At 63.6% G+C, this 56522-nt stretch carries 56 protein-coding genes and 1 other RNA gene (2 of these 57 running past the window's edge); 37 read left to right on the top strand and 20 right to left on the bottom strand.

Annotated features, from left to right (window positions below; all coding sequences use genetic code 11):
* The 3 genes from JQ611_RS14550 to JQ611_RS14540 form a co-directional block, all read left to right on the top strand.
* Positions 1-2013, top strand: the 3' portion of a protein-coding gene (locus tag JQ611_RS14550; RefSeq protein ID WP_312011964.1) for an adenylate/guanylate cyclase domain-containing protein. It extends 93 nt beyond the left edge of the window; 2013 of the gene's 2106 nt are visible here — the last part of the coding sequence; its start codon lies beyond the left edge, outside the window; its stop codon occupies positions 2011-2013.
* Between the two features lie 21 nt (positions 2014-2034).
* Positions 2035-3012: an NAD(P)-dependent oxidoreductase gene (locus JQ611_RS14545; protein ID WP_212465816.1), complete on the top strand. Its 978-nt coding sequence runs from the start codon at positions 2035-2037 to the stop codon at positions 3010-3012.
* Between the two features lie 182 nt (positions 3013-3194).
* A complete protein-coding gene (locus tag JQ611_RS14540) occupies positions 3195-4487 on the top strand; it encodes an MFS transporter (RefSeq protein ID WP_212389941.1) in 1293 nt (430 codons plus the stop codon).
* 5 nt (positions 4488-4492) lie between these two features.
* Here JQ611_RS14540 and JQ611_RS14535 read toward each other — a convergent pair whose 3' ends face one another.
* Positions 4493-5104 (bottom strand): TetR/AcrR family transcriptional regulator, encoded by a 612-nt coding sequence (locus tag JQ611_RS14535; protein WP_212465815.1) that lies wholly within the window; start codon positions 5102-5104, stop codon positions 4493-4495.
* Positions 5105-5245: 141 nt separating this feature from the next.
* Between JQ611_RS14535 and JQ611_RS14530 the strand changes: the two genes are divergently transcribed.
* Positions 5246-6478 carry a cytochrome P450 gene (locus JQ611_RS14530; RefSeq protein WP_212465814.1) on the top strand — a complete coding sequence of 411 codons (1233 nt, stop codon included), beginning with the start codon at positions 5246-5248 and terminating at the stop codon, positions 6476-6478.
* 171 nt (positions 6479-6649) lie between these two features.
* Positions 6650-10375: an AsmA-like C-terminal region-containing protein gene (locus JQ611_RS14525; protein ID WP_212465813.1), complete on the top strand. Its 3726-nt coding sequence runs from the start codon at positions 6650-6652 to the stop codon at positions 10373-10375.
* On the opposite strand, the gene JQ611_RS14520 is transcribed toward JQ611_RS14525, so the two are convergent.
* Positions 10372-11946 (bottom strand): ABC-F family ATP-binding cassette domain-containing protein, encoded by a 1575-nt coding sequence (locus JQ611_RS14520; RefSeq protein WP_212465812.1) that lies wholly within the window; start codon positions 11944-11946, stop codon positions 10372-10374. The genes JQ611_RS14525 and JQ611_RS14520 overlap by 4 nt on opposite strands.
* A gap of 244 nt (positions 11947-12190) precedes the next feature.
* Between JQ611_RS14520 and JQ611_RS14515 the strand changes: the two genes are divergently transcribed.
* A complete protein-coding gene (locus JQ611_RS14515; protein WP_312011963.1) occupies positions 12191-12784 on the top strand; it encodes a tetratricopeptide repeat protein in 594 nt (197 codons plus the stop codon).
* A 96-nt stretch (positions 12785-12880) separates the two neighbouring features.
* On the opposite strand, the gene JQ611_RS14510 is transcribed toward JQ611_RS14515, so the two are convergent.
* From JQ611_RS14510 to ssrA, 5 genes are all read right to left on the bottom strand, one after another.
* Entirely contained in the window at positions 12881-13141 is a 261-nt protein-coding gene (locus JQ611_RS14510; protein ID WP_212206970.1) for a ribbon-helix-helix domain-containing protein, read from the bottom strand.
* Entirely contained in the window at positions 13138-13326 is a 189-nt protein-coding gene (locus JQ611_RS14505; RefSeq protein ID WP_192738001.1) for a DUF4169 family protein, read from the bottom strand. The genes JQ611_RS14510 and JQ611_RS14505 overlap by 4 nt, the downstream gene beginning before the upstream one ends.
* Positions 13327-13601: 275 nt before the next feature.
* The gene (fumC, locus tag JQ611_RS14500) at positions 13602-15020 is read right to left on the bottom strand and encodes a class II fumarate hydratase (RefSeq protein WP_212465811.1); all 1419 of its coding nucleotides are present in this window, start codon (positions 15018-15020) and stop codon (positions 13602-13604) included.
* A gap of 79 nt (positions 15021-15099) precedes the next feature.
* On the bottom strand, positions 15100-15627 hold the full coding sequence (locus JQ611_RS14495) for an SspB family protein (protein WP_212266443.1): 528 nt from the start codon (positions 15625-15627) through the stop codon (positions 15100-15102).
* A 211-nt stretch (positions 15628-15838) separates the two neighbouring features.
* Positions 15839-16197: a transfer-messenger RNA gene (gene ssrA, locus JQ611_RS14490) on the bottom strand.
* Positions 16198-16275: 78 nt separating this feature from the next.
* Here ssrA and JQ611_RS14485 point away from each other — a divergent pair.
* The 16 genes from JQ611_RS14485 to JQ611_RS14410 all read left to right on the top strand — a co-directional run bounded on the left by JQ611_RS14485 (position 16276) and on the right by JQ611_RS14410 (position 31025).
* Positions 16276-16905: a chromate transporter gene (locus tag JQ611_RS14485; RefSeq protein ID WP_212465810.1), complete on the top strand. Its 630-nt coding sequence runs from the start codon at positions 16276-16278 to the stop codon at positions 16903-16905.
* On the top strand, positions 16902-17435 hold the full coding sequence (locus JQ611_RS14480) for a chromate transporter (protein ID WP_212266448.1): 534 nt from the start codon (positions 16902-16904) through the stop codon (positions 17433-17435). The genes JQ611_RS14485 and JQ611_RS14480 overlap by 4 nt, the downstream gene beginning before the upstream one ends.
* Positions 17436-17539: 104 nt before the next feature.
* On the top strand, positions 17540-18040 hold the full coding sequence (locus JQ611_RS14475) for a tripartite tricarboxylate transporter TctB family protein (RefSeq protein WP_212266450.1): 501 nt from the start codon (positions 17540-17542) through the stop codon (positions 18038-18040).
* 7 nt (positions 18041-18047) lie between these two features.
* A complete protein-coding gene (locus JQ611_RS14470; protein WP_212266452.1) occupies positions 18048-19613 on the top strand; it encodes a tripartite tricarboxylate transporter permease in 1566 nt (521 codons plus the stop codon).
* A gap of 115 nt (positions 19614-19728) precedes the next feature.
* Entirely contained in the window at positions 19729-20715 is a 987-nt protein-coding gene (locus JQ611_RS14465; protein WP_409363315.1) for a tripartite tricarboxylate transporter substrate binding protein BugD, read from the top strand.
* Between the two features lie 269 nt (positions 20716-20984).
* Entirely contained in the window at positions 20985-21779 is a 795-nt protein-coding gene (locus JQ611_RS14460) for a thymidylate synthase (protein WP_212389933.1), read from the top strand.
* A 20-nt stretch (positions 21780-21799) separates the two neighbouring features.
* Entirely contained in the window at positions 21800-22285 is a 486-nt protein-coding gene (locus JQ611_RS14455; protein WP_212389932.1) for a GNAT family N-acetyltransferase, read from the top strand.
* A complete protein-coding gene (locus JQ611_RS14450) occupies positions 22285-22812 on the top strand; it encodes a dihydrofolate reductase (protein WP_212266458.1) in 528 nt (175 codons plus the stop codon). Before JQ611_RS14455 ends, JQ611_RS14450 begins: the two co-directional genes overlap by 1 nt.
* Positions 22813-22981: 169 nt before the next feature.
* A complete protein-coding gene (gene hflK, locus JQ611_RS14445) occupies positions 22982-24133 on the top strand; it encodes an FtsH protease activity modulator HflK (RefSeq protein WP_212411044.1) in 1152 nt (383 codons plus the stop codon).
* Entirely contained in the window at positions 24130-25038 is a 909-nt protein-coding gene (gene hflC, locus JQ611_RS14440) for a protease modulator HflC (RefSeq protein ID WP_212389929.1), read from the top strand. Before hflK ends, hflC begins: the two co-directional genes overlap by 4 nt.
* A gap of 91 nt (positions 25039-25129) precedes the next feature.
* Entirely contained in the window at positions 25130-25330 is a 201-nt protein-coding gene (locus JQ611_RS14435) for a DUF2065 domain-containing protein (protein ID WP_192737988.1), read from the top strand.
* A gap of 162 nt (positions 25331-25492) precedes the next feature.
* On the top strand, positions 25493-27004 hold the full coding sequence (locus JQ611_RS14430) for a Do family serine endopeptidase (protein ID WP_212465809.1): 1512 nt from the start codon (positions 25493-25495) through the stop codon (positions 27002-27004).
* Positions 27005-27509: 505 nt separating this feature from the next.
* Complete coding sequence (locus JQ611_RS14425) at positions 27510-28511, top strand: NrtA/SsuA/CpmA family ABC transporter substrate-binding protein (protein WP_212465808.1); 1002 nt, start codon at positions 27510-27512, stop codon at positions 28509-28511.
* 3 nt (positions 28512-28514) lie between these two features.
* Positions 28515-29261: an ABC transporter permease gene (locus JQ611_RS14420; RefSeq protein ID WP_212389927.1), complete on the top strand. Its 747-nt coding sequence runs from the start codon at positions 28515-28517 to the stop codon at positions 29259-29261.
* Positions 29258-30130 carry an ABC transporter ATP-binding protein gene (locus JQ611_RS14415; protein ID WP_249133162.1) on the top strand — a complete coding sequence of 291 codons (873 nt, stop codon included), beginning with the start codon at positions 29258-29260 and terminating at the stop codon, positions 30128-30130. Before JQ611_RS14420 ends, JQ611_RS14415 begins: the two co-directional genes overlap by 4 nt.
* A 169-nt stretch (positions 30131-30299) precedes the next feature.
* Positions 30300-31025, top strand: a complete 726-nt coding sequence (locus JQ611_RS14410; RefSeq protein WP_212465807.1) for a Crp/Fnr family transcriptional regulator — start codon at positions 30300-30302, stop codon at positions 31023-31025.
* A gap of 93 nt (positions 31026-31118) precedes the next feature.
* Here the strand turns inward: JQ611_RS14410 and atzF are convergent, their stop codons facing one another.
* Positions 31119-32477: an allophanate hydrolase gene (gene atzF / locus JQ611_RS14405; RefSeq protein WP_212465806.1), complete on the bottom strand. Its 1359-nt coding sequence runs from the start codon at positions 32475-32477 to the stop codon at positions 31119-31121.
* A gap of 97 nt (positions 32478-32574) precedes the next feature.
* On the bottom strand, positions 32575-33468 hold the full coding sequence (serB, locus tag JQ611_RS14400; RefSeq protein WP_212266474.1) for a phosphoserine phosphatase SerB: 894 nt from the start codon (positions 33466-33468) through the stop codon (positions 32575-32577).
* Between serB and miaA the strand changes: the two genes are divergently transcribed.
* The 7 genes from miaA to ilvC all read left to right on the top strand — a co-directional run bounded on the left by miaA (position 33467) and on the right by ilvC (position 40731).
* Positions 33467-34441 carry a tRNA (adenosine(37)-N6)-dimethylallyltransferase MiaA gene (miaA, locus tag JQ611_RS14395; RefSeq protein ID WP_212465846.1) on the top strand — a complete coding sequence of 325 codons (975 nt, stop codon included), beginning with the start codon at positions 33467-33469 and terminating at the stop codon, positions 34439-34441. The genes serB and miaA overlap by 2 nt on opposite strands.
* 389 nt (positions 34442-34830) lie before the next feature.
* Positions 34831-36606, top strand: coding sequence for an acetolactate synthase 3 large subunit (locus tag JQ611_RS14390; RefSeq protein WP_212266476.1), 1776 nt, complete (start codon positions 34831-34833; stop codon positions 36604-36606).
* A 6-nt stretch (positions 36607-36612) separates the two neighbouring features.
* The gene (locus JQ611_RS14385) at positions 36613-37599 is read left to right on the top strand and encodes a threonine dehydratase (RefSeq protein WP_212465805.1); all 987 of its coding nucleotides are present in this window, start codon (positions 36613-36615) and stop codon (positions 37597-37599) included.
* A 19-nt stretch (positions 37600-37618) separates the two neighbouring features.
* A complete protein-coding gene (gene ilvN, locus JQ611_RS14380) occupies positions 37619-38161 on the top strand; it encodes an acetolactate synthase small subunit (protein ID WP_192737977.1) in 543 nt (180 codons plus the stop codon).
* 3 nt (positions 38162-38164) lie between these two features.
* Entirely contained in the window at positions 38165-38863 is a 699-nt protein-coding gene (locus JQ611_RS14375) for a class I SAM-dependent methyltransferase (RefSeq protein WP_212465804.1), read from the top strand.
* A 99-nt stretch (positions 38864-38962) separates the two neighbouring features.
* Positions 38963-39565, top strand: a complete 603-nt coding sequence (locus JQ611_RS14370; RefSeq protein WP_212034450.1) for a LysE family translocator — start codon at positions 38963-38965, stop codon at positions 39563-39565.
* A 146-nt stretch (positions 39566-39711) separates the two neighbouring features.
* On the top strand, positions 39712-40731 hold the full coding sequence (ilvC, locus tag JQ611_RS14365) for a ketol-acid reductoisomerase (RefSeq protein WP_212034449.1): 1020 nt from the start codon (positions 39712-39714) through the stop codon (positions 40729-40731).
* Between the two features lie 84 nt (positions 40732-40815).
* Here ilvC and JQ611_RS14360 read toward each other — a convergent pair whose 3' ends face one another.
* Positions 40816-41901, bottom strand: a complete 1086-nt coding sequence (locus JQ611_RS14360; RefSeq protein WP_212266482.1) for a DUF2336 domain-containing protein — start codon at positions 41899-41901, stop codon at positions 40816-40818.
* Between the two features lie 234 nt (positions 41902-42135).
* A complete protein-coding gene (locus JQ611_RS14355; RefSeq protein WP_212465803.1) occupies positions 42136-42423 on the bottom strand; it encodes a hypothetical protein in 288 nt (95 codons plus the stop codon).
* Between the two features lie 51 nt (positions 42424-42474).
* Between JQ611_RS14355 and JQ611_RS14350 the strand changes: the two genes are divergently transcribed.
* Positions 42475-43326 (top strand): SDR family oxidoreductase, encoded by an 852-nt coding sequence (locus JQ611_RS14350; protein ID WP_212465802.1) that lies wholly within the window; start codon positions 42475-42477, stop codon positions 43324-43326.
* Positions 43323-43559 carry a hypothetical protein gene (locus JQ611_RS14345; RefSeq protein WP_212266488.1) on the top strand — a complete coding sequence of 79 codons (237 nt, stop codon included), beginning with the start codon at positions 43323-43325 and terminating at the stop codon, positions 43557-43559. Before JQ611_RS14350 ends, JQ611_RS14345 begins: the two co-directional genes overlap by 4 nt.
* A 33-nt stretch (positions 43560-43592) precedes the next feature.
* On the opposite strand, the gene JQ611_RS14340 is transcribed toward JQ611_RS14345, so the two are convergent.
* On the bottom strand, positions 43593-44216 hold the full coding sequence (locus tag JQ611_RS14340) for a hypothetical protein (RefSeq protein ID WP_212266490.1): 624 nt from the start codon (positions 44214-44216) through the stop codon (positions 43593-43595).
* A gap of 111 nt (positions 44217-44327) precedes the next feature.
* Between JQ611_RS14340 and JQ611_RS14335 the strand changes: the two genes are divergently transcribed.
* The 3 genes from JQ611_RS14335 (at position 44328) to JQ611_RS14325 (ending at position 45619) form a co-directional block, all read left to right on the top strand.
* Positions 44328-45038 carry a TetR/AcrR family transcriptional regulator gene (locus JQ611_RS14335; RefSeq protein WP_212266492.1) on the top strand — a complete coding sequence of 237 codons (711 nt, stop codon included), beginning with the start codon at positions 44328-44330 and terminating at the stop codon, positions 45036-45038.
* Positions 45039-45182: 144 nt separating this feature from the next.
* Complete coding sequence (locus tag JQ611_RS14330; protein WP_212000204.1) at positions 45183-45365, top strand: hypothetical protein; 183 nt, start codon at positions 45183-45185, stop codon at positions 45363-45365.
* Between the two features lie 11 nt (positions 45366-45376).
* Entirely contained in the window at positions 45377-45619 is a 243-nt protein-coding gene (locus tag JQ611_RS14325; RefSeq protein WP_212415518.1) for a hypothetical protein, read from the top strand.
* A gap of 30 nt (positions 45620-45649) precedes the next feature.
* Here JQ611_RS14325 and JQ611_RS14320 read toward each other — a convergent pair whose 3' ends face one another.
* Positions 45650-46438: a Crp/Fnr family transcriptional regulator gene (locus tag JQ611_RS14320; RefSeq protein WP_249133161.1), complete on the bottom strand. Its 789-nt coding sequence runs from the start codon at positions 46436-46438 to the stop codon at positions 45650-45652.
* 189 nt (positions 46439-46627) lie between these two features.
* Between JQ611_RS14320 and JQ611_RS14315 the strand changes: the two genes are divergently transcribed.
* Positions 46628-46852, top strand: coding sequence for a response regulator (locus tag JQ611_RS14315; RefSeq protein ID WP_212415520.1), 225 nt, complete (start codon positions 46628-46630; stop codon positions 46850-46852).
* A 145-nt stretch (positions 46853-46997) separates the two neighbouring features.
* On the opposite strand, the gene JQ611_RS14310 is transcribed toward JQ611_RS14315, so the two are convergent.
* Together JQ611_RS14310 and JQ611_RS14305 are read right to left on the bottom strand one after the other, a co-directional pair.
* On the bottom strand, positions 46998-47192 hold the full coding sequence (locus tag JQ611_RS14310) for a hypothetical protein (protein ID WP_212389916.1): 195 nt from the start codon (positions 47190-47192) through the stop codon (positions 46998-47000).
* 4 nt (positions 47193-47196) lie between these two features.
* Positions 47197-47415 carry a hypothetical protein gene (locus JQ611_RS14305; protein WP_212389915.1) on the bottom strand — a complete coding sequence of 73 codons (219 nt, stop codon included), beginning with the start codon at positions 47413-47415 and terminating at the stop codon, positions 47197-47199.
* 384 nt (positions 47416-47799) lie between these two features.
* On the opposite strand from JQ611_RS14305, the gene JQ611_RS14300 reads away from it, so the two are divergent.
* Both JQ611_RS14300 and JQ611_RS14295 read left to right on the top strand, forming a co-directional pair.
* Positions 47800-49512 carry a sulfatase-like hydrolase/transferase gene (locus JQ611_RS14300; RefSeq protein ID WP_212266502.1) on the top strand — a complete coding sequence of 571 codons (1713 nt, stop codon included), beginning with the start codon at positions 47800-47802 and terminating at the stop codon, positions 49510-49512.
* A 98-nt stretch (positions 49513-49610) separates the two neighbouring features.
* Positions 49611-51281, top strand: coding sequence for a sulfatase-like hydrolase/transferase (locus tag JQ611_RS14295; RefSeq protein WP_312011960.1), 1671 nt, complete (start codon positions 49611-49613; stop codon positions 51279-51281).
* 112 nt (positions 51282-51393) lie between these two features.
* Here the strand turns inward: JQ611_RS14295 and JQ611_RS14290 are convergent, their stop codons facing one another.
* From JQ611_RS14290 to JQ611_RS14270, 5 genes are all read right to left on the bottom strand, one after another.
* A complete protein-coding gene (locus JQ611_RS14290; protein WP_212465800.1) occupies positions 51394-52329 on the bottom strand; it encodes a DUF1932 domain-containing protein in 936 nt (311 codons plus the stop codon).
* Positions 52330-52460: 131 nt separating this feature from the next.
* The gene (locus tag JQ611_RS14285; RefSeq protein WP_212465799.1) at positions 52461-53348 is read right to left on the bottom strand and encodes a dienelactone hydrolase family protein; all 888 of its coding nucleotides are present in this window, start codon (positions 53346-53348) and stop codon (positions 52461-52463) included.
* 42 nt (positions 53349-53390) lie between these two features.
* Positions 53391-54950 carry an ABC transporter permease/substrate-binding protein gene (locus tag JQ611_RS14280; RefSeq protein ID WP_212465798.1) on the bottom strand — a complete coding sequence of 520 codons (1560 nt, stop codon included), beginning with the start codon at positions 54948-54950 and terminating at the stop codon, positions 53391-53393.
* Positions 54947-55747: an ATP-binding cassette domain-containing protein gene (locus tag JQ611_RS14275; RefSeq protein WP_212389910.1), complete on the bottom strand. Its 801-nt coding sequence runs from the start codon at positions 55745-55747 to the stop codon at positions 54947-54949. Before JQ611_RS14275 ends, JQ611_RS14280 begins: the two co-directional genes overlap by 4 nt.
* A 143-nt stretch (positions 55748-55890) precedes the next feature.
* Positions 55891-56522, bottom strand: the 3' portion of a protein-coding gene (locus JQ611_RS14270) for a hypothetical protein (protein ID WP_212465797.1). Its footprint extends 508 nt past the window's final position; only the last 632 of its 1140 coding nucleotides appear in the window; its start codon lies beyond the right edge, outside the window; it ends in the stop codon at positions 55891-55893.

The raw sequence follows: 56522 nt of genomic DNA, 5'->3' as shown, positions 1-56522 counted from the left end.
GCCCTCGTGCTGACGTCGATCGTCGTCAGCGCCGTCGGCGTGCATTTGCTGTGGTGGCGGACCGCCCAGCAGGTCAGCCAGACCCTTGCCGACACCATCAACGACCAGATCGTCTCCGCAGTCGGCGACGAACTGCAATCGATCACCTCGGAAGCGCGATCGTCCATGTCGGCGGTGCGCACCCTGTTGCTCGGAAAAGTGTTCGAGGCGCGCGACGCCGAGATGCGCGAGGTGGTCATCCGATCGCAGTTGCGGTCGCAACCGACCATTTCCTGGGTGGCGTTCGGATGGCCGGACGGGACGTTCTTTGCCGGGCACAAGCTTGGCAATGGCGTCATCGAAATGATCGAGATCGCGGGTGACCGAAAGGCGAAGATCAACCGTTATGAGTTCGGAGGTGGCGACACGCTGCTCAAGTCCAGCCGCGTCGAGGACACCAATTATTCCGTTACCGATCAGGAATGGTTCCGCGAGGTGGCCGGCTCCAACGACGAAAACTGGTCGACGCTGACGAAGCATCCCAACGGCGAACGTCTGGCGGCCGCCTTCGCGGCGCCGATCCGGATCGACCAGAAGCCAGCCGGCGTCATCGCCATCATCATCGAACTGACGCGGGTCTCGAACTTCCTGTCGCAGCTGACGGTCGGAAAATCGGCCGGCGCATTCATCCTCGATCGCGAGGGCGGCGTGGTCGCGGCGCCCGATCCGGATGCCAGCGAAGTGACGCCGCTGAAAACCAACCATCCGCTGTTTGCGGTCGCGGTGGATGCGATGAAGAATGCCGGCAGCGCCTACAATCCCGGCGAAGGCGAGCCGTTGAAACGCCAGGTGACGCGGGACGGCAAGGTCTATCAGGCGGTGCTGACGCCGATTTCGTTTCCAGGCTGGTCGCTGGTGACAGTGGTGCCGGAGTCGGAATTTCTGGGCCCCGTACAAATGACGATCCGGAACCTGCTGATCGGGCTTGCGGTCCTGATCGTGATTGCCGGGCTGCTGTCGGCATGGCTTGCCCAGCGCCTGATCGCCGCGCCCCTGATCAAGGTGGTGGGTGAGATCAGGCATGTCGAGCGCTTCGATCTGGACAAGGTCGAGCGGCATCCGTCGCGGCTGACCGAGATCGAGAACCTGTCAGGCGCCATCGGCGACATGGCGCAGGGGCTGGCCGCGTTCCGCAAATACATTCCGGCTGATCTGGTGAAGCGGTTGATCAGCGACGGCAATGGCGCGCGTCTCGGCGGCGCGGTGCGGCCGATGAGCGTGATGTTCATCGATCTCGCCGGCTTCACCGGCATCTCGGAGCGACTCGGCGACCGCATCATCCCGCTGCTGTCGCGTTATTTCGATTCCGTCTCGGCGCAGATCCAGGCGCAGGGCGGCACCATCGACAAATTCATCGGCGATGCCGTGATGGCGTTCTGGGGGGCGCCGACAGCGAACCCCGAACATGCCGTCGATTGCTGTCGCGCCGCGCTGGCCTGCCAGCGCGCGATGGCGGAGGTCGGCCTCGTCGACGACCACGGCCAGCCGGTGAAGATCCGCATCGGCATCAATTCCGGCGACATGCTGGTCGGCAATATCGGATCCGAAGTGCGGCTGAACTACACCGTGATAGGCGACGCCGTGAACATCGCGAGCCGGCTCGAGGGCACCAACAAGGTCTACGGCTCCACCATCATCATCGGCCCCGAAACGCGGCGTCTTGCCGGCGACCGCATCGTGGTGCGCGAACTCGATCGCCTGGCGGTCTACGGCCGCGCCGGGGGCTTGCAAATCTACGAATTGCTTGCGATGGCGGACGCGGCCGGCGGTGCGATCGACTGGGTGAAGGCCTATGAAGCCGGCCTCGCATCCTGGCGGGCGCGCGAATTCACGGCCGCGATCGCGGCGTTCGAACAGGTGATGAAGATCAAGGATGATGCGGCGGCATCGGTGATGATCGCGCGCTGCAGGGAGCAACTCGAGAATCCGAGCGACCAGGAATGGGACGGCACGACCGTCGCCAAATCCAAGTAGGAAATAGGCGGAGACGTTGATTTGAAAGTTCTGCTCACCCATACGCCGCAAGCGAGGGCGCAATATTACGGCGAGCGCAGCCTAAGCGGATTGCAGGCGATCGCGCACGTGGAGTTGCATCTGAGCGACAATGCGCTGGATGCATTCGGCCTGATCAACGCCGCACGTGACGTCGAAATTATCGTCGCCGACCGGCTCACCGCCGGACCCGGCGAGATATTTGCGCGGCTGCCTAAGCTGCGCGCCTTCGTTCGCTGCGCGGTCGACATTCGCAACATCGACGTCGAGCAGGCTTCGCGCGCGGGCGTGCTGGTCACCCAGGCCGGACCCGGCTTCGTCCAGTCGGTGGCCGAACTCGCTGTGGGTTTCATGGTCGACCTGTCGCGCGGCGTCTCGCGTGCCAGCGCCGACTATCATGCTGGGCGGAAGCCCAAGGTGATCATGGGCCGGCAACTGGCCGGCAGCCGCATCGGCATCATCGGCTATGGCAGCATCGGCCGTTACCTTGCCGGGATCGCCAGGGTGCTGGGCATGGAGATTCTGATTGCCGATCCCTTCGCGAGCATAAGCGAGCCGGACATCCAGCATGTGCCGCTCGACGATCTGCTCACGCGTTCCGACTTTGTCGTCTGCCTCGCGGTCGCCAATGAGGCGACGGAAAATCTGATCGGGCAGGCGGCGCTGGCGCGGATGCAGAAGCATGCGTTCTTCATCAATCTGTCGCGCGGCAATCTCGTCGATGAGGCGGCGCTGAGCGCGGCGTTACGCGACAATCGCATCGCGGGAGCCGCGATGGATGTCGGGCGTGCGCTGGACCAGATGCCGACACCGGAACTGGCGCAACTGCCTGATGTGATCGCAACGCCGCATATCGGCGGGTTGACGCCGCCCGCGATCGAAAGCCAGTCACTGGAGACGGTGCGGCAGGTCGAGAAGATCATCGCCGGTGAGATTCCCGTCGGCGCCGTCAATGCCATCAGCTGGACGCGACGTCCTTGATGCTCTGCAGCATTCGTGAGCTATTCCTGGCTGACCAGATGCCTCGGCGCTTGAACAGTTGCGAAAGCTCTTGACCCCGTCATTCCGGGATGGTCCGAAGGACCAGACCTCAGATGTGCAATTGCACATCGGGGAATCTCGAGATTCTCCTCGCACTTCGTGCGCCCTGGAATGACATCCTGATGCGTCTTCCTTTCTTTTACGGCTGGATGATCGTCGCGGTGACGTTCGTTACCATGGCGATCGGCGTCAATGCGCGGACCGCGTTCTCGCTGTTCTTTCCGCCGATCGTCTCCGAATTCGGCTGGGAGCGCGGTGTCACCGCGGGCGCGTTCTCGTTCGGCTTTATCGTATCCGGCGGCGTCAGCCCGCTGATCGGCCGCTTGATGGACCGTTACGGCCCGCGCGCGGTGATGGAACTCGGCGTCGCGCTGATGGGCTCAGGCCTGCTGCTGGCGCCGCTGACGACGCAGCCATGGCACCTTTATCTCACCATCGGCGTGCTGGTCGGCGCGGGCAGTGTGTGCCTGGGCTATTCCGGCCAATCGCTGTTCGTGCCGAACTGGTTCATCCGCCGCCGCGGCCTGGCGATGGGACTGGCGTTTGCCGGCGTCGGCATCGGTTCGGTGACCTTGCTGCCCTGGGTGCAGTTGATGATCGACCAGACCGGCTGGCGCACCGCCTGCACCGCAATGGGCATCGTGGTGCTCGTGGTGCTGGCGCCGATCAATCTGTTGCTGCGGATGCGGCCCGAGGACATCGGGCTGCTGCCGGATGGCGACGCCGCACCGACGGCGACTTCAGCAAAGCCAATATCGAACATCGTCGATCCCGTCTGGGCCGCTACCGACTGGACGCTAGGTCGCGCGCTGCGCACCGCGCGGTTCTGGTGGATATGCCTCAGTTATTTCTGCGGACTGTACATCTGGTACGCGGTGCAGGTGCACCAGACCAAATTCCTGCTCGATATCGGCTTCTCCGCCAATGTCGCGGTCTGGGCGCTCGGCGTGGTCAGCCTGCTCGGCATTCCCGGCCAGATCTGGCTTGGGCATCTCTCCGACCGCATCGGGCGCGAATGGATCTGGGCGATCAGCTGCCTGGGCTTTGCGATCTGCTTTGCGGCGCTGATCGCGCTGAAATTCACGCCTGTCTTGCCGTTGGTCTATCTGATGATCGTGACCCAGGGCGTGCTCGGCTACGGCCTGACCTCGGTGCTGGGCGCGGTGGTGCTCGAAATCTTCCAGGGCAAGCACTACGGCAGCATTTTCGGCACCATCATGCTGGCGGCGCTGGCCGGCGGCGCGGCCGGCCCGTGGGCGACCGGGTTTCTGTTCGACCGTTACGGCAGCTACACGCTGGCCTTTGCGATCGGCATCGCCGTCAGCGCCTTGTCGGCGTTCGCGATCTGGCAGGCATCACCGCGCAAGATCCGCGCCGTCGCGGGGCAGCTGCATAAGATGCAAGGCGGCGGTTAGAATAGTTATGCCGACGCCGCGCCGATGGCGCGCTGCAGGTCGCTGATCGCACGCAGAAAACTGTCGGATGGCGTGGTCTCGGGATCGATCAGGCGGTGCAGGCGGAAGCCGTCCTCCATCGCCAGAACGATAGCCCCCCACCAGGCCGGATCGAGCACCGAATCCTTGCCGCTGTTCTTCGCCGTGGTCTCGACGATGTCGGCGATCAATTTTCGGCGAGCGCGCAGCCGCTTGGCGAGTTCAGGGCGGCGCTTTTCGGCGCGCGCGACGAACAGGATCATCTCCATGTGCAGCAAAGGCGAGCGGCCGAGCGGATCCTGCTGGCTGCGGTCCATGGTCTTCAGCGCATCGATGAAATCCGGCAGGCTCTTGTGCTTCGCGAGCAGATCGTGAAGGCGCAGAATCGATAGCTCGACGTGATTCTCGAGCATGGCGATGATCAACTCATCCTTGCTCGTGAAATTCGAATAGAATGCGCCGCGCGAGAAGCCGGCCGCGGCGGCAATGGTTTCGATGCTGGCGCCGCCGATGCCCTGTTCCTCGAACACGCGCGCAGCCGCCTCGAACAGCTTCTCGCGGGTATCGTCCCGGGTAGGTCTGGTTCGCAACCTTGACATCGGCCCATTTTAGGTCAGAATGCAACTCAATACAACAGTGTATCGAGTTGCGTTGGCCGGATCACGAAGTCCGGCAACTGAAAATGCGATACGCTGACAAAGCCAATAAAAACTGCGGTGTGGAAACCAATCGAGGTCATCATGAACGAGCACGTTCAGGCTGCGACGAGCGAACCGCTTTTCAATCCGTTGTCACCGGAATTCATCCGCAATCCCTATCCGCATTACGCGCGGATGCGCACCACCGATCCCGTGCACCTGACGCCGCTCGGTCTCTACGTCGCCAGCCGGCACGCCGAAGCCAGCTTGGTGATCCGCGACAAGCGCTTCGGCAAGCAGCATGTCGAACGCACGATCCGGCGCTATGGGCCCAACATCATGGAGGAGCCGGCCTTTCGCAGCCTGGGCCTCATGATGCTGCAGCAGGATCCACCCGACCATACTCGTCTGCGCGGACTGGTGGTGAAGGCATTCACCGCACGCCGGGTCGAGGACATGCGCCCGCGCATCCAGCAAATCGTCGACGAGACGCTCGACCGGATCATCCCGCAGGGGAAGATGGACCTGATCGAGGATTTCGCCTTCCGCCTGCCGGTGACCGTCATCTGCGACATGCTCGGCATCCCCGAAGAGCATCGCGAGGCGTTTTACACCAGGGCGCGCGGGGGTGGCCGCATTCTCGATCCGGTGCCGTTGTCGCCGGAGGAGATCAAGCAGGCCAACGAAGGCACAATGATTTCCGAGATGTATTTCCAGCAACTGTTCGAGTTGCGGCGAAAAAACCCCGGCGACGATCTCACCACGCAGCTGGTGCAGGCGGAGGAAGACGGTCACAAGCTCTCCAACGAGGAACTGACGGCCAACATCATCCTGCTGTTCGGCGCCGGCCATGAGACGACCGTCAACCTGATCGGCAATGGCCTGCTGGCGCTGCATCGCAATCCGGACCAATTGGCGCTGCTCAAGGCCAGGCCCGAGTTCATGACCAATGCGGTCGAAGAGTTCCTGCGCTACGATTCCTCCGTGCAGCTGACCGGCCGGGTGGCGCTGGAAGACATCGACGACCTCGGCGGCAAGCCGATTCCAAAAGGCGAGACCGTGCTGTGCCTGCTGGGTTCGGCCAACCACGATCCGGCGGTCTACCCTGATCACCCCGAGCGTCTCGATATTACCCGGCCTAATGTGAAACCGCTGTCCTTTGGCGGGGGCATCCACTTCTGTCTCGGCGCCCAGCTGGCGCGCATCGAGGCGGAGATTGCGCTTTCCACCCTGCTGCGCCGGATTCCCGACCTGCGGCTGGATGACGCGGTGAACCCGGAATGGCGGCCGACCTTCGTGCTCCGGGGCCTGAAGCATCTGCCGGCAAGCTGGTAACCATATCGCCTCGACATCGACGAGCCCTCAGGTTCTGAATAAATCGGAACCGGCGGGACTATGGCGCTGATGCCGCTGTGACTTCGCCATACTTCTCTCTATATATTAGGCTGCTCCGGCCCTGAGTTCGCGTGGCGCGGTCTGTGCCGGAGCGGTTCATGGGGAGACACCGTGCAGACGACGCTGCTCGGCCTGGCAATCGCCTTTATCATTGCGCTGGTGGCCGCGCTTGTCGGGCCGTATTTCATCGACTGGAATCAATTCCGACCGCAGTTCGAGGCCGAAGCAAGCCGGATTATCGGCGCGCCGGTGCGCGTCGGCGGCAAGCTCGACGCGCGGCTGTTGCCGGCGCCGTCGTTGCAGTTACGCGGGGTGACGGTCGGCGGCGCCAACGACCTTGGCAAGGTGCGCGCCGACAAACTCGACGTCGAATTCAGCCTGGGTTCGCTGATGCGCGGCGAAGTGCGTGCCACCGAGCTTTCCATCAACGGCATGTCGCTCGATCTCGGGCTCGATCCAAAGGGCCGGATCGACTGGCCGGCCTCGACCGGAACGCTCAATCCGGGCTCGCTGGCGATCGATCGGCTCAATCTCACCGGCCGGATCGCGCTGCACGACGCTGCCAGCCGCAGCACCCTCGAACTGAACGACATCGCCTTTTCCGGCGATGTGCGTTCGCTGGCGGGCTCGATCCGTGGCGACGGTAATTTCGTGCTGTCTGGCACGCGCTATCCGTTTCGGGTTTCTTCCGGCCAGACCGCCGACGGCAACGGCACCCGTGTCCATCTGAACATCGATCCCGGCCCGAACACGCTCTCGGCCGATCTCGACGGCATATTGTCTTTCGAGACGCGGGCGCCGCGTTTCGACGGCACGATGGTATTGGCGAGCCCGCCCCGCCCAAAGGCCGGCGACTTCGATACGTCGCCGCCATCCTGGCGTGTCAGTTCCCGCGTCAAGGCCGATTACTCAACCGCACGGCTCGATGCGCTCGAAGTGACGTATGGCGCGGACGAACGCGCGCTGAAACTGGCGGGCAATGGCGACGTGCGCTTCGGCACCTCGCCGCTGCTGCGGGCTTCGCTCGCCGCGCGCCAGCTTGATGCCGACAGATTCTTCGCCAAGGACAGCAAGGACGTTGTCGCCACCGAACCGGTCCGTGTGCTGCCGGCGGTGCGCGCGCTGATGTCGGGCCTTCCGCAAGTCCCGATCGCGGCGCAGATCGGATTAGCCTCCGAGCAGGTGATGCTGGGCGGCCGTCCGTTGCAGGACATCGCTGCCGAACTCCATGGCGATGCGAAATCCTGGAGCGTACGCAAGCTGGAGTTTCGCGCGCCGGGCACGACGCGGGTCTCGCTGAGCGAGGCGATCGCAAAAGGCGCGTCGCCGGATCAGTTCAAGGCCGCGCTCAACGTCGACTCGTCAGATCCCGACGCGTTGATGACCTGGCTGCAGGGCCGCGGCGACATCGGCTATCGCAGCCAGAAGCCGTTGCGGCTGCGCGGCGACGTCACCATTGCGCCTGATGGATTTGCCATCGACGCGATGAAGGCCGAGATCGATGGCGGCGCCGTTGAAGGCCGTATCGCGGTGTCACACCGGCAAGCGGGCAGCGGCTCGAAGATCACGGCGGAGTTGAAGGCCGAGCGCCTCGACCTCGATGCGGCCACGGCGCTGGCGCGTTCGCTGGCCGGCCCGCAGGCCGAATGGCCGGACGAAGGGCGGCTGTCACTGGATATCGGCCGCGCCATTTCCGCCGGCCAGGAGTTGCGGCCGCTGGTGGCCAGGCTTGGTTATGGACCGAAGGCGTTTTCGCTCGACCAGTTGAATATTGGTCAGCCTGACAAGGTCGCGTTGGAAGGCATCGGCCGTTTCGATCGCTTCGCTTCGATAGGGAAGCTGGAGTTTCATTCGACGGCGTCGTCGTTTGGCCAGATCACCGCGCTGGTGGCGCCGTTTGCGCCGTCGCTGGCCGCGCGGCTTAATGCGATGGGGGCGAGCCCGGGGCCTGCGCGCGTCAAACTCGCGCTCGAACTCAACAAGAGCGCCGGGCAGGCCGATCTTGCCAACGCGCGCGCGGTGGTCGACATCGAGGCGCCGCAGCTCAAGGGTATCACCACGATCACCGCAAAGCCGGCACTGACGGCGATCCAGGGCATCGATCTGCAGGCGCTGGGGCGCAGCGAAATCGGGATTGATTCGAAGATGTCGTCGGGGCAGGGCCGTGCCTTGCTGGCGCTGCTGGGGCTGGATCGCGCGATGACCGCCGGCGACGGCCCGGCGCAATTCGAAGGCTCGGCGACGGGGGCATGGGGTGGATCGCTGCGGCTCAAGGCGAAGATCTCCGGAAAGGGTCTGGACGCCGATGCCGACGGTACGGCGGAGCCATGGGAGGCCAAGGGCAGTTTCTCCCTGAAAGTTCGCAGCGCCGATTTCGGGCCGTTGCTCGACCTCAAGCCGACGGACACGCTGGCACAGAATATCGGCCTGTCCTCGCGCGTGTCGCTCGCAGGCAACAAGCTCACGTTCGACGATCTCGACAGCAGCATTGCCGGTTCACGGCTGCGCGGACACGTCGCGGTTACCTTGGGCGATGAAAAAAATATCGAGGGTGAAATCGGCCTCGACCAAATCGCGCTGGCGCCGGCCTTTGCGTTGGCGATGGGGGCTGCCGGACACGATGCTGCGGAGCCGCTCACCGCGGGGCTGGTCAAGGGCTGGCGCGGAAAGGTCGCGTTCCAGGCATTGCGTGGCTTGCTGCCGGGCGGCAGCGAATTGCAGCCGGTGAGCGGGATTGTGAAGAGCGATGGCCAGTCGCTGACCTTCGATTCCATCAAGGGCAAGATCGGCGGCGGCGAGGCCACGGCCACGATCGACGCCAGGCAGGGCCCAAATGGCATTGCGCTGAACGCGAGCGTGCAGCTCAGTAGCGTCGATGGCACGGCGCTGCGCTATCGCAATCTCGCGATGCCCGGCGGCCGCGCGTCGCTGCAGATGGCGTTGGCAAGCCAGGGCCGCAGCGCGGCGGCGCTCACGGGCGCACTGTCCGGCAGCGGAACCGTGACACTGGAATCCGCGAGGATTGCCGGGCTCGATCCGCGCGCCTTTGAGGTAGCGGTTCGCGCCAGCGATGGCGGGCAGGCCAAGGACGATGCGAGGCTGAAGCAAATCGTCGAACCGGCGCTGCTGGCCGGCGCATTGTCGGTCGGCTCGGCGCAAATCCCGTTCAACATCAGGGATGGCCGGCTGCGCGTCGGCGCCACCACGCTCGACGCCAATGGCGTGCGGGCCACCGTCTCCGGCGGCTATGACATTCCGGCCGATCAGGCCGACATCCGCGCCGCGCTGGCGCTGACGATGGTGGGGCCCGCGACCGGCCGCCCCGAAATTCAATTGTTTGCCGTGGGCACGCCCGATGCGCTCAATCGCAGCGTCGATGTGACGGCGTTGTCTTCCTGGCTGGCGGTACGGACGATCGATCACGAAACACGAAGGCTGGATGCGATCGAGCGTGGCGAACCGCCGCCGCCGATGCCGGCGCCGATATCGTTGCCGCCGGATGCGGTGGTGCCATTAGCGCCGGAAGCGGCGTCGCCGAGCGAGGCGCTGTCGCCAGTGCCGGTGCCCGGCCGCGATCCGCGCCGGCCGCCGGCAGCGAAGCCAAAGGCCGCCACACCGCCGCGCCCGCCGGCGCCGGTTGCCACCGCGCCTGCGCCCGCGCCAAATCCGCCCGCGCCGCTGGCGAGCCAGCCGCAGGTTGCGCCGCTGCCTCCGCCGATCGAAGTCAGGCCGGCGCCCGGTGCTGCGCCGGTAGCCAAGCCGAGGCCGAAGCCGCCGCTGTCGCTGACGCCGCAGGTCGCCAATCCACCGCCGCGGCCGGCGCTGCAGAATAATTAGAGCACGATCTCGCGCTGGATTCCGATCGCCTGCAGAAATGCCTGGTCATGGCTGATCACGATCAACGCGCCGTCAAAGCCACGCAGCGCAGTTTCCAGTTCCTCGATCGAGGAGAGATCGAGATGGTTGGTCGGCTCATCCAGTAGCAGCATGAAGGGCGGTTGAGGTCTTGCGAACACGCAGGCCATTCCCGCGCGCAGCCGCTCGCCGCCGGACAGCATGCCGGCGATTTGCAGCGCCGCACGGTTGCGGAAGGCAAAGCGGGCGAGGGCGGCGTGCGCCTCGTTGCCGGTCAGCTCCGGATTGAGGCGGCGCAGATTGTCGAGGATCGATGTAGCCGGATCAAGCAACCCGACATGCTGGTCGAGCACGGCGATGCGATCGGTCAGGCGGGTTATGTCGCCGCTCACGGCGCTCAGTTCGCCCGTGATCAGTCGGAACAGCGTGGTCTTGCCGGAGCCGTTGGCGCCGTGGATCGCGATCCGCTCGGGCCCGCGCACCTCGAATGACAGCGGGCCGAACAAAGCGCGACTTTCAAAAGACATCATCACGTCCTTGAAGGCGATGAGTTCACGCCCGCGGGGCAGGTTGGTCTCGGGTAAGTTGATCGCGAGCGGCGTCAGGACTTCCACTTTGGCGCGCGCCTCTTCGAGCGCGTCGGTGCGGTCGCCGAGCAGGCGATCGGCAAGACGACCCTCGCGGGCGCTGCTCGCTTCCGCGATCTGCTTTTGGGCACCCAACATTATCCTTGCCTGGCTGCCCGAGCGTGCGTAGTCGCGACCGACGCTGTCGCGGCGTGCCTTCTTCTCGCGCGCCTTCTGTATAGAGCGTTCGGTGTCGCGCAGCGCGTCCGACGCGCGCTCGAGCTCGGCTCCCGCGCGTGCCCGGGCGGCATCGCGCGCCTCGGCGAAGGTGGACCACGCGCCGCCAAACACGGTAATGCCGACCGGCGTCAGTTCGACGATGCGGTCGACGCGCTCCAGCAGCGCGCGGTCGTGGCTGGCGACGAGCGCGCCGCCCTGCCAGCGTTCGAGCAGTTGCGCCACCGCTTGCCGTCCATCGGCGTCGAGATTGTTGGTGGGCTCATCGAGCAACAGCAGGTCCGGCGCCTCGATCACGAGGCGCGCCAGCGCGACGCGGGTTCGTTCGCCGCCGCTCAGCGAGGCGACCCCGCGATCGAGCGGCATCGCGGGCAGGCCGGTTTCGACCAGCGCGGTCTGCAATCTCGCTTCCAGCGTCCAGTCGGCATCCGCGGCATCGTCGAGCGAGCCCTCACCGCGTTCGAGACGGCGCAGGCGGGCGAGGTCGCCGGCAACACCGAGCGCTTGCGCGACCGTCTGGCGGTCATCCGCCAGCTGCGCGAGCATGCCGATCGAGCCGATGCGTTGCACGGATCCGCCGGCAGGTTCGCTCTCGCCCGCGATCAGGCGCAGCAGGGTGGATTTGCCGGAGCCGTTGCGTCCGACGAGCCCCGTTCGCTCGCGCCCAAGCGCAAGCGTCAGTCCGTCGAACAGTGGCCGGCCGTCAGGTGTATTGAGGGAAATCGAATCCAGAATGAGAAAGGCGGGCATGAAGAGCTTCCGAAATGGACAGGGATCGCGGCGCGGTGTGCATTGCGATGTCCATTGCTCTCTCCATGTGTCCGTGTGGCTGGATCGGCATTTCCTAGAAACTTGCCGGCCCCAAGGCAAGGGCGTCCTCGCCGGTCTCTCCGATTTGTGAGGACGCCCCGACCAAGTCGGGGAATGTACGGTGCGAAGCGGGGTTGATGGATACGGCTGGAGGAATTCCTACCCTCGAGAGCAGGAGGCGCGCGTGGTCAAATCCGTGATCAGGTTAGTAACACTGGCAATGTCCTTGATGGCGCTGGCCGTTGCGGCACCGCCGGTTCCAGCCTTTGCCGCCGGAGGTGGCGGCGGCGCCGATTCACCGATGGCGACGACCCCACCGCCGGAAACCAGGTCGGCGCCGCGGCCCGCCAGAAGCAGCACCCAAAAGGCCAAGAAGAAAGCCAAGGAAACCAGCCTCGGCGACCCCGCCTTTATCCAGGGGTATCGTGCAGCCTATGCGACGATCTATGACCGCAACGAGTATGCCGGCGCCATCGAGCAGCTGAAGGCGCTCGGCCACGACGATCATCCCAACGTGGCCAATCTGATCGGCTACTCCTATCGCAAGCTCGGTGACTACAAACTGTCGCAAGCCTGGTACGAGCGCGCGCTCAAGGCGGATCCGAACCACGTGCTGACCTGGCAGTACTACGGCCTATGGCAGATCGAGCAGGGCAACCGTGATTCTGCGCAATATCATTTGAGCCGGATCGCTGCGATCTGCGGCACCGACTGCACGGAGTATCGTTCACTCGCGGCCGCGCTTGAGAAGCCGCCCGGTTCGAGCCTCGTCTATTGAGGTGTGCGAGACAATCGCCGCGGGCATATTCCCTTGTGAGAAACGCCTGCGGCTAGTTTGGGCTGGCGATCAGCTTACAGCCCGACGAAATGCGTTCTAGCTTTGCGGTCTGGCCTCAGGAGCAGCTGCGGCCGCCGGCATCGCGCGGGTGCGGAAATAGTCCAGCACGAACAGACGTATCGCCGAGGACAAATTGCCCTGCTGGCGGTTGCTGTCGATCTCGCCGACCAGTTCGGACAGCGTCATGTTCCGCAGGCCCGAGATTTCCTTCATGCCGTTCCAGAACGCCTCTTCGAGGCTGACGCTGGTCTTGTGGCCGGCGACCACGATCGAGCGCTTGACGACCGGCGACTTCATGATGCGTCTCCGCCGTCGATGCGATGTTGATCCAGCAAGTTCCCGGCGCGATCCTTGGCCTGCTCGTCGAGCGCGCGTTCGGATTTGGTACGGCCGAACCGCGCGCGGTTGGCGTCGGCCTGCTTGGCCGAGGCTTCGCGCTCGTTGCGCTTCTTGAAGCGCTTCAGGTTGACCACGTCCCCCATGCTCGCCTCCATCATCCGGCGACTTGAAGGTGTGAAAATCCATTACGTATGCAAACGTGATCACGCCGCGCGCGTGCAAAATCGATAGTCATCAGAATCCCCGTGTAGCGCTCTCTGATAGCATCAAAAAATAAGCTTCGCTCTGCGAAAACCAAATATTTTGTGCTCGTACCTTGTGTCCGCGAGATGGCGATCGATGAGCAAACTCAATCTTTGGGAGTTATGATCAATAATCACGTCACGCACGTCCGTAGTTTACCGGGGTCGCGCGACCGTTAGCCCGGGTGTGTCATCTTGTCGGGCTGGACCAGGCGATCGAACTCGGCCGCAGTAACGAACCCAAGCCGCACAGCCTCTTCTTTCAACGTGGTTCCGCGCGCATGCGCCGATTTGGCGACCTTGGCGGCGTTGTCATAACCGATCTTGGGCGCGAGCGCCGTCACCAGCATCAGTGAACGCTCCATCAAATCGCGGATGCGCTTTTCGTCGGCGCGTATTCCCACCACGCAATGCTCGGTGAAGGAGCGAACCACGTCCGACAACAATTGGATGGAATTCAACATACAATATGCCAGCACGGGCTTGTACACGTTCAGCTCGAAATGGCCCTGGCTGCCGGCAACCGTTATGGCTGTCTGGTTGCCGAACACCTGGCAGCAAACCATCGTCAGCGCTTCGCATTGGGTCGGGTTGACCTTGCCCGGCATGATCGACGAACCCGGTTCGTTTTCGGGCAGGATCAATTCGCCGAGGCCGGAGCGCGGGCCCGATCCCAAGAGGCGAATATCGTTGGCGATCTTGAACAGGCCGGTTGCCACCGAGTTGATCGCGCCATGCACCAGCACATAGGCGTCGTTGGAAGCCAGCGCCTCGAACTTGTTGGCGGCACTCGTGAACGGCAGTTTTGTAATCTTGGCGACGTGCCTTGCGAATGTCCTCGCGAATTTCGGCTTCGAGTTGAGGCCGGTGCCCACAGCGGTGCCACCTTGCGCCAGCGGGAATAGATCCTTCACCGCCACGCGCAGCCGTGCGATGCCGCTTTCCACCTGTGCGGCGTAGCCGGAAAATTCCTGACCCAGCGTCAGCGGCGTCGCATCCTGGGTATGGGTGCGGCCGATCTTGACGATCCTGGCGAACGCCTTTTCCTTCTTGCGCAGTTCGCGATGCAATTCGCTCAGGGCCGGGATCAGATCGTCAATAATGCGTCCGGCGGCGGCGATATGCATCGCGGTCGGGAATGAATCATTCGACGACTGGCTCATATTAACGTGATCGTTGGGATGAACCGGCTTCTTGGCGCCAAGGTCGCCGCCGAGCATCTGGTTGGCGCGGTTGCCGATCACCTCGTTGAGATTCATGTTGGTCTGGGTGCCCGAACCGGTTTGCCAGACCACCAGCGGAAAATGATCGTCGAGCTTGCCCTCGATCACCTCGCGCGCGGCGCGGGTGATGGCGGTGGCGCGGCGCGCGTCGAGCAGGCCGAGATCGCGGTTGGTCTGCGCGGCGGCGAGCTTGACGATGCCGAGCGCATGGACGAGCGCGGTCGGCATGCGGTCATGGCCGATGCGGAAATTCTGCCGCGAGCGCTCGGTCTGCGCGCCCCAATAGCGATCGGCGGGGACATCAATGGGCCCGAAACTGTCGGTTTCGCTGCGGGTGGATTTGGATCGCTTGGGTGTCGCTGGTCGGGCCATCAATGAATTCCGTTACGCGTGGATGCGGAACGGTCATTGTAGCGCGCCGCGGATTTTCCCGCGCGTAGATTGTCTCCAGTTATTTCTTGCGGAAACGATCGAGCCGCACCACTTCCGCGCCCTCGCTCGGCTTGGCCGGCTCGTCCTTGCTCTCGTCCTTGCTTTCGGCGGCTGTAGCCGGTGCAGGAACGGGCAGGCTGGGGGCTGCGGGAACGGCGGTCAGGTTGGCGGTGGGCGTTTCGGCTGCCTCGTCGGATGGCTCGAATTGCAGCCCGAACTTCACCGAAGGATCGAGGAAGCTCTTGATCGCCGCGAACGGAACCACCAGCCGCTCGGGGATGCCGCCGAACGACAGGCCGACCTCGAAGCGATCCTCGCTCACCACCAGATCCCAGAACTGGTGCTGCAGGATGATGGTCATCTCTTCCGGATATTGCGCCAGCAGCCGCGGCGACAGTTTGACGCCGTCGGCGGTGGACAGGAAGGTGATGAAGAAATGATGCTCGCCGGGCAGCCCGTGTTCGGCGGCGTCGGTCAGCACGCGGCGCAGCACCCCGCGCAGCGCGTCGCGCGCCAGCACGTCATAACGGATGTGGTCGGTCGCCATGGTGGTCCTGTCACGTTGAGATGGTGGCTGCCGGTCGCCCGACTCGCCATTTTGACCCATGCTACCCCGGCGGGGGCCGCAGGTCAGCAGGCGTCATGAGTGGAATTTCCGGCAGAAGCGTTCCGCCGGGCGGCAAATCGCAAGAAAACCGGCAAGAAAACTCACAAGAAAACTCACAAGAAAATCTCGCAGGAAAAGCAGGCGCAAACAAAGTGGAGGCTTCTGTTGCCAGGTGCCTCCGAACCCCGCCTAGCGGAGCTTAACCCACCAGGACTTTAGACTTGGTTTTTCAAACTGCGTTACGCAGCCTGAGCAACCGGAGCATAGTTGTCGTTTGCAACTATTGCATAGCCCGATAACGGCGGAACCATACCGAGAAAAAACACGCCCTTTACGCCCTCGTCGATCCTGTTTCGCCCCCGCCGAAACCCGCCTTCAAAGGGGTGGGCTTGGGTGGAGGCGCCGGGTACTGCCCCCGGGTCCGAATGGTTTATTGCGACGGCAATTTATTTCCATAGCCGGCGAACCGGCGCCCCTAATATAGGGGGCAAAGGCTGAGAAAAATAGTGCCGGGATGGGCGTGGAAAGCGCGGGAACCGGCCGAATTGGGATTGGCCCTGGCGGTGCCGCCGTTCTAGATTTTGGGCCATGCCTTCGAAAAAATCCCCGGCTTCGGAATCCCCGCCGGCCGCCGTCCCGGCGCCGGATCTTCCTGCATCGCACCCGCCAAACCAGCCTGGCCTGCTTGAGCTGTTCGTGGCGTTCGCGAAAATGTCGCTGGCTGGCTTCGGCGGGGTGCTGGTCTGGGCCCGGCGCGGCATCGTCGACCAGCACCGCTGGATGACGGCGGAAGAATTCAACGAAACCTTCGCGCTGTGCCATTTTCTGCCAGGGCCCAATATCGTCAACCTGTCGGTCGTGTTCGGCTCGCGCTTTCGTGGCATTGCCGGCGGCATCGCAGCCTTTGCCGGGCTGGTCGGCCCGCCCATGGTGATCGCCACGATCCTCGCGGCGCTGTATGCGCGCTACGGCGAGATCGACGCGCTGCGGCGGATCCTGGCCGGCGTTTCCTGCGCGGCGGTCGGGCTTCTGATGGCGGTCGTCTTCAAGATGATGATGCCGCTGATCAAAAAGCGCGACCTGGTCGGGCTTGTGATCCTGCTCGCGGTGTTCACAGCGATCGGCCTGCTGCGGCTGCCGCTGCAGACGGTGCTGCTGGTGGCGGTCCCGCTCAGCCTCGGCGTTACCTATTTTCTGCGCCAGCGGGTGGCCGCATGAATTCGGACGGCAATCCGATTTCGACGCTCGTTTGGACTTTCGGTTTGATGTCGCTGTTTGCGGTTGGCGGCGCGAACTCGGCCATACCCGAGATGCACCGGATCGCGGTCGACGTTCACCACTGGATGAATGACAAGCAATTCGCCGACATCTTCGCCATCTCCCAGCTCTCGCCGGGGCCGAACGTGCTGATCGTGACCCTGATCGGCTATTCCGTCGCTGGGGTGGCCGGCGCGCTGGCGGCGACCCTGGCGATGTGCGGCCCGACCGCCATCCTTGCCTATTATGTGAGCCGCCTGCTGCAGCGGTCGAGCCAATCCCGCTGGCCCGCCATTATCCAGGCGGCCCTTGTTCCGCTTTCGATCGGCCTGATGGGCGCCAGTGGCCTGATTTTGGCGCTGACTTCGGACCTTAGCTGGGTGGCCGGCCTGATTACGGCGGCCGCCGCGGTTCTGGCCTTTGCGACGCGGCTCAATCCGGTCTGGATATTGCTGGCCGGAGGTGCTTTGGGTTTTGCTGGCGTTGTCTGAGGAAAATCGCTAGGCAAGACCTTGGGACTGTGCACAAACGCCATCCAATCAGAAACGCCATCCAATCAGAACGGGCGGGAAGCCCTGTCGGGGGGGAGATATCGATGAGTGATACGCCGAGCCACGCGCCGGTCAAATCTATCATGCCGAAATGGGTTCGCGGTCCGCAGGACTTCGTCGGCGGGGTCGCGCTGATAGCGATCGCGCTGTTCGCCCTGTGGGCGTCGAGCGATTTGCAGGGCATGCGGGGATTCTCGTTCGGAGCCGGAACCGCACCGCGCATGTTCGCCTTTCTGTTGCTCGGATTGGGCGTTGCGGTGATGGTCGTCGGCCTCCTCACCGAGGGCGCGCACCTGGCGAAATACCATTGGCGCGGTCCGCTGTTCGTATCGCTGGCGATTCTGTCCTTTGCGCTCATGATCCGCCCGATGGGCCTGATCGTCACGGCGTTCTCGAGCTTCCTGATTGCGGCATTGGGCACGCCGGAAACGAAATGGACGGAAACCATCATCGTCGCCGTGTGCCTGACGGTGTTCTGCAGCCTGTTGTTTCCTTACGCGCTGGGTCTGCCCTTGCAGATGCTGCCCAAATTTATGATCCGGTGAGGGTGTGATGGGTGACGTTTTTTCAAACCTTAGCCTCGGCTTCGGCGTCGTATTCCAGCTGGTGCAGTGGACCCCCGCTTTTCTTGGCGGCGTGTCCATTCCTATTCCCGTCAACATTCTGCTCTGCCTGATTGGTGCGCTGGTCGGAACGCTGGTCGGCGTGCTGCCGGGCATCGGCACCATCGCCACGGTCGCCATGCTGCTGCCGATCACCTTCGGCCTGCCGCCGGTCGGCGCACTGATCATGCTCGCCGGCATCTACTACGGTGCGCAATATGGCGGTTCGACCACCTCGATCCTGGTCAACATTCCAGGCGAGGCGGGCTCCGTGGTGACCGCGCTCGACGGTTTTCAGATGGCCAAGAAGGGACGCGCAGGTCCGGCCCTGGCGATCGCGGCGATCGGCTCGTTCTTTGCGGGCTGCGTCGCGACCGTCCTGATCGCCGTGCTGGGTGCGCCACTCACAAAACTCGCGCTGGCGTTCGGGCCCGCCGAATATTTCTCGCTGATGGTGCTCGGCCTGATCTTCGCGGTGGTGCTTGCCAAGGGCTCGGTGCTTAAGGCGATCGCGATGATCGTGTTCGGCCTGCTGTTGTCGATGGTCGGGTCCGACATCGAGACCGGCGCATCGAGAATGGCTTTCAACATCCCCGAACTCGCGGACGGCCTCGGCTTTGCCACCGTTGCGATGGGTCTGTTCGGCTTCGCCGAGATCATCCGCAATCTCGATGCGGGCGGCGAAACCGACCGCCAGCTGGTGCAGCAGAAGGTCACCGGCCTGATGCCGACCAAAAAAGACCTGTTGGATTCCACGCCGGCGATCCTTCGTGGCACGGTGCTGGGATCGATCCTCGGCATTCTGCCGGGCGGCGGCGCGGTCATCGCATCCTTCGCCGCCTATACGCTGGAAAAGAAGGTATCGAAGCATCCGGAGAAATTCGGTCACGGCGTGATCGAGGGTGTCGCGGCGCCTGAAAGCGCCAACAACGCGGCGGCCCAGACCTCGTTCATTCCGCTATTGACGCTCGGCATCCCGCCGAACGCTGTGATGGCGCTGATGGTCGGCGCGATGACCATTCACGGCATCGTGCCGGGACCGCAGGTGATGCAGAAGCAGCCCGAACTCGTCTGGGGCATGATCGCTTCGATGTGGGTCGGCAATTTGATGCTGCTGATCATCAACCTGCCGCTGGTCGGGATCTGGGTGCGGTTGTTGCGCGTGCCCTATCGGCTGATGTTCCCCTCGATCGTGGTGTTCTGCGCGATCGGCATCTATTCGGTGAACAATGCGCCGACGGACGTGGTGCTCGCCGGCGTGTTCGGGCTGGTCGGATACTGGCTGATCAAGCATGATTTCGAGCCGGCGCCGCTGCTGCTCGGAATGGTGCTCGGACCGCTGATGGAAGAGAACTTGCGCCGGGCGCTGCTGATCTCGCGCGGTGACTGGTCAGTGTTCCTGACGCGTCCGCTATCGGCGGTTTTGATGGCCATCGCTGCAGGTCTGCTGGTGCTGGCGGTACTGCCATCGCTCCGCAAGAAGCGCGATCAGGTGTTCGTGGAATCCGAGAACTGACCTGCGTCGGCTCGCCACAGTCCGAAGTCGAATCGACTTCGTTCGTTCTTTCGTGAAATGGAAATGCCGGCCGATCGGGCCGGCATTTGCTTCAATGCTTAGCTGGGAGAATTAGATGAAACTGTATGGTCGTCGCTCTATGGCGGGTGGTTGCCTGGCCATCCTTGCCGGGCTGGTCGCGCTTGCCGCGCCGGCGCACGCGCAAAACTACCCGACGCGCAGCATCACCATGATCGTGCCGTTTGCGGCGGGCGGTCCGACCGACGTGATCGCGCGCATCGTCACCGGCCATATGGCGCAAACGCTCGGACAGGCCATCATCATCGAGAACGTGGTCGGCGCCGGCGGTACCACCGCCACGACCCGCGCGTCGAAGGCCGCCAATGACGGCTATACGCTGATCACCGGGCATATGGGCACGCATGCGGCCTCGGTGCCGCTCTATCCCAAACTCGCCTATCATCCCGAAAAGGATTTCGAGCCGGTCGGGCTGCTCGCCGGCACGCCGATCCTGATCCTGGCGCGCAAGGATCTCGCGCCCAAGGACCTCAAGGAATTCATCACCTACGTCAAGGCGAACGAAACCAAGGTCAACGCGGCGCATGCCGGCGTCGGGTCGGTTTCGAACGTGTCGTGCGAGTTGCTGAACTCGGTGCTGGGGGTCAAGCCGGTCGGCGTGCCCTTCAACGGCACCGGACCTGCGATGAACGCGCTGGTGGCCGGACAAGTCGATTACATGTGCGACCAGATCGTCAACGCCGTGCCGCAGATCAATGGCGGCACCATCAAGGCCTATGCGATTGCGACCGCCGAGCGCAATCCGTCGCTGCCCGATGTTCCGACCACCACGGAAGCCGGCCTGCCGGCCTTCCAGGCCCAGGCGTGGAATGCGATTTTCGCGCCCAAGGGAACGCCGGCGCCGATCATCGCCAAGCTGAACGAGGCGATCGTCAAGGCACTCGACGACGAGAACGTCAAGAAGCGCCTGCTCGAACTCGGCAGCGTGATCCCGGGCCCCAAGGATCGCACGCCGGAAGCGCTGGCCGCTCTGGTGAAGAGCGAGATAGCGAAGTGGACGCCGGTCCTTAAGCCGGCAGGTTAATCAATCTGATCAGGTAGATAGGTGAGGGGCGGGACGCAGGTTCCGCCCCTCGTCGTTTTTCGTAGCGTTTTCAAGCGAAGTGGATACCGGTTCGCGTGAAGAAAACGCGTCAAAAACAAGAGGCTTTGGCCCGGAAACATCACTTTTCCGGGTATAATCGGGGCGTAGCCGAATCGGTGCTGTCGATTGCCGCGTCCGGCCGCTAAATTCGCCTTCCCGAAAGGCTTGCGAAACCGACGCCAAGAAGGCTCCTTGATCAAGAAGACTCCATGAATCAGTACCACGACCTGCTCGAACGGATCCTTGCTGACGGCACGGAGAAGCACGACCGCACCGGCACCGGCACGCTGTCGATCTTCGGTCACCAGATGCGCTTCAGCTTAAGCGCCGGGTTTCCGATGCTGACCACCAAGCGGCTGCCGCTGAAGGCGATCGTGCACGAATTGCTGTGGTTTCTGGCCGGCGACACCAACATCAAATATCTCAAGGACAACGGCGTTTCGATCTGGGACGAATGGGCCGACGCCAATGGCGATCTCGGCCCTGTCTATGGCTCGCAATGGCGATCCTGGCCGGCGCCTGACGGCCGCCGCATCGACCAGATTTCCAATCTCATCGACATGATCAGGCGCAACCCGGATTCGCGGCGCCTGATCGTGAGCGCGTGGAATCCGGCCGACGTCGACAAGATGGCGCTGCCGCCCTGTCACTGCCTGTTCCAGTTCTATGTCGCCAATGGCAAGCTGTCGTGCCAGCTCTATCAGCGCTCCGCCGACGTGTTCCTCGGCGTGCCCTTCAACATCGCGTCCTACGCGTTGCTGACAATGATGGTGGCGCAGGTGACGGGATTGAAGGCGGGCGATTTCGTGCACTCGCTCGGCGACGCGCATCTCTATTCCAACCATCTCGAACAGGCGCGGCTGCAACTGACGCGGCCGACGCGGCCGCTGCCGGTCATGAAGATCAATCCGGAGGTCAAGGACATCTTCGCTTTCCGTTACGAGGACTTCGTGCTCGAAGGCTACGATCCGCACCCGCATATCAAGGCTGCGGTGGCTGTATGAGATGCCGTGTGAGCGATTGAATGGCTCTTGCGATCCGCCGCGCACGTCCCGATGAAGCCGGGCTTGTCTTGTCCCTGGTTCGCGAACTCGCCGAGTACGAAAAGCTGCTTCACGAGGTCGAGGCCACCGAAGCTGACATCGACGCCGCGCTGTTCGGCAGCCATCCGCGGCTGTTTTGCGAGATTGCGGAGTGGGAGGGCGTGCCGGCCGGCTTCGCGGTCTGGTTCGTCAATTTCTCAACGTTCAGCGGCCGGTCCGGTATCTATCTTGAGGATCTGTTCGTCCGGCCGGCGCAGCGCGGCAAAGGCATCGGTAAGGCGCTGCTGGCGCAGCTTGCGAAACAATGTGTGGCCAACGGCTGGTCGCGCTTGCAATGGTCGGTGCTGGACTGGAATACGCCGTCGATCGACTTTTACAAATCGCTGGGCGCGGTCCTGATGGACGAGTGGACGGTGTGCCGGGTAAGCGGTCCGGCGTTGACGGCGCTGGCGCAAGGGACGCGTTGATGGAAATTGTTCTCATTGTCGCGGTCGCCGAAAACGGCGTGATCGGCGCTGGCGGCGCCATCCCGTGGCGGCTGAAATCCGACATGCAGCGGTTGAAGGCGATGACGATGGGAAAGCCGATCGTGATGGGCCGCAAGACCTTCGAGTCGATTCCGCGCCGGCCGCTGCCCGGGCGGACCAATATCGTGGTGACGCGCGATGCCACCTATCGTGCCGCCGGCGCCGTGGTCACGACTTCCTTCGCGGACGCCAGGGCAATTGCCACCGGCGACGCGCTGCGACGTTTCGCCACTGAGATCGCGATCATCGGCGGCGCGGAAATCTATGCGCAATGGATCGATCGTGCCGATCGGCTGGAAATCACCGAGGTGCATGCCCGGCCCGACGGCGATACGCGTTTCGCCGCAATTGCGGCTTCGGACTGGGTAGAGGTCGCGCGCGTGCGGAATCCGGCCGGACCCGACGACAGCGCCGACTTCTCCTATGTGACATTTCGTCGGCGCGGCACGCGTCAATTGTCGCATTAACCTCGCTAGCCAATGTTTGCATTGACAATTTTGGCCCCAATCATAGCTGCTTAAGACCATAAGCTTGCGTTGTAAGGGCCCGGGCGGTCCCCTATAAAGCCGGTCGGACATGCGAGGCCGGGCATTTTGCCCAATCAGGCGGACCCGGGCCCGCGGAGGAGACTTTTATATGCCGTGGAAGAATCAAGGCGGGGGCCCGTGGGGCTCGGGTCCGAAGGGACCGTGGGGCAACGGACCTCAATCGGTTGGGCCGCGCCCGCCCGATCTTGAGGACCTTCTGCGTCGCGGCCAGGACAAGCTGCAGAATCTTCTGCCCGGCGGCCATTTCAGCGGCATGGGCATCGCGCTGGTTCTGATCGGCGCGCTGGCGATCTGGTTCCTGTCAGGCTTCTTCCGCGTTCAGTCGGAAGAGCTCGGCGTGATCCTGCGCTTCGGCAAGCACATCAAAACCGTGCAGCCCGGCCTGAACTACCATCTGCCGTATCCGATCGAGACCGTGCTGCTGCCGAAGGCGCTGCGCGTTTCCACCATCTCGATCGGCATGACGCTGATCAGCGATCCGAGCGGGCGCGGCCGCACCATGCGCGACGTGCCGGAAGAAAGCCTGATGCTGACCGGCGACGAGAACATCGTCGACGTCGATTTCACGGTGCTGTGGCGGATCAAGCCCGACGGCGTCGGCAATTTCCTCTTCAACATCCAGAACCCTGAAGGCACCGTGAAGGCGGTCGCCGAAAGCGCGATGCGCGAAGTGATCGGCCGTTCCAACATCCAGCCGATCCTGACCGGCGCCCGCACCACCACGGAAGCCGGCGTGCAGGAGCTGATGCAGAAGACGCTCGACAATTATGGGTCGGGCGTCCAGATCACGCAGGTGCAGATGCAGAAGGTCGATCCGCCCGCGCAGGTGATCGACGCGTTCCGTGACGTTCAGGCCGCACGCGCCGACCTCGAGCGTCTGCAGAACGAAGCGCAGACCTACGCCAACCGCGTCGTTCCCGACGCACGCGGCCGCGCCGCGCAGATCCTGCAGGTCGCCGAAGGTTACAAGGAACAGGCGGTCGCCGAGGCCAAGGGCCAGAGCGCGCGCTTCCTCAAGGTCTATGACGAATACAACAAGGCGAAAGACGTGACGCGGCAGCGGATTTATCTGGAGACGATGGAACGTATCCTCGCCAATGCCGAGAAGCTCGTCTATGACGGCGGTTCGAATGCACAGAACATGGTGCCGTATCTGCCGCTCAACGAGTTGTCGCCGCGGCGTGCACCGGCGCCGCCCGCCACCGGTCAGCAGCAGCAGCAGCAGGGAGGCAACCGATGAGGTCTCCCGTCACAGGCATTGTCCTCCTGATCACGCTGTTCGTCGTCGTCATCTTCGGCTACAGCTCCGTCTTCACCGTGGACCAGACCCAGCAAGTGCTGGTGGTGCGGCTCGGTGAGCCCATCCGCGTCGTCACCGAACCGGGCCTGAACTTCAAGGCGCCGTTCATCGACACCGTCATCACGATCGACAAGCGCATTCTCGATCTGGAAAATCCGTCGCAGGAAGTGATCGCCTCGGATCAGAAGCGGCTGGTGGTCGACGCCTTCGCCCGCTACCGCATCAAGAACGCGCTGCGCTTCTATCAGAGCATCGGTTCGATCCAGGCGGCCAACATCCAGCTCACGACGCTGTTGAACGCGTCGCTGCGCCGCGTGCTGGGCGAGGTCTCCTTCATCACGGTGGTGCGCGACGAGCGCGAAGCCCTGATGCTGCGTATTCGCGAACAACTCGACAAGGAGGCCGACGGTTACGGCATCCAGGTCGTCGACGTGCGAATCCGCCGCGCCGATCTGCCGGAGCAGAACAGCCAGGCGGTCTATCAGCGCATGCAGACCGAGCGGGCGCGTGAAGCCGCTGAGTTCCGCGCCCAAGGCGGACAGAAGGCGCAGGAGATCAGGTCGAAGGCCGATCGTGAGGCGACCGTCATCATCGCGGAAGCCAATTCGACGTCCGAACAGACGCGCGGTGCCGGCGATGCCGAGCGCAACCGCCTGTTCGCCGAGGCCTATGGCAAGGATCCCGACTTCTTTGCGTTCTATCGCTCGATGTCGGCCTATGAAACCGGGCTTCGCAGCAACGACACCCGCTTCCTGCTGCGGCCGGATTCGGAGTTCTTCCGCTTCTTCGCCAATTCGGCCGGTCACCCGCCGGCCGCCGCCGCGCCAGCCGCGCCGAAGCAATAGCTCTCGGCCGGCCACACCATATCAGGCGAAGCGGACCCCGCTTCGCCTGCGATAAAAGCAAGAACTGCGTTCAGCGGGAGGTTGCCATCCGATGAGGTCCATAGCGTTTGCCGACTTCCTCATCGGCCTGGGAATCCTGTTTGTGCTGGAAGGCCTGATGTTCGCGGCGAGCCCGGCCTGGATGCGCCGGGCGATGAAGAGCGCGATGACGACGCCGGACAACATTCTGCGCGCGGTGGGCATCGGGTCGGCGGTCGTGGGCCTGCTCCTGATCTGGCTGGTTCGCCGCTAGCGCGCCAGCCGAGCCGACCTTGGCAAATCGCCTGCGAAATCAACGAAATCGTGAGCCGCCGATGGCCGGTTTTTCGCCGAAATGCCCGGTTCAAATGCTTGCGCCTCAGACCCGTTCGGGCGCACTGTGGACCCCAAATCGACCCGTTGGAGAGAAGCTGACATGACCGGAGCCAGACCCGCTTTGAGCCGTCGCCTGCGCATGATGGGGGCTGCGATTTCACTCGGCGCTGTCGGCGCTCTGGCTTCAGCGCCGGCTTTCGCGCGGGGCCCGGACGGCATCGCCGACATCGCCGAAAAGGTGATCGACGCCGTCGTCAATATCTCGACCTCGCAGAACGTCGAGGCCAAGGGTGGTGGCGGCGACCGGCAGGCCACGCCGCAATTGCCGCCGGGTTCGCCGTTCGAGGAATTCTTCGACGACTTCTTCAAGAACCGGCGCGGCGGCGCTCCCAAGGGGGGCGAGCGAAGCGAGATGCAGCCGCGCAAGACCAATTCGCTCGGCTCCGGTTTCATCATCGATACCGCTGGCGTCGTTGTCACCAATAATCACGTCATCGCCGATGCCGACGAGATCAACATCATCATGAACGACGGCACCAAGATCAAGGCCGAACTGGTCGGTGTCGATAAGAAGACCGATATCGCGGTGTTGAAATTCAAGCCGGTGAAGCCGCTGGTCGCGGTCAAGTTCGGCGAGTCCGACAAGCTGCGTCTCGGCGAATGGGTGATTGCGATCGGCAATCCCTTCAGCCTCGGCGGCTCGGTGACGGCCGGCATCGTCTCGGCGCGCAACCGCGATATCAGCCAGGGGCCCTACGACAGCTACATCCAGACCGACGCCTCCATCAACCGCGGCAATTCCGGCGGTCCGCTGTTCAACCTCGAGGGTGAAGTGGTCGGCGTCAACACGCTGATCATCTCGCCGACCGGCGGTTCGATCGGCCTCGGCTTTGCGGTGCCTTCGAAGACCGTGATCGGCGTAGTCAATCAGCTCCGGGAGTTCGGCGAGCTGCGCCGCGGCTGGCTCGGCGTCCGCATCCAGCAGGTCACCGACGAGATCGCCGAAAGCCTCAACATCAAGCCGGCGCGCGGCGCGCTTGTCGCCGGCATCGACGACAAGGGTCCGGCCAAGCCCGCCGGGATCGAGCCCGGCGACGTCGTGGTCAAGTTCGACGGCAAGGACGTCAAGGATCCGAAGGACCTGTCGCGCGTGGTCGCCGACACTGCGGTCGGCAAGGAAGTCGAAGTCGTCGTCATCCGCAAGGGCGCGGAGGAAACCAAGAAGGTGACGCTCGGCCGGCTTGAGGATAACGAGAAGGTGCAGCAGGCCGCCGCCAAGTCGAAGGACGAGCCCGCCGCCGAGAAGCCGGTGACGCAAAAGGTGCTCGGTCTCGATCTGGCCGCCCTGAGCAAGGATCTGCGCGGAAAATACAAGATCAAGGACAGCGTCAAGGGCGTGGTCATCACCGGCGTCGACAATGCCTCCGATGCCGCCGAGAAGCGGCTGTCCGCCGGCGACGTCATCGTCGAGGTGGCGCAGGAGGCGGTGACGAACACCGCCGACGTCAAGAAGCGGGTCGATCAGATCAAGAAGGACGGGCGCAAGTCGGTCCTGCTGATGGTTGCCAACGGCGAAGGCGAGTTGCGCTTCGTGCCGCTGCTCGTGCAGTGATATGTCGTCCCGGCCTAGTGCGCAATTGCGCACGGGGGCCGGGACCCATACACTGCGGCCGTGCTTATTGAGGCAGTGGCTGATACCTTCCAGGCAACCGCCACCGGTGGTTATGGGTCCCGGCCCCCGTGCGCAATTGCGCACTAGGCCGGGACGACGCCGAAATCCCACCTCCACAAATTCATCTCGACGATACCGCCGCGCATGCGCGCCTGATCGTAACCCAATCCAGCACGACCCGACCTCGTGACCGGGGTGCGCAAGCACCCCTGCGTCACGTCGCGCCTGCCCGCGTCCAATGTCGATTAATTGCTTCCTTGGACGGGGGCCATAACCGACGATCGGCATCTCGGAAAACAGCGGGATCACCTCAACGGTCCCAACAGGCTGGCCGGGAGGTCCAAAGGGAGGACGCGGGGCTTGCGGGTGGGACCGGTCAGGGGCCGGCGCCATCATTGTCACCAAGCATGCCGTCAGAGCCCCTGGCGGCCCATGGAGATCACTCATGCCGCGCGCCAGATCCATCCCCGCCGCCGCGTTTGCGGCATGTGCCGTGCTCTGCTGGTCGATCGTCGGGCCCACGATGGCGGCGGCGCAGGATCTTGTGAAAGCGCGGCTGGCGCAGAATCTCGGTCCGATATCGGGCCTCGTCATCGTCGCCAAGGCGAAGGGAATGTTCGAAAAGCAGGGGCTCGACATTACCGTCGCCAACTTCACCTCGGGCAAGCAATGCCTGGATACCGTGCTCGGCGGCGGCGCCGATTTTGCGACCACGGCCGAAGCGCCCGTGACCGCGGCGGCGATGGCAAACCAGCCGATCGCGTTCGTCGCCGGCATGGAATACTCCGATCTCAAGACCATGACGGCGGCAAAGGCCGGGATCAGGACCAAGGCCGATCTGCGCGGCAAGAAGATCGGCTTCACAGCGGGCACCGGCAGCGAAGTCTACACCGCGACGCTGCTGAAGGCCGCGGGCCTGACGCCGGGCGACGTGACGCTGGTCAACCTGCGGCCGCAGGAAATGCTGCCGGCGATGGCGGCCGGCAGCATCGACGCGTTCGATACCTGGGAGCCGCATATCGCCAACGCCAGGAAGGCGCTTGGCGAGAACGCGGTGCTGCTCGACACCAAGGGTCTGTATTCCGAGACCTTCAACATCGTGGTGACGCGGCCCTATCTCGACGCCAACGGCCCGCTGGTGCAAAAATTCTTGCGGGCCTTGCTGGACGCCGAGGCCTGGCTGAAGGCGAACCCGGACGAGGCGATCGCGACCATCGCCGATATCGTCGGCATGAAGCGCGACGAACTCGCTGCGATCTGGCAGGACTACGTCTACCGCGTCCGTATCGACGATCAGTTGCTTGGCATTCTCAAGCTGCATGCGGCGTGGCGGCTGGAGAGCGGCAACCACCCGCCGGGAGCGACGATGCCTGACTTCGCCAAGGTGCTGGCGCTCGAGCCGCTGCGCGGCATCGATGCCAGCCGCGTCACCGTCTCGGTCAAATAGCAGATGAAGCGGCTCAATATCCTGGTCGGCGCGCTTTCGATCCCGCTCTTTGTCGTGGCATGGGAAGTGATCGCACGGTCGGGGATCGTCAACGCCGTACTGTTTCCGCCGCCGTCGGTCGTCGCGGTCGCCGTGCTCGAATGGGTGCGAAGCGGGCAGTTCTTCCTCGATCTCGGGGCGAGCCTCTATCGCGTCGTGACCGGGTTCGTGGTGGGGGCGGCGCTGGGCATAGCGCTCGGCGTTCTCACCGGGCAGTTCGCGCTGGTATCAAGCCTGCTGTCGCCGCTGTTTCATATCCTGCGGCCGATACCGCCGATCGCTTTCGTTCCGATCGTGATCCTCTGGTTCGGCCTGTCTGAAACCGGAAAGCTGTTCCTGGTGGTCTGGGGCGTCTTCTTCACGGTGTGGCTGTCCACGCATATCGGCGTGCAGAAGGTCGATCGCGGCCTGATCCGGGCGGCGCAGATGCTCGGAACGCCGCGGCGCCAGATGCTGCAGGAGATCGTGCTGCTCGGCGCCTTGCCCTACATCGTGGTCGGGCTTCGAACCGCGATCAGCATTTCATTCTACACGCTGGTGGCGGCCGAACTGGCGGGCGCCTTTGCCGGCATCGTCTACCGGATCGAGATAGCGCAGCAGAATCTGCAGACCGGCCAGGTGATGGGCGGATTGGCCGCGCTTGGATTGATGTCCTTTGTCGCCGACCGCCTGTTCGCGGCGGTCGCGGAACGCACGGTGTGGTGGCGATGAAGCAGATGGTACATCGGTCCGACGCCGCGTTGACGCTTGCGCATTCGCAGCCATCCCTTGCAGGAGAACGCGCGGCGGCCCGCACCATCATCAGCGTCGCCGATCTCAGCATCGTGTTCGACACGCCGCAGGGGCAGGTGATTGCCGTCGATCGGGTGACGTTCAGCGTGGCTCATGGCGAGTTCGTCTGCATCGTGGGACCATCCGGATGCGGCAAGTCGACGGTGCTCAACACCATCGCAGGCCTGGAGACGCCGTACAGCGGCGCGGTGATGGTGGACGGCAGGCCGATGCAGCGCCCGCGCCCCGACGTCGGCATGGTGTTCCAGCAGCCGCATCTGTTTCCCTGGAAATCCGTCCGCAAGAACATCGCCCATGGTCCGCGCATGCTGGGCAAGTCGCGGAGCGAGGCCCGGGCGATTGCTGACGGCCTGATCGAGATGATCGGTCTCAACCGTTTCGCCGACGCCTATCCGCACACGCTCTCCGGCGGCATGCAGCAACGCGTTGCGATTGCACGCGCGCTTGCCAACCAGCCGCGCGTGCTTTTGATGGACGAGCCGTTCGGGGCGCTCGACGCCCAGACCCGCAGCGTGATGCAGGACAGCCTGCTCGAATTGCGCGAGCGCATCGATGCCACGGTCGTGTTCGTCACCCACGACATCGACGAGGCCATTCTGCTGGCGGACCGGGTCCTGATCATGAGCGCGGGCCCCGGACGCATCCTGCGCGATCTCGGCGTCGATCTGCCGCGGCCGCGTTCCAACGCCATCATGCTCGATCCCGCCTACCTTGCGCTGAAGAAGGATTGTCTCGACCTGATCCGGTCCGAAGGCCGTCGCGCCTTCGATCAGTCGAGCGCCGGCTAGAGCGTTTTCAAAGCGAAGTGGATACCGGTTCGCGCTAAAGAAAACGCGTCAAATCAAAAATCCTGAGCCCCGTTCCGATTCCATCGGAACGGAAAAGGCTCTTACGGCGCCAAAATGCGCCTTGTTGGCACGAGTCTTGAATTGATTAGCTCAATTCAAGGAGGCGACCATGACAGCAGCACAAGCGAGAGCCGCGGCCGGAATCATGCTGGCGGAATCGGACAGCCTCGTCCGCCCGTTGCCGGGTCTGCTGGACGAACTGTGCGAGGCGGATCGGCAGCGCCTGCGCGGTATAGGCCGCGACAAGCCTCTCGAAACCGGCCAGTTCGTCTGGCAGCAGGGCGATGGTCAGACCGGAATCTACTTGATCCGATCCGGCCGCATTCGCAGCTACTACGTCGCGCCGTCAGGGCGCGAGGTGACGCTGGCCTACTGGTTTCCGGGCAATTTCGTCGGCGGCCCGGATTTGTTCGGCACCGGACCGCATATGTGGACATCGGTGGCAGTTGAAGCGAGCGAGCTGACATTTCTGCCGGGACCGGCGCTGAAGAAAGTCGCGCTGGAGTCCGCCCCACTGGCGGTGGCGCTGCTGGATGCGCTTGCGTTCAAGGCGCGGTGCTATTCGGCGATGGCGCAGATGCTGGGGACGCGCTCGGTCACCGAGCGGCTGCATCGCCTGCTGATCTTCCTGTCGCGGATACATGGCATCCGGAGCGGCCGCGAAACCACCATTGCGGTGCCGTTTACGCATGGCGACCTCGCCAACCTGATCGGCTCAACCCGGCAATGGGTCACCGTCCAGCTCGCGCGCATGCAGCAGCGCGGCATCATCCGGTATCACCGGGGGCTGATCTCGATCCTGAACATGCCGGCGCTGGATCTTGAAGTGGTCTAGCGCGGGATGAGATGAGGTTGGGCCGTGACGATGGACCATCTTTCTCGCACCCGGGACACAATCGTGGCGTGCTTGCGAGCCGAGGCACATTCCCTACTGTGCATGGGGTTGTTTTCGCGATTTTGTGTCGAGCCGCCGCGCCAGCGCGATCAGCGCCCGGTCGGACCAGGCCGGCGCCAGCAGCGTCACCCCCATGGGGATGCCGTTCGGCAACACGCCGTTCGGGATCGCTACCGCGCAGAGATCCAGCAGATTGGCGAAGTAAGAGTAGTGGCCAAGGCGGTTGTTCAGCGTGATCGGATCGCTGTGCATCTCGTCCAGCAGGAACGGTCGCGGCGCCGTGGGCACCACCAGCGCATCGACACCGGCGAGAAGGCCTTGTGATTGCCGGCGCAGCCGCAACAACCGGTGCATCGCGGTGAAGGCGTCGATCGCCGAATAGCTGGTGGCCGTCCGAAGCACGGTTTTTGTAACATCGAGCAGGCGATCGGTATCGACCTCCATCAGCGCTGATATCGAGGCGCGTCTTTCCGCGACCCAGGGTCCGGCGAACATCATCGCGCCGGCCTCGGCGAACGGCGCAAAGTCGATCTCGACCGCGGTGCCGCCGAGGGTGGAAAACCTGTTGCAGGCCTGCTCATAGAGCGCGCCGCATTCGGGCATGCCGAAGAATTCGAGATCCTTGGCCATGAGGCGGCCGAACCTGAACTTGCCGCTGGCGCGGGCGCTGACGGAGGCGGGCGCGAGCCGGCTGTACGGATCCTCGGGATCGAAGCCTTCCATGACGTCCAGGATCGCGGCGCCGTCCTGTACCGAATTGCAGAAGATCGAGACGCAATCCAGCGTCGGGCAATTCGGCACCAGGCCACGCGACGAAACCAGCCCGACCGTCGGTTTGATGCCGACGACGTCGTTGAACCCGGCGGGAATGCGGCCCGAACCGCCGGTATCGGTGCCAAGCGCGAACGTGACGTGGCCGGCGGCGACCGCGACCGCCGAGCCCGAACTGGAGCCGCCCGAGACATAGCGCGGGTCTGCGACGGCAGCGCATGATCCGTAGGGCGAGCGCGCGCCGGAGAGGCCGGTGGCGAGTTGATCGAGATTGGTCTTGCCGATGCAGATCGCGCCGGCCGCGATCAAGCGTTCGACGCTTTCGGCTGATCGTGCCGGCATGTAGCTGAACGCCGGAACGGCGGCCGTCGTCGGCATGCCCGCAACGTCGATATTGTCTTTGACGCCGAACAGGACACCGAGCAGGGGGAGGGTTTCGCCGGAATCGGCGCGTGCCATCAGCGTGCGGCAATGATCCCGCGCCTCCGCGATCGGGCGGACATGGATCCAGCAGTTCCGGTCACGCTCGGTCTCGATCCGCCGATAGGCCGTCTCGATGGCCTGCAGCGGGTCGCTCCCGGCAGGGGAGGACGTTGCGAATCGTAGATTGATTTGGTTCACCTGAAAGAACTCCACCCGCGCTGCTCTCTGCAAAACTGGGCGAGCGGGTCGTCACGAACAAGCAATTAAATGCTTCGTGTTCAGGTGCGGCGGTGATTCACGCCGTCACAAATTCATCGCGCCGATAGCCCTGCGCATAGAGCAATGCGGTGAGATCGCCGTGGTCGATCCGGGCGGCGGCGGCCGCCGCCACGGCTGGCTTGGCGTGATAGGCGACGCCGAGGCCGGCGGCCTCGATCATGCCGAGATCGTTGGCGCCGTCGCCGGTCACCAGCGTGTCGATGTCGTCGAGGTCAAAGGACTCGGTGAGTTCGACCAGCGTCGCGAGTTTGGTGGCGCGGCCGAGGATCGGCTCGGTGACTTCGCCCGTGAGCTTGCCGCCCGACACCTTCAACTCGTTGGCGCGGTTTTCCTGGAACCCGATCATCGCGGCGACCGCGTTGGTGAACAGCGTAAAACCACCCGAGATCAGGCAAGTGTAGGCGCCGTTGGCGCGCATGGTCATGACCAGTTCGCGGCCGCCCGGCGTCGCCGTGATACGCTTTTTCAGCACTTCATCGACCACGCCGACCGGCATGTCCTTCAGCAGCGCGACGCGCTCGCGCAGCGCCGGCTCGAACTCGATTTCGCCGCGCATCGCGCGTTCGGTGATGGCGGCGACGTGCGCCTTCAGTCCGGCAAAATCGGCCAGTTCGTCGATGCATTCCTGGCCGATCATGGTGGAATCCATGTCGGCGAGAAAAAGCTTCTTGCGCCGGAAGGCGGCAGGCTGCACCACAATGTCGATCGGCAGGTCGCCCCGCGCCTGGCGCAGGCGGGCCTCGATCGCCTTGATATCCTCGCTGCCGGTGAAGGGGATATCGACCGCAACTTCGTCGAACAGCCATTGGGCCGTGCCGGGCGAGGGCAGGACGGCCAGCGCGCCGTCGACGATGGTAGAGTCGAGCGCGGGGTTGACGGGATTGCAGATGAGCGTGGCGACGAGGGACATGCAGGGGAATTCGCGTTTGGGGAATAAGGCCGTGCTTATCGCAGGGCCGACCGCCAGCGGCAAGTCGGCGCTGGCCCTTGAGCTGGCGCAAAAGACCGGCGGCGTCGTCATCAATACGGATTCCATGCAGGTCTATCGCGATCTCCGCATCATCACGGCCCGCCCGACGCCCGCCGAAGAGGCGCAGGCACCGCATTGGCTCTATGGCCATGTCGATGCCGCCGTGAATTTTTCCGCCGGCGCGTGGGTCGCGGACGCCGCCAAAATGCTGTCGGAAGCACAAGCCGCAAAACGCCTGCCAATCTTCGTCGGCGGTTCCGGCCTCTATTTCAAGGCGCTGACGCGCGGCCTGTCGGCGGTGCCGCCGATCCCGGCCGAAGTGCGTGACAGCGTGCGCGCGCGGCTGGAGCGCGATGGCGTCGAAGCGTTGCATGCGGAGCTCGCAAAGCGCGACCCGGCAACGGCGGAACGCCTGAAGCCGCGCGACCGCGCCCGCATCGCACGGGCGCTCGAAGTGGTCGAGGCCACCGGCCGCGCGCTGACCGACTGGCACCGTGAAGGCCTGCCGCCGCTGCTGCCGCAAGGCGAGTTTCACGCGCTATTTCTGGCACCCGAGCGCGACCAGCTCTATGCCCGGATCGATGCGCGGTTCGATGCGATGCTGGCAGCAGGCGCATTGGAGGAGGTGGCCGCACTGGTCGCCCGACACCTCGCCCCTCTGCTGCCGGCGATGAAGGCCCATGGCGTGCCGGCGCTGATCCGGCATTTGAAGGGCGAGATCAGCCAAGCGGAGGCCGCCGAGATCGGCCGCGCCGACACCCGCCACTACGCCAAGAGGCAGTTCACCTGGTTCCGGCACCAATTGCCGGAGTTTGAGTGGGTGGCGCCGGAGGCGGCGCGGGGGTGGGTGGCCACCGTCATTCCGGGGCGCGAAGCGAACCCGGAATCTCGAGATTCCCCGGGGGCGCAATAGCGCCCCTGAGGTCTGGTCCTTCGGACCATCCTGGAATGACGGGGACGTCGTAGGGCCCCGCGCATGGCAGGGAACAGCAAATTCGCACTCGCCGAACGGCCGGAACCCCGTTACACTGCCTTAATCGGGCTGAAAGCGTCCTTCCCTTGACTTCCGGGGTCCGATCGCTATAACGCGCGTAATCTTCGGGAAGTATGGACCGTCCTATGCGCAATATTATTACCAAGCTCCTTATCGTAGTCGTACCCTGGCGCACCGCCCGGGATGGCTGAGGCCATCCAATTGCAGGCGGTGTGCATAGGGCCTCTGGGGCCCTTTTTTATTTCCCAAATCCAAACCGACGAAGCCGCGCAGACACAGCGCATCCGGAGCAAGCCAAGGAAAACGTCATGACCGACAAGAGCCACGATCCGAACCAGATGACCGGTGCCGCGATGATCGTGCGCGCGCTCATCGATCATGGCGTCCAGCATTTGTTCGGCTATCCCGGCGGTGCGGTGCTTCCGATCTATGACGAGATCTTCCAGCAGAGCGAGGTCGAGCACATCCTGGTGCGGCACGAGCAGGGCGCCGGCCACGCCGCCGAAGGCTATGCGCGCTCGACCGGCAAGCCGGGCGTCGTGCTGGTGACTTCCGGCCCCGGCGCCACCAACATGGTGACGCCGCTGACGGACGCGCTGATGGATTCGATTCCGCTGGTCTGCATCACCGGGCAGGTGCCGACGCATTTGATCGGCAATGACGCGTTCCAGGAATGCGACACCGTCGGCATCACGCGACCCTGCACCAAGCACAATTGGCTGGTGCGCGACGTCAACGATCTCGCGAAAGTGTTGCACGAGGCGTTTTACGTCGCCACGACCGGCCGTCCCGGACCCGTCGTGGTCGACGTGCCAAAGGACGTGCAGTTCGCGACCGGCACCTATCATCCGCCGCGCAAGTCCGACGTGCATGTTTCCTACACGCCGCGGGTCAAGGGCGACGCGTCGCAGATCCGCAAAGCCGTGGCGCTGCTCGCCGGCGCAAAGCGCCCGGTGATCTACAGTGGCGGCGGCGTCATCAATTCCGGACGCGAAGCCTCGAAACTGCTGCGCGAACTGGTCGAAGTCACCGGCTTTCCGATCACTTCGACCCTGATGGGCCTCGGCGCCTATCCCGCGACCGGCAAGAACTGGCTCGGCATGCTCGGCATGCACGGCACGTATGAGTCCAACATGGCGATGCATGATTGCGACGTCATGCTGTGCGTCGGCGCGCGCTTCGACGACCGCATCACCGGCCGCACCGACGCGTTCTCGCCGGGCTCGAAGAAGATCCACATCGACATCGATCCGTCCTCGATCAACAAGAACATCCACGTCGACGTACCGATCATCGGCGACTGCGGCAACGTGCTCGGCGATCTGTTGCAGGTGTTCAAGGCGGAAGCGAAAAAGCCGGACATCAAGGCGTGGTGGCAGGAGATCGCCGTATGGCGGGCGCGCAATTCGCTCGCCTACCGGAAGAACAGCGAAGTCATCCTGCCGCAATACGCCATCGAGCGCCTGTTCGAGGCGACGCGCGGGCACGACACCTACATCACGACCGAAGTCGGTCAGCACCAGATGTGGGCAGCGCAGTTCTTCGGCTTCGAGGAGCCGCACCGCTGGATGACCTCGGGCGGGCTCGGCACCATGGGCTACGGGCTGCCGGCCGCGCTCGGCGTCCAGGTCGCGCACCGGGACAGCCTCGTGATCGATATCGCGGGCGACGCCTCGGTGCAGATGACGATGCAGGAGATGTCGACGGCGGTACAGTTTGAACTGCCGATCAAGATCTTCATCCTGAACAACCAGTATATGGGCATGGTGCGGCAGTGGCAGCAGCTGCTGCACGGCAACCGGCTGTCGCATTCCTATTCGGAGGCGCTGCCGGATTTCGTCAAGCTGGCGGACGCGTTCGGCTGTGTCGGCCTGCAGGCGATCAAGCCCGGCGATCTCGACGGCGCGCTCAAGGAAATGATCTCGATCAAGCGCCCGGTGCTGTTCGATTGCCGCGTCGCGGCGCTGGAAAATTGCTTCCCGATGATTCCGTCCGGCAAGGCGCACAATGAAATGCTGTTGCCGGCGGAAGCGACCGACGAGGCGACCGCGGCGGCCTTTGCCGGCGGCAAGGCGCTGGTGTGAGGTCAGATGTTTGATCTGGGGCAACTCGAGCACGCGCACAGGATCGTCGGGGCCGCGATGCCGCCGACGCCGGCGCATGCGTGGCCGCTGCTCGCGCAGCGGCTCGGCGCCGACGTGGTCGTCAAGCACGAGAACCACACGCCGATCGGTGCCTTCAAGGTGAGGGGCGGGCTGGTCTATGTCGAGCGGCTGCAACGCGAGCGGGTGCAGATCTCAGGAATTATCTCGGCGACCCGCGGCAATCACGGCCAGAGTCTCGCTTTCGCCGCACGCCGTTTCGGCGTACCGGCGACGATCTATGTGCCGCATGGCAATTCGGTCGAGAAAAACCAGTCGATGCGCGCCTTGGGCGCCAACCTCATCGAGCATGGCGAGGATTTTCAGTCCGCCCGCGAGGAATGCGAGCGTCACGCCGAACGCGAGGGCCTCGAGCTGGTGCCCTCGTTCCACCGCGACCTCGTGATGGGCGTTGCCACCTACGCGCTGGAATTGCTGCGTGCTGCTGATGATATCGATGTGCTCTATGTGCCGATCGGGCAGGGATCCGGCATCTGCGGCTGCATCCTGGCGCGTGATCTGCTCGGGCTAAAGACGGAAATCGTCGGCGTGCAGTCGACGGAAGCGCCGTCCTATGCGCTGTCGTTCGCTGCCGGCACCGTGGTGAAGACCAACAGCAGCAACACGCTGGCCGACGGCATGGCGACGCGCGTCCCCGACGCCGAGGCGCTGGCGATCATTCGCAAGGGCGCCTCGCACATCGTCCAGGTGACCGACGACGAAATCGCCGATGCGGTGCGCGCCTACTGGACTGATACCCACAATCTCGCTGAAGGCGCCGGCGCCGCCGCGCTTGCTGCTGCCCTGCAGGAGAAGTCGAAGCTCCGCGGCAAGCGGGTTGGGCTGATCCTGTCCGGCGGCAATATCGATTTCGATCTGTTCTGGAAATGGATCGCCCGCAACGAAAATGTCACCGCCGCCAAGGCACTGGCGTAGCCAAGATTTGGGAACGACAATGAATCAGCCCGCATCCGCCTATTTCCTCGAAGAGCGCCACGATCCGACCGAGTCGCACACGCTCTCGGTGCTCGTGCAGAACGAGCCGGGCGTGCTCGCGCGCGTGATCGGGCTGTTCTCCGGCCGCGGCTACAACATCGAAAGCCTCACCGTCTCCGAGACCGAGAGCCAGAAACATCTCTCCCGCATCACCATCGTCACGACCGGCACGCCGATGGTGATCGAGCAGATCAAGCACCAGCTCGACCGTATGGTTCCGGTCTATCGCGTCGTCGACATGACGCTGACCGGCCGCTCGATCGAACGCGAGCTCGCCATGGTGAAGGTGCGCGGCGGCGGCGACAACCGCGTCGAGGCGCTGCGGCTGGCGGACGCGTTCCGCGCCCGCGTGATCGACGCCACCACCGAAAGCTTCGTGTTCGAGATCACCGGCAATTCGGCCAAGGTCAGTCAGTTCATCGACCTGATGCGACCGATCGGCCTTGTCGAGGTGTCGCGCACCGGCGTTGCCGCGATCGGACGCGGGCCTGAGGGGATGTGAACCATGCTGGCGCGCGACTGGTATTACAATCAACGGCGGCAACTCGGGCTCGATTCCGCCGTCGCCTCGATCTACGACCGGCATGACGACAGCGACATCCGCGCCCGCGCGGCGCTGACCATGCTCGGCGTCGAGCGCGGCTGGCGGATGGCCGATATCGGCTGCGGCAACGGCGTATTGGCGGTCGAGGCGGCGCTGATGGGCGCCGAGGTCGACGCCATCGACATCTCGCCGGCGATGCTGGCGCTCGCCAACATCCAGGCGCGCGACCGCAAGGTCGCGGTCCGCACCCAGCCGGCGGGCATGCTGAGCTTCGCCTATCAGCCGAATTCCTACGACCTGATCGTCAGCGAGTTCACGCTGCATCATCTGCCGGATTTCTGGAAGGCGGTGGCGCTGGCGCGGATTTTTGCGGCGCTGAAGCCCGGCGCGAATTTCTACCTGCGCGACATCGTCTTCGTCAGCATGCCCGACGGCGTCGATCGCGACGTCGAGGCGTGGGCCGATTTCTCGATCAAGAACCACGATTTCGAGCGCGATAGCGTGGTCACCCATATGCGCGACGAGTACTCGACCTTCGGCTGGGTGATCGAACGCATGCTGACCGATGTCGGCTTCACGCTGGAATCGGTCGACTACCACGCGCCGCTGCACGGCACTTATCTTTTGCGCAAACCGAAGCCGGACCACCAACAAAGCTAAAAAATGCAACCGGCCGATGTCGGCTTCGCCATCATGCTGCTGGTGAAGCGCTTGCAGGCCTCATCAAAACAGTTCTGCCAAAGATCGCGTGAGGCCACCATGTCACATTCGCTCCTGATCGCCTTCGTGCTGTTCGCCACCGTGATGTTCTTCACGCCGGGGCCGAACAACATCATGCTGCTGTCCTCGGGGCTGACTTACGGGTTCCGCCCGACCATCCCGCACATCGCCGGGATCACTGTCGGCTTTGCCTTCATGGTCGGCGCGGTCGGGCTTGGCCTTGGCACCATCTTCATCGCCTATCCGGTGCTGCAGACGGTCCTGAAATATGCCGGCGTCGTTTACCTGATCTATCTTGCCGCCGCGATCGCGATGTCCGGGCCGGTTTCGGCCGACCAGGACAACCGCCGCGGGCCGATGACCTTCTGGGGCGCGGCCATGTTCCAATGGGTCAACGCCAAGGGCTGGGTCATGGTGATCGGCACCATCACGGCCTATGCGGCGATCGCGGCCTATCCCTGGAACATCGCGATCCAGGTCGTCCTGAGCCTGTTGCTGGGGGTGCTTTCCTGCACCGCCTGGGCCTTGTTCGGCAGCGCGCTGCGGCCGGTGCTGACCTCGCCGAGGGCGGTGCGGGCCTTCAATATCGTGATGGCGGTGCTGCTGCTGGCCTCGCTCTACCCGGTCTTCATGGACGCATGATGCCGCACCGCGCCATGCAGAAACGGGTTTCCTTTGACGCGAAAAATGCTCTAGACAACGCCGGAAATTCGCGGGCGACCGGCGCTCCATCTTAACCCAAATGCCTGATTAACCGGCCTGATTTGGCCACCGATGAGGAAACGACTATGCGAGTTTATTACGATCGTGATGCCGACCTGAACCTGATCAAGGGCAAGAAAGTCGTCATCGTCGGCTACGGCAGCCAGGGCCACGCCCATGCGCTGAACCTGAAGGATTCCGGCGTCAAGGAAGTGGCCATTGCGCTGCGCAAGGGCTCGGCTTCGGCCAAGAAGGCGGAGGCCGCCGGCTTCAAGGTGATGGAAGTCGCCGAAGCCGCCAAATGGGCCGATCTCGTCATGATGCTCACCCCCGACGAACTGCAGGGCGACATCTACCGCGAGCATCTGCACGACAACATGAAGAAGGGAGCGGCGCTTGTGTTCGCGCACGGCCTCAACGTGCATTTCAACCTGCTCGACCCGCGCGCCGATCTCGACGTGCTGATGATCGCGCCGAAGGGCCCCGGCCACACCGTGCGCTCGGAATATCAGCGCGGCGGCGGCGTGCCCTGCCTGATCGCGATCGCCAAGGACGTGTCCGGCAACGCCCACGACCTCGGCCTGTCCTATGCCTCGGCCGTTGGTGGCGGCCGCGCCGGCATCATCGAGACCACGTTCAAGGAAGAGTGCGAGACCGATTTGTTCGGCGAGCAGGTGGTGCTCTGCGGCGGCCTGGTCGAATTGATCAAGGGCGGCTACGAGACGCTGGTGGAAGCCGGCTACGCGCCGGAGATGGCCTATTTCGAGTGCCTGCACGAAGTGAAGCTGATCGTCGACCTGATCTATGAAGGCGGCATCGCCAACATGAACTACTCGATCTCCAACACCGCCGAATACGGCGAATACGTCACCGGCCCGCGCATCGTGACCGCCGAGACCAAGGCCGAGATGAAGCGCGTTCTCGCCGACATCCAGAGCGGCAAGTTCGCCCGCGACTGGATGCTGGAGAACAAGGTCAACCAGACCTCGTTCAAGGCCACCCGCGCCAAGCTCGCCGAACATCCGATCGAGGAAGTCGGCGCCAAGCTCCGCGACATGATGCCGTGGATCAAGAAGGGCGCGCTGGTCGATAAGACCAAGAACTAAGCGGCTTTAGGTCAAAATGGAAGTCGGGGCCGCGCATTGCGCGGCCCTTTTCATTTCTTCGCGCTAGGTGCGATCAGCGCCCGCCTACCGCTCGATCCTGTTGTGAAGTTGCCAGAAGCGCACGGTGCGCTGGGCGGTCTCCATCGACAGTCGCTTGTAGTCCCGCTGGGCGACGGCCAGAGTCTGGTCGTCGATGCGGCGCTTCACCGGGCGGTTGCGCAGGATGCTCTCGACCGTCGGCCAGTTCAGCCGGGCCGACCGGCAGGGAATCAGGATGAGGTCGGAGCGGGGCCCTTCGATCAGGCGGGCCATCATTTCGGCCGGCACGTCGTTGAGGACCGCGAGCGAGACCATGACCTCGTCGAACTTTTTGCTCTCGGCGAAACCATAGACCGCTGCGTCGTCCAGCTCTTTCAATTCCATCATCAGCCTGACCAGTTCTTCGGCCACGCGGAAGTCGCGTCCGGACGGAGGTCCCTCGCGCACGATGTCTTCGATCACCCGCCGGATCTCTTCCTGGAGTGCGGGCGGCGCAAGGGCCAACAGCCGGGTGCGAACGGCGTCCTTGGCGCGGCGCAGCAGGTCGCGCAGGAACTTGATCGGAAGATCGAGGCGCAGGCCGAGGATCTCGACCAGTTCGTCGTCAGCTTCGGAATGGGCCACCATGCCGGAATAGCCGGCTTCGGAGAACCGCGCGGTTGCGTTCTTCGCGAGCCTGCGAATGACCTTGGTTTGGCCGCGATCGACGATCACGTCGGTGACGGCCTCCGGCAAGTTGTCGCGCGCCGAAATTGCGAGCAGATGGTCCTGGCCCTTGCTGCTGGCGATCTCGACCAGCGCTTCGACGCTGATGCGGCTGGAATGGGTGAGCACCTCGCCGGCGACCGCGATTTCATCGTCCCATGCGAGGTATTGAATGACTTCGAACGGCGCATAGTCGAGCGGCGCCAGCCGCTTGCTGAGCTCGGTTCTTGCCCGTGTCTCGACGCGTGCGATCAAGAGGCAGAGCACGTCGTCAAACACCTTGACCTGGTCTTCGCTGAGGCGTTCGCCGTCATTGAGGAAAAGATCAGTGACCTGACGGAGGGTTTCGACGCGCCGAGCTGGCGATCCACCCCTTACGGCATCTTCGAGTTCGGCGATAATCGAGTGAGCCGGCTGTTGCGCCATTGTGGCGGCCTGTTTGTTGTTTCAACTTCAGCACGCACAATGGCGAACGCGGTCTTTCGCGAGCGTTAAGGCGAAAGCCCGTAGAAATGCGGAACGGCAGCACTGAAAACAGGCAATTGCGAAATTCGCAACCATTGTCGCGAATTCGCCGCAGAACATTGTCCGCTTTGCATTCCCGATTGCTTTACCACGCACGCGACGCTGCATGCCGTTATATTGCGCCGTGATCAGCGCCTAACCGCCGGCATTCGCATAATTTGCGCCGTTTCCGGTATTTTGACCGGCAGCTATCCTCTCCAAACCGTTGCGAAAAAAACTCGAAGGCGAAGCGCTTCGACAACAGGCCATCAAGCCCGGTCCGCTGCCGAGGAGGCGGTCCATGATGCGCGGCGCTAAGGATTTTTTCACGATGAATTCTGTTAAGGCTGCCGGAATGCGTTCTTCAACCTCCCGCGCAAGAACGGGGGCGTGCGCGCGCACCGTCGTGACGGGAATTTTGGCCGCCGCCGCCGCGCATTGCACTTCTCTCGATCCGGATTACATCAGCCCCGCTTCACAGAGGGGGAGACAATCATGAGATCCGTCGTCATCACCGGTGCATCCACCGGCATCGGCTGGGCTGCCGCGAAACTGCTGCTCGATCGTGGCTTTCGCGTGTTCGGCAGCGTGCGCAAGCAGGTCGACGCGGACCGCCTCAGGGTTGAGTTCGGCGCCAATTTCACGCCGCTGCGGTTCGACGTCACCGACGAGGCCGCGGTGCTGGCCGCGGCGCGCGAGGTGCGCAGCCAATTGAACGGCGAAACGCTCGCGGGCCTCGTCAACAATGCCGGCATCGCGGTGGCAGGTCCCGTGCTTGAACTCGCGGCCGACGAATTCCGCCGCCAGATGGAGGTCAATGTGATCGGGCCGGTTATCGCGACGCAGGCGTTCGGCCCGCTGCTCGGCGCCGATCCGTCATTGAAGGGACCAAAGGGGCGCGTCGTCATGATCTCGTCGGTCTCGGGGAAAAATGGCGTCCCGATGACGTCGGCCTATGCGGCCTCCAAGCACGCGATCGAGGGGCTGTCGGAGAGCCTGCGCCGCGAATTGATGCTGTTCGGGATCGACGTCATCATCATCGCGCCCGGCGCGGTAAAAACGCCGATCTGGAGCAAGGCCGAGGACGTCGACATATCCGGCTACAAGAACTCGCCGTTCTTTCCGGCGCTGCAAAAGGTCCGAGCCTACATGCTGCAACTTGGTTCGATCGGATTGCCCGCGGAGAAAATCGCCGCGAAGATCTTCGACGCGCTGACGCTGCCAAATCCCAGGGTTCGCTATTCGATCGTGCCCGATCCGCTTCAGGTGTTGGCGGCGGCGCTGCTGCCCAAGCGCACCATCGACAAGATCATCGCCAGGCGCCTCGGCCTGACGCCGCAGGCATGACGACGATTGGCAAGACCAGCGCGGAACTGACCGAACTCGTCAACGAGGCGCTTGGCGATCAACCGGGATGCGAAACGGCGCGCATCACTGGTCTTCAACCGGTGCCGGGCGTCCGCGGCGGCCGCAACTGGGAAATTCCGAGCGTCGCGCTCGGCGACAGCCTGATCAGCGACGTCGATCGCGCCGTGATCACGATTCATCGCCGATTGGGCCGCACGTTTCATCTGATCTGATATGACCGTACGAGCGCGCAGGCGTTATGGCCGTCATCCCGCCTGCACCGTGTGCGGCGTTCGCGCCGCGGCCATGCTGATCATCCGCAAAGCGAACACCGCCAGCAGCGGGATCAGGAACACCGCGTATAGCGGCATGTCGGGAATTCGCTTGCCGAACGAGACCATGAATTGAAACAGCAGATAATAGCCGCCGATCAGATGCAACCTGCGCCAGGCGCTCGCGCCGAGGGCTTTGGCTGACCGGTCGAATGACGTTGCCGTCATCGCGATGATGACGGCATAGCCGATGCCGCCGAAAATGTAGGAGGCGAGCGAGGTCGCGGCCGCATAACCCGCGGGATCCATCATTGCGAAGGCGGCGATCGCAATCGCATGAATGCCGTGCGAGGCTGCGAAGGTCACGCCGAGGTAACGGCGGTTGCGGCGCTGCCATCGCGTCCAGGCGTTGGGCCAGAGCCGCGCCAGCGCAGCGGCGCTGAAGGCGAGACAAAAGAACAGCAGCGAGGTCCGCGCCGTGAAGCGGATCACCATGCGCACGCCATCGACCTCGAATTGCCGCATGCCGGCGATCCAGACGCTAAGAGCGAGCAGGGTCAGCGCCAGCACGGCAAACAGCCGCCAGCCTTCGAACCAGTTTCGACGGCTTTCCGACATCGCGCGCTCCCCCTGCAATAAATGTAATCATCAGTTACATATGCGCGTCACGCATCGTCAACCCGTGTAATCGTTGCTTACATTCACAAGAGGGTGATGTTAGGAGGGACGATGCGTTCCTCGGCCAAGCCTCCGTCCGCCAAACTGCCGGCCAAGCCGCGCCGCCGCACGGCGCGCGCGCCGGCGGCAAAGCCCTATCATCATGGCGATCTCCGCCGGGTTCTGATCGACGCCGCGCTGCAACTGGTCGGCGAGGGCGGTCCTGACGCGGTCAGTGTCCGCGAGGCTGCCCGCCGTGCCGGGGTGTCGCCGGGGGCGCCGTTCCGGCATTTTCCCAGCCGCGACGCCCTGATGAACGCGGTTGCCGAGGAGGCGCAGCGCAGGTTCCGGGCCGAGATCGAAGCGGCGCTGGCCGAGGCACCGGCCAGCAATCCGGCCAACAAGCCCTTGGGCCGGTTTCGCTGCCTGGGGCTCGCTTATCTGCGCTGGGCGATGAGGAACCCGACCCATTTCGAGATCATTTCCAGCCGCCGTTTTTTTGATCACGACGAGGCGGCCGGCGTCTCGCACGACAATGCCGAACTGATCGACCTTACCGAGCGCACGCTGGCGGAGGCGTTTGCGCAGGGGCAATTGCGCTCGGCGGACCTGAAACAGGTGCAGATCGCCGGCCGGGCGCTGGTCTATGGCTTCGCCCGGATGAATATCGACGGTCATTTTCCGCGCTGGGGCGTCGCCGGCGCGGACGCCGAGCGAACCGCGGAAGCGATCCTCGATCTCTTCATCGAAGGTATCGCCAAAGTTCCCAGCAAATCCGCTTGATGCGTTTGAGGAGCTTTCCGCCGCGCGTAACGCACGAAGCCGGAACCGGCAATCTCGCCGCGCGTTGACAAGCGCGGCAAGGCGTTCCGCCACCGTTCGCTGCTGCACAATTCAAAGACTGCATCCTGAACCGGGAGGACGCCCGTGGTCAGAGAAGGTCCTGCGCAACCCGCACCACCGCCAAAAGAACCCTATCCCGCCGACAAGGCGCGGGGCGCCGAGGTGATCCTCAATACGCCGCTCAGAAAGTGGATCTTCTTTGGCGGGCTTATCGGCGCGATCCTGCTGGTGCTCGTCCTGAGCCTTGTTCGCCTCGGAAGCGGCTAACGGAGACTGCCATGAAACGAAGCCTGTTCTGCGCGATCTTCGTGCTGACCCTGAACGGTGCCGGTCTCGCCCAGCCTGCGGGAAACGTTCCCGCATTCTACATCGTGCTGAACTCGCTGACGAAGACCTGCACGGTGGTCGACAAGACCCCTCGCACCGATACACCTAACATCACTGTGGCCAGCGATACGATCTATAAAACGCGGGCCGAGGCGGAAACCGCGGTCAAGGCGCTGAAGCCATGCAACCAATAGCGCGGCATCCGCAACGCATCAGCCTGACGGTTACTTCTTGAGAGGCCCGATCAGCCTTTCGTAATGCGTCTTGACCGAACCGTAGCATTCGCAGGCACTCGCCTGCAGCGCTTCTGCATCCACGATCTGGATCTTGCCGCGGGCATATTTGATCAGACCCGTCTCCTGCAATGTCCTGGCCACCGCGGTCACACTCGTTCGTCTGACACCCAGCATCTCACCGAGATATTCCTGCGTGAACGGCAGGTAATCACTATCGGACAAATCTCTCGCGCGCAGCAACCAGCGGCAGAACCGCGCTTCCACCTGGTGCGTGGCAAAACATGCGGCGGATTGCTGGGCCTGGGCGTAGACCGTTTGTTCGTGCCGCATGAGCAGGGCAAGCAGTTTCGGGCTTTGTATTGCGGCCGATTTTAGGGCTTCGATGTCGCATACCACAATCTCACCGCTAAGCTGAATGATGCCGCGGCTCACCGCTATCTTCCCGTCAAGCGCTGCGGAAGCACCCACCACACCGTCTTTGCCGATCATGGCCGCTTCGACCATTTCGCCGGTCGAAAGCGTGATCACGAGCGACACCACGGCGCTGGTCGGAAAGTAGACGTGGCGGATTCGCTGGTCCGCCTCGAACAACACCCGGTGCTGGTCGAATTGTGCGGCCTTCAAATGCGGACCGAGAAGTTTCATGTCGGACGGCGGGAAAAGGCTGAGCAATTGATTGTTCATGAAATGCGCTCCTGCTGACAGGCGGGAGCGCGAACTACTCTCAGCTATCGGTGCTTTCGCGGGATACCCGATAATTGCCGGACGGTACGTCAACTACCGGACATAGCAAGAAAATAATCCCACTATGTCGGGTAGCGAACAGACGCGGGAACTCATTTGGCGAACGATCCGACAGGCTTACAACGGGCTCGGGAACCTCCATTTTGCAGGATGCCGTTTGGCGCGCCGCGACGAGCAGGGCCCGATCAAACCAGCCGGCGAGATGTGCATGAAGGAAGGATCATGTCCAAAATGCCGGACGTTCCCCTTTCCTCGATCGAACGGCCGCGCTGCGGCAGGTGCCTCACCCGGATGATGCTGGTCCGACTAGCGCCTTTGTCTGACGGGTCGGAGGAGCGGACTTTCGAATGCCCGAAATGCAACGCGATCGAGAGCAGGACGGTTGCCGACCCGCTGAAATCGGAAGCCGTCGTGCGGCTGACGACCAATGTCCGGCCGCCGGTTTGACGAAGACCTGAGCTTGACGGAGATCGCGATCCGGGTCGCAGGCGCCTCTGCGTGGACTGTCGTGATCGCCGTCTCGATATTCTTCGCGATCCTATTTTTCCTCGGGGCGGGCTGACGTTTTCCGTGGCTGACGGTCTGGCTTGGCTCAGGTCTTCGGTGGCCGGCCTCGTTTCGCAAACAGCATGCCCTGCATGTCCACGGCGTTTTGCAGAATGCCTGCGCGTTTCATCGCTTCGGTGCGCTCCGGGCCGGGGGCCATGGTGCGGGCTGCTTCAAGCGCGGCCAGCGCTTCGGTTTCGAGATCGAGCCTGGGGCGGGGATTCTTGATCGGTCTGGCCATGGATCTAACGCTTCGGCTGGGTTTTGGTCGGATTATCGATGACCGGGCCTGGCGCGGCTTCCTGAGGGGGCAACCGTCCCGGCTCGAGACCTGTCCGATCCACGGCCGTCGTATCCAGCGGGTCGATTGCCTCGATCCTGGTTTCGGCATGGGCGCACTTCGGGCATTGATAGTTTCGATGCTCGAAACCTTCCGGTCCCGCCGACACGGCAACCGTCAGCATCCGCGTTTTGCAGTCAGGGCAGCGCGGACGGTGGATGGGCAACAGCTCTGGATCAGCTCTGGTCCCGGGCATGGCAAAAAATACCGCCGTCCGAAAACGGTTGTCTGTCTGATACCTGACCAAGAAAGTCACTAAAATCAGGTTCCGCCCGCGACGGTCCTTCGCCTTTGGTAGGCAGCGCGACGGGCTGGCGGGAAGTTAGCGGCGTGGGCCAGCGTCAGCCGGATTCACTAAAGCTTTGCGTTGCAACGGCAAATTCATTGCCTGTTCATGACGTTTACACTACGTTTTCATGACACGGCCAGGTTCCGGCTGCGTCGTGCGTCTCCTGGCCGTCGCCAGCCAAGGCATTTGCATTGCGCCGGGTAGTGTTGCGTCCCGCCCATGGCGCCCGCGCCAAACCCAGGTCCCTCTGCCACCGCTGCGGTTACCGCCGGCATTGCCGCGATCGGCATATGGCGGCTGTTGGCCGTCGCCGCGCCGCATATGGCCGCGCTGGCGATCATGCTGCAGACCGAGGCCGATTTCGGTTCGCGCCTGTGCTTCGCACTGTCGTGGGGCATCCTGAACTTGCTGTTCATCGCGCTGCTGCGCCGGCCCGCGCTGTCGGGCGCGCTGTCGCTGACGCTGGTGGTGGCGCTAGTTCTGCTGTCGCAGTTCAAGCACGGCGTCGTGCAGATGACCGCTAACTTCGTCGATCTGATGGTGATCGATCGCGACAGTGCGGCTTTCTTATTTACGATCTTTCCGAACCTGCGCTGGTCGGTAATCTCGGCGGGCCTTGTGACGATCCCGCTGATGTATGCGCTCTGGTGGCTCGATCCGTTCCGGATCCGCCGGTTGCCGGCGCTGGCGGGGATGCTCGCCTGCCTTGCCGCGCTCACCGGATACGCCTTTGCCTGGCCGGACGAGGCCTGGCGCGGCTACTATCCCGACGGCTATCTGTCCAAATTCGCCCGTTCCGGCGTTACCGCGGTCTCGGATTTCGTCAACTACGGCTTCATGGAGTCCGACGCCGTCTCCGCCGGTCGCCTCAAGCTGCCGCTGGTGGATTCATGCGCCCCGGCGGGGCGGCGGCCGCACATCATCATGGTCCATGATGAGTCGAGCTTCGACATTCGCCAGGCGCAGGGCGTCAAGGTCCCGGCGGGCTACGGCAGTCATTTCGACTCCTTCGACGGCAAGGCGCGCAAGTTCGTGGCCGAAAGCAGCGGCGGAGCGAGCTGGTTCACCGAATACAACGTGCTGGCCGGGCTTTCGTCGCGCTCGTTCGGCCGGTTTTCCTACTTCGTGACCCGTATCGCAGCGGGCCGCGTCGAGCGCGGCTTGCCGCTCGCGCTGCGCCGCTGCGGTTACAGCACGACCTCGCTCTATCCCGCTCACGGCGCGTTCATGAGCGCACGCGGCTTCCACACTACCACCGGCATCCAGAAATTCTACGATGCACGCGATCTCGGCGCCAAGGGCATCGAGCCCGACAGCTTCTTCTATGACAAGGCCCTGAACCTGTTATCGCAGAACGCAGCACTGAACCCGCAATTCATTTTCGTCTATCTCGCCGCCAATCACTTCCCGTGGGAGACGCCGTTTCGTGCGGACCTGACGCCATCCTGGTCGAAGCCCGGCAACGCGCCCGTGGTCGATGAATATGTGCGCCGGCAGACCATGAGCGCCAACGACTACGCGGCGTTCGTCGCGGGGTTGAAAAAGAAGTTCCCGGCGCAGCCGTTCCTGATCGTGCGCTATGGCGACCATCAGCCGGAATTCTCGTCGCATGTTCTCGATCCCGGGATTGACGAGACCGCCGCCGGCAAGAAATTCGAGAGTTACGATCCACGCTATTTCACGACCTATTATGCGATCGACGCCATCAATTTCGAACCGGTCAAGAGCCCTGCGGTGATGGAAACCGTCGACGCGGCCTATCTGCCGCTGGTGGTACAGGAGGCCGCCGGCATCCCGCTCGATCCCTCCTTTTCGGAGCAGAAGAGCATCATGCTGCGATGCAAGGGCGTGTTCTATGCTTGCAAGGGCGGTGCGGAAGCCCGACGCTTCAACCGGCTCCTGATCGACGCCGGTTACGTGAAAAACCTCTAGCAACAAGGGAGGGCAGTATTCCAGCCTCCGCCAAACCTGCAGCAAGCCGAACCGGCGATACAGCATCGCGCGGGGTCTGGTTCTATGCCGGCGTCGGCGTGGTCGCCGCATTGCATCTTGCGGCCCTGGCTGTCCTGCTCAGCACGGAATACGGATTCGTTGGGATCACGCTCGCGCTGCTGGCGTGGGTTTTTGTGAATTGCCTGTTGCTGCTGGTGCTGCGGCGGCCCGGCGTCGCCGCGGCGCTGGCGCTTGTTCTGGTGGTGCTGCTAATCGTGCTGTCGCGCTTCAAGTTCGACATTTTGCAGCTATCTCTGACGTTCCTCGATTTCCTGATCATCGATCGCGATACGTTTTCGTTCCTGCTCTCGGTGTTCCCACAGTTGCGGACGCAGCTGATCGTGGCGGCGGTGATTGCCGTTCCGCTGCTGTGGGCGATCTGGCGCGCCGATCCGCTTCGCGCAGCTCGCGGGCCTGTGCTGGCGCTTCTTGCCGCAACGACCGTGTCGATGTCGGCGATGTCGGTCGCTGCGCCCGAGCAGCCTTGGGAGCCGTTCCAGGGCATCAATCATATTTCCAACCTCGCGCGCTCGGGCGTGGTCGCGGTGTCGCGGCTGGCCTCGACCGGATGGATCGAGGCCGATCCGCCGGCGAACGGCTCGCTTGGCCTGGCTCCGGGAGCGCACGCCACGGCCCGGCCGGCGCTGCCGCCAGACGAAAAATGCGATACCACTGCCAAGCGCCCGCACATCATCATGCTGCTCGACGAGTCGAGTTTCGACATCACCGCAGCACCCGGCGTCAAGGTGCCGCCAGGCTATTCCGACTACTTCAAATCCACCGACGGCAAGCGACGGACCATGATCGCGGAGGCGACAGGCGGCCCGACCTGGTACACCGAGTTCAATGTCCTGACCGGCATGTCGGCGCGCTCGTTCGGCGATCTGAAGTTCTACGTCACGAGGATCACCGCGAACCGCATCGAGCGTGGCCTGCCGCAAGCGCTGCAGCGCTGCGGCTACAAGACCGTCTCGCTCTATCCGACCTATGGCGACTTCCTCAGCGCGCGGGCGTTCCAGAAGGGTGTCGGCGTCAACAGGTTCATCGACATGGCCGACATGGGCGTCGATGAGGACATGCAGCCCGACAAGTTCTACTTCGATCAGGCCTTGAAGGCGTTTGCTGACGAGCAAGCGTCACAGTCGCCGGTCTTCATGTTCGTGTATCTCACGGCCAATCATTTTCCCTGGACCAGTGTCTACCGGCCCGATCTGACGCCGGACTGGAAACCGCCGGGAAATACGCCGGAGATCGACGAGTATATTCGTCGCCAGAGCATGACGGCGAACGACTACCGCGATTTCACCGCACGGCTGGCGCGCGACTATCCGGACCAGTCGTTCCTGGTGCTGCGCTTCGGCGATCATCAACCGGCAATCTCGCAGAAACTGCTCGAGCCCGGCATCGACCGGAAACTGCTGGGGCAACGTTTGATGAGTGCGGATCCGCGTTACTTCTCGACCTACTATGCGCTGGATGGAATCAACTTCCAGCCGCCCGATTTGTCGTCGGCCCTCGCAACCCTCGATGCTGCCTACATTCCGCTCGTCATCCAGGACGCCGCCGGCGTTCCGCTCGATCCTTCGTTCAAGGAGCAGAAGAGCATCATGCTGCGATGCAAGGGCGTGTTCTATGCCTGCAAGGACGGCGCGGAGGCCAGGCGCTTCAACCGCCTCCTGATCGACGCCGGCCTCGTGCGGGGACTGTAGTACTCGTCATTGCGAGCGCAGCGAAGCAATCCATCGGGCGGCAAAGCAAGATCTGGATTGCTTCGTCGCTTTGCTCCTCGCAATGACGGTGTTTCGCTTGGGTCCCGGTCTTTCAGCCCTTCTTCTTCACGGCGGCAAGGATGCGGTCGGCTTCCACGCGCCAGTCGGGGCTGCGGGCAAACGCGTCGGTGCCTTTCGCACCGAACAGGCCTTCGTCGGCGAGATCAGCGATGAAGGCCTGGCGTTCGGCGGTGCCTTCCGCCGACCATGGTGCGAGGCCGGCCTCGCGCACGGTTTCAGCCACTTCGCGAACCTCCTCGCTGCGGCGGCGGCCATGCTCGATCACGCGCTGGAAGAAATAGGTGCCCTGTTTTTCCCAGTCGATGCCGGGAAAGGTTTCCGTGAGCGACGCCAGCACCGCGTCCTCGACGCCATAGGCGCGCGCGGTGGTAAAACTCTCGATCACCATCGCTTCCAGGCCCTTGATCATCACGCTGCGACACATCTTGACCGCCGAAGCGACGCCCAATTCCCGGCTTGCCACCTTGGCGTCAAAGCCGAGTTCCACCAGCAGCGGCGCGAGCGCCTCGGCACCGGCGCCGCCAAGCAGCAAGGGCACCTTGATGCGGTACGGCGGGATCGAGGTCATCACTGCGCCTTCGACGTAGCGGCCGCCCTTGCCGTCGATCAGGCCGGCGGCGCGCTGCTTGGCGCCCGGCGATGCCGAATTGAAATCGAGGAACCAGGCATCCTGCCTCACGGCCGGCGCGCAAGCCTGCGCGACCGGGACAGCCTGGCTTGCGGTGACGGCGGAAACGATGAAATCGGCTCTCGCGGCGAGATCGGCATGGGACGCCGCAAGCGCGACACCATGTGCGAAAGCATGGTCGCGCAGGGCGGAACCCGTCTGATCGCTGCGCAGCTTGATATCGTAGGCAGCGACCTTCACGTCCTGTTTGCGCAGGTCCTCGGCGAGAATGCGACCCACTTCGCCATAGCCGACGAGACCTACATTCCAGTGGCGGGGATTGGTCGAGGGTGCGTTCATCAAGACATTCTCCAGATCGGTGGCCCGGTGAAGGGCAACGCGGCTACCGGTGTTGAATTCCGGCTTTCTCGATCGCTTCTTGCCAGTCTTTGATGCCGGATTTCAAGCAGGCTCCCGTCCCGCACAAAAGCCTACGGCTTCAGCACGCTTGCAAAGAACGCAATCGCGCGTGCGATTGCGTCGCGGGTCGCGGACGCATTGGCGACGTCGCTCTGGCGCGAGGGACTGGGATCGTCGAAACCATGCGCCGCATCGGGGTAGAGCTGGAACTGGATGTCGCCACCGATCGCGCGGCTCTTGGCGACGAAGTCGGCGCAGCGCCGCGGCGAGACTTCCTCGTCGGCCGATCCATGCAACACGCGCACCGGAGCGTAAGGCTTGATCCCGTCGGCGAACTGGCCTTTCAGGCCGCAGCCCGGGTAGAACGCCAATCCGGCCCGGAAGCCGGTTGCGGGCGTCGGCGCTGTGATGCCGGGCGCGCTCACCGACATCGTCGCCAGGGTGGCGCTACCGCCGTTGGACCAGCCCTGCAGCGCGACCCGATCGGCGATCACGTCGCTGCGTGTCCGCAGGTAAGCCAGCGCGGCATGGGCGTCGAGCGGGCGAATGGTGACTTCATTCAATTCATCCGGCCGGGAATCGTAGCTGAAACGGGGAAAACCAGTTGGATAGCCGCGAGGACCAAAACCATCGACCAGGATGGCGAGATAACCTTGCCGGGCCCAGATGTGTCCCCATTGCTGATTGCGTTTCGAAAGCGTCGAGGCGTCATATTTGCCGTTGGCGGCCGAGGAATAAACGCCGGCGCGGCCATGCATCATCACCACCGCAGGCGTGCGCGCTGCATGCGGCACCTCCGGCAAAAAAACATAGCCGACCAGTGTCGTCCGCCCGTCGGCACTGGCAAAGGTGACGCGCGCGGGCAGGGGTGCTGCGGTGGCAACGGTCGTTCCGGATATCAGTACCGACATCGCAGCGATACCCACGGCAGGCAGTACGAGAGTGCGCGAAAAATTCACGGCGCGGTTCCATGTGAGCCGGAACACCTTAGCGCAGGTCACCTACTTCGTCCCGATCTTCTCCCACAGCCACCTCGCCACCGCATCGGGCGATGAAGTCGCGTCGTTGCCGGCCGCGCGCAAATTCGCCTCGCGCATCGCGGCGATATCGATCTTGCCGAGCAGCGGCTGCAGCGCCGCCCGCAACGCCGCATCGCCGGCGCGCCTGGGGGCGAGCAGCACCATCGCATCATAGGGCGGGATCGCGTGCCTGGGATCGGCGAGCACCACCAGATCGTATTTCGCGATCAGTCCGTCGCTGGTATAGCCCGCGATCACGTCGACTTCGCCGGAAGCTGCCGCCGCATACATGAAGTCCGGCTGCATCTGCCGCTGCGCGCGGAACGACAGCCCATAGGCCTTTTTCAGCCCGGCCCATTCCGGCCGTGAAAAGAACTCGTAGTCCGCGGCCATCGACATTCCTGCCGCGTGCGGCGCCAGATCGGTGATGCTGCGGATGCCGAGCTGCTCCGCCCGTTTGCGCGGCATCACCAGGGCATAGGCGTTTTCGAAGCCGAGTTCGCCGAGCAGCGTGATGTTCTGTTTGGCAAGCATGGACTTCAACTCGTCGACCACTTCCTGGCGCGGCCTGATATCGCTGCGCTGGAACTGATTGGCCCACAGCGTGCCGGAATAATCGACGTAGAAATCGATGTCGTTGGCGGCCAGCGCCCCGAAGATCACGTTCGAGCCGAGGCCTTCGCGCGAGCTGGCGGAGAGGCCGGCGGCCCGCAGCCGCTGCGCCATCAGCGCCGACAGCACATACTGCTCGGCAAAGGTCTTGGCGCCGATGACATAGCTGGTTTGCGAGCGCGTCATGGTGGGCACCAGCGTCGCCGCGACCAGCATCGCGATGCCGGCGCCGCCAAGCATGGCGCGCACGCGGCTGCGGTGGCGCAATCCGCTTTCGATCAGTGCCAGCAATTGATCGACGGTTAGCGCCAGCACCGCGGCCGACAGGCAGCCGAACAGCACGAACACCCAGTTCTGGGTCTGCAATCCCGCGAAGATGTAGTTGCCGAGGCTGGTCTGGCCGATCGGCGTCGACAGCGTCGCGGTGCCAATCACCCAGACCGCCGCGGTGCGGATGCCCGCCATCATGACCGGCAATGCCAGCGGCAGTTCCACCGTGAACAGCGACTGCCGCGGCGTCATGCCGACACCCTGTGCGGCTTCCAGGATCGCGGCATCGACGCCCTGCAGGCCGGTGATGGTGTTGCGCAGCACCGGCAGCATCGAATAGAGCGCCAGCGCCAGCACGGCGGGGAGGAAACCGAAGGCGGAAAATCCAAATCCGAACCACGACAGCGACACCGCCGCGAGCGCCAGCAGCAGCGGATAGAACAGCGCCAGCAGCGCCAGGCCCGGAACGGTTTGCACGATGCTGGCAAGCCCGAGCAGCGCGCCGCGCAGTGCTCGACGATTGCGTGCCGCAATCGCGAGGGGCAGGCTGACCGCGAGCCCCAGCGCCAGTGCGGTGACGCTGACGCGGACATGGTTGCCGAGATAGTCAGGCAGATGCCCGAGCGCCTCGCTCCAGCGTGGATCGGCGAACAGGTTCATGCCGCGCCATCCCGCGGCAGGAGCGCGCCGAGCCGTTCTGCCTGCCGCCGCGGCGTGCGCAGCAACTCGCCGACGTAAGCGTCGCTGCTATCAGAGAGTTCGGCGGGCGTGCCTTGGGCCAGAAGCCGTCCGCCGCGCATGATAGCGATGCGGTCGGCGAGCAGAATGGCTTCGGTCATGTCATGGGTGATCATGACCGTGGTCAGCCCGAGCCGGCGGTGCAATTCGCGATAATCGTCGCCGAGCGCGTCGCGGGTGAGGGGGTCGAGCGCGCCGAACGGCTCGTCCATCAGCACGATGCGCGGTTTCGCGGCAAGCGCCCGCGCCACGCCGACGCGCTGGCGCTGGCCGCCGGACAATTCATGCGGCAGCCGGTCGCGATGCTGCGCGCGGTCGAGCCGCACCAGATCGACCAATTCATCGACCCGCGCCGCGATTTCGTCCGCAGGCCAGCCGAGCAGCTTTGGCGTGATGCCGATATTACCGGCGACGGAAAGATGCGGAAACAGCCCGCCGCTCTGGAACACGTAGCCGATCCGCCTGCGCAGACCGATCGGGTCGACATTGCGGACGTCCTCGCCTTCCACCGTGACGTGGCCCTCGTCGGCGTCGATCAGCCGGTTGGCCAGCCGCAGCAGCGTGGTCTTGCCTGACCCGGAGCCGCCGACAATGGCCAGGAACTCACCCTCGGCGACATCGAGCGAGACGTCGTCGACCGCCACCACGCGGTTCGCGCCTCGGCCACCGTCGAAGGTCTTGCCGACATGCGCGTAGGAGATGAGAGACGAGGCGGGCATTCGGCGTGGATTCTCTGCAAGGGAAATAGCGATAGCCGAACAATCGGCTAATCGTGAGCCGGGTGCCAACCTTTTTCTGCCGCCGGCACGCGGTAACGCCATTCGATGGCCTCGTCGGCCGGCAGGCCATTGAGGTGACGCGGTCAGTCCTTCGGGATCATCGCCGAGGCCATAAACGCTGCGACGGCAGCGGAATATTCCGCCAGTCCCTCATGACTAAGATGCATATCGTTACCTCCCCAATAGAAGCGCTCGGGGCGCGATCCGGACCGCTTCTTCAGTGCCTCGGTGGCATTGAAGAAAAGAAAGCTGTTGGCTACACAAATCTTTTGCACCGAAGAGCTGACGAGATTGTTCCACAGGCGGCCCTTGGCGTCGGGTTTGAGGTGCTGGAGATGTGGATGAGAGATGAACAGCACGCGGCTGCCGTCCCTGGTGTAATCCTTCAGCACCTCTGCCAGCTCCTGCAGATTGTTCCTGAAACTCAGGAGCGGCTCTGCATATTTCCGTTCGAGATCGGCGCCCTGGTCCTGCGAATAGGAAAAGAGGGTGAAGTCCGTTCGGTTCTTCTCAACCACCGCTGGCATATGGACAAAGGAGTGCCAAAGCTTTGCCGCAAAGCGCATCAGGTACAGGGGATGCTTGCGAGCTTCCATCAGGCCGAGGCTGCATTCGCGTCCAATGGGTGAAGCCTTGACGCCGACATTTTGTCCGCGTTCGTTGCGGACAATCAGCCCGCGGTATCGGGCGAAGTCGTCGTACAGATCGGTTTCGT

Origin of the sequence: Bradyrhizobium sp. AUGA SZCCT0182 (genome assembly GCF_018130185.1) — a bacterium.
GTDB lineage: Bacteria > Pseudomonadota > Alphaproteobacteria > Rhizobiales > Xanthobacteraceae > Bradyrhizobium.
This window is presented reverse-complemented; position numbering and strand designations above follow the sequence as displayed.

Coding starts and splice junctions, on each gene's coding strand:
- JQ611_RS14540 (WP_212389941.1), top strand. CDS start 3,195: ATGCGTCTTCCTTTCTTTTACGGCTGGATGATCGTCGCGGTGACGTTC.
- JQ611_RS14535 (WP_212465815.1), bottom strand. CDS start 5,104: ATGTCAAGGTTGCGAACCAGACCTACCCGGGACGATACCCGCGAGAAG.
- JQ611_RS14530 (WP_212465814.1), top strand. CDS start 5,246: ATGAACGAGCACGTTCAGGCTGCGACGAGCGAACCGCTTTTCAATCCG.
- JQ611_RS14520 (WP_212465812.1), bottom strand. CDS start 11,946: ATGCCCGCCTTTCTCATTCTGGATTCGATTTCCCTCAATACACCTGAC.
- JQ611_RS14510 (WP_212206970.1), bottom strand. CDS start 13,141: ATGAAGTCGCCGGTCGTCAAGCGCTCGATCGTGGTCGCCGGCCACAAG.
- JQ611_RS14505 (WP_192738001.1), bottom strand. CDS start 13,326: ATGGGGGACGTGGTCAACCTGAAGCGCTTCAAGAAGCGCAACGAGCGC.
- fumC (WP_212465811.1), bottom strand. CDS start 15,020: ATGGCCCGACCAGCGACACCCAAGCGATCCAAATCCACCCGCAGCGAA.
- JQ611_RS14495 (WP_212266443.1), bottom strand. CDS start 15,627: ATGGCGACCGACCACATCCGTTATGACGTGCTGGCGCGCGACGCGCTG.
- JQ611_RS14485 (WP_212465810.1), top strand. CDS start 16,276: ATGCCTTCGAAAAAATCCCCGGCTTCGGAATCCCCGCCGGCCGCCGTC.
- JQ611_RS14480 (WP_212266448.1), top strand. CDS start 16,902: ATGAATTCGGACGGCAATCCGATTTCGACGCTCGTTTGGACTTTCGGT.
- JQ611_RS14475 (WP_212266450.1), top strand. CDS start 17,540: ATGAGTGATACGCCGAGCCACGCGCCGGTCAAATCTATCATGCCGAAA.
- JQ611_RS14470 (WP_212266452.1), top strand. CDS start 18,048: ATGGGTGACGTTTTTTCAAACCTTAGCCTCGGCTTCGGCGTCGTATTC.
- JQ611_RS14465 (WP_409363315.1), top strand. CDS start 19,729: ATGAAACTGTATGGTCGTCGCTCTATGGCGGGTGGTTGCCTGGCCATC.
- JQ611_RS14460 (WP_212389933.1), top strand. CDS start 20,985: ATGAATCAGTACCACGACCTGCTCGAACGGATCCTTGCTGACGGCACG.
- JQ611_RS14455 (WP_212389932.1), top strand. CDS start 21,800: ATGGCTCTTGCGATCCGCCGCGCACGTCCCGATGAAGCCGGGCTTGTC.
- JQ611_RS14450 (WP_212266458.1), top strand. CDS start 22,285: ATGGAAATTGTTCTCATTGTCGCGGTCGCCGAAAACGGCGTGATCGGC.
- hflK (WP_212411044.1), top strand. CDS start 22,982: ATGCCGTGGAAGAATCAAGGCGGGGGCCCGTGGGGCTCGGGTCCGAAG.
- hflC (WP_212389929.1), top strand. CDS start 24,130: ATGAGGTCTCCCGTCACAGGCATTGTCCTCCTGATCACGCTGTTCGTC.
- JQ611_RS14435 (WP_192737988.1), top strand. CDS start 25,130: ATGAGGTCCATAGCGTTTGCCGACTTCCTCATCGGCCTGGGAATCCTG.
- JQ611_RS14430 (WP_212465809.1), top strand. CDS start 25,493: ATGACCGGAGCCAGACCCGCTTTGAGCCGTCGCCTGCGCATGATGGGG.
- JQ611_RS14425 (WP_212465808.1), top strand. CDS start 27,510: ATGCCGCGCGCCAGATCCATCCCCGCCGCCGCGTTTGCGGCATGTGCC.
- JQ611_RS14420 (WP_212389927.1), top strand. CDS start 28,515: ATGAAGCGGCTCAATATCCTGGTCGGCGCGCTTTCGATCCCGCTCTTT.
- JQ611_RS14415 (WP_249133162.1), top strand. CDS start 29,258: ATGAAGCAGATGGTACATCGGTCCGACGCCGCGTTGACGCTTGCGCAT.
- JQ611_RS14410 (WP_212465807.1), top strand. CDS start 30,300: ATGACAGCAGCACAAGCGAGAGCCGCGGCCGGAATCATGCTGGCGGAA.
- miaA (WP_212465846.1), top strand. CDS start 33,467: ATGCAGGGGAATTCGCGTTTGGGGAATAAGGCCGTGCTTATCGCAGGG.
- serB (WP_212266474.1), bottom strand. CDS start 33,468: ATGTCCCTCGTCGCCACGCTCATCTGCAATCCCGTCAACCCCGCGCTC.
- JQ611_RS14390 (WP_212266476.1), top strand. CDS start 34,831: ATGACCGACAAGAGCCACGATCCGAACCAGATGACCGGTGCCGCGATG.
- JQ611_RS14385 (WP_212465805.1), top strand. CDS start 36,613: ATGTTTGATCTGGGGCAACTCGAGCACGCGCACAGGATCGTCGGGGCC.
- ilvN (WP_192737977.1), top strand. CDS start 37,619: ATGAATCAGCCCGCATCCGCCTATTTCCTCGAAGAGCGCCACGATCCG.
- JQ611_RS14375 (WP_212465804.1), top strand. CDS start 38,165: ATGCTGGCGCGCGACTGGTATTACAATCAACGGCGGCAACTCGGGCTC.
- JQ611_RS14370 (WP_212034450.1), top strand. CDS start 38,963: ATGTCACATTCGCTCCTGATCGCCTTCGTGCTGTTCGCCACCGTGATG.
- ilvC (WP_212034449.1), top strand. CDS start 39,712: ATGCGAGTTTATTACGATCGTGATGCCGACCTGAACCTGATCAAGGGC.
- JQ611_RS14360 (WP_212266482.1), bottom strand. CDS start 41,901: ATGGCGCAACAGCCGGCTCACTCGATTATCGCCGAACTCGAAGATGCC.
- JQ611_RS14350 (WP_212465802.1), top strand. CDS start 42,475: ATGAGATCCGTCGTCATCACCGGTGCATCCACCGGCATCGGCTGGGCT.
- JQ611_RS14345 (WP_212266488.1), top strand. CDS start 43,323: ATGACGACGATTGGCAAGACCAGCGCGGAACTGACCGAACTCGTCAAC.
- JQ611_RS14340 (WP_212266490.1), bottom strand. CDS start 44,216: ATGTCGGAAAGCCGTCGAAACTGGTTCGAAGGCTGGCGGCTGTTTGCC.
- JQ611_RS14335 (WP_212266492.1), top strand. CDS start 44,328: ATGCGTTCCTCGGCCAAGCCTCCGTCCGCCAAACTGCCGGCCAAGCCG.
- JQ611_RS14325 (WP_212415518.1), top strand. CDS start 45,377: ATGAAACGAAGCCTGTTCTGCGCGATCTTCGTGCTGACCCTGAACGGT.
- JQ611_RS14315 (WP_212415520.1), top strand. CDS start 46,628: ATGTCCAAAATGCCGGACGTTCCCCTTTCCTCGATCGAACGGCCGCGC.
- JQ611_RS14310 (WP_212389916.1), bottom strand. CDS start 47,192: ATGGCCAGACCGATCAAGAATCCCCGCCCCAGGCTCGATCTCGAAACC.
- JQ611_RS14305 (WP_212389915.1), bottom strand. CDS start 47,415: ATGCTGACGGTTGCCGTGTCGGCGGGACCGGAAGGTTTCGAGCATCGA.
- JQ611_RS14300 (WP_212266502.1), top strand. CDS start 47,800: ATGGCGCCCGCGCCAAACCCAGGTCCCTCTGCCACCGCTGCGGTTACC.
- JQ611_RS14290 (WP_212465800.1), bottom strand. CDS start 52,329: ATGAACGCACCCTCGACCAATCCCCGCCACTGGAATGTAGGTCTCGTC.
- JQ611_RS14280 (WP_212465798.1), bottom strand. CDS start 54,950: ATGAACCTGTTCGCCGATCCACGCTGGAGCGAGGCGCTCGGGCATCTG.
- JQ611_RS14275 (WP_212389910.1), bottom strand. CDS start 55,747: ATGCCCGCCTCGTCTCTCATCTCCTACGCGCATGTCGGCAAGACCTTC.